53 protein-coding genes and 1 tRNA gene are annotated in these 54,543 nt (G+C 69.4%); 33 read left to right on the top strand and 21 right to left on the bottom strand.

Going from position 1 to position 54,543, the window contains the following annotated elements; genetic code table 11:
• Positions 1–110: 110 nt before the first annotated feature.
• Positions 111–1,505, bottom strand: a complete 1,395-nt coding sequence (ahcY, locus tag ACE3UA_RS13565) for an adenosylhomocysteinase (RefSeq protein WP_374645968.1) — start codon at positions 1,503–1,505, stop codon at positions 111–113.
• 125 nt (positions 1,506–1,630) lie between these two features.
• Between ahcY and ACE3UA_RS13560 the strand changes: the two genes are divergently transcribed.
• Positions 1,631–2,575: a glycosyltransferase family 8 protein gene (locus ACE3UA_RS13560; protein ID WP_374645966.1), complete on the top strand. Its 945-nt coding sequence runs from the start codon at positions 1,631–1,633 to the stop codon at positions 2,573–2,575.
• Position 2,576: 1 nt separating this feature from the next.
• Positions 2,577–3,167, top strand: a complete 591-nt coding sequence (locus tag ACE3UA_RS13555; RefSeq protein WP_374645964.1) for an HD domain-containing protein — start codon at positions 2,577–2,579, stop codon at positions 3,165–3,167.
• A gap of 5 nt (positions 3,168–3,172) precedes the next feature.
• Here the strand turns inward: ACE3UA_RS13555 and ACE3UA_RS13550 are convergent, their stop codons facing one another.
• The 3 genes from ACE3UA_RS13550 to ACE3UA_RS13540 all read right to left on the bottom strand — a co-directional run bounded on the left by ACE3UA_RS13550 (position 3,173) and on the right by ACE3UA_RS13540 (position 4,757).
• The gene (locus ACE3UA_RS13550) at positions 3,173–3,487 is read right to left on the bottom strand and encodes an H-NS histone family protein (RefSeq protein ID WP_287870927.1); all 315 of its coding nucleotides are present in this window, start codon (positions 3,485–3,487) and stop codon (positions 3,173–3,175) included.
• 69 nt (positions 3,488–3,556) lie between these two features.
• On the bottom strand, positions 3,557–4,111 hold the full coding sequence (locus ACE3UA_RS13545; protein WP_197643165.1) for an ActR/PrrA/RegA family redox response regulator transcription factor: 555 nt from the start codon (positions 4,109–4,111) through the stop codon (positions 3,557–3,559).
• A 19-nt stretch (positions 4,112–4,130) separates the two neighbouring features.
• Complete coding sequence (locus tag ACE3UA_RS13540) at positions 4,131–4,757, bottom strand: SCO family protein (protein WP_374645961.1); 627 nt, start codon at positions 4,755–4,757, stop codon at positions 4,131–4,133.
• A gap of 92 nt (positions 4,758–4,849) precedes the next feature.
• On the opposite strand from ACE3UA_RS13540, the gene regB reads away from it, so the two are divergent.
• The 11 genes from regB (at position 4,850) to ACE3UA_RS13485 (ending at position 21,024) form a co-directional block, all read left to right on the top strand.
• Positions 4,850–6,229: a sensor histidine kinase RegB gene (gene regB / locus ACE3UA_RS13535; RefSeq protein WP_374645959.1), complete on the top strand. Its 1,380-nt coding sequence runs from the start codon at positions 4,850–4,852 to the stop codon at positions 6,227–6,229.
• A 59-nt stretch (positions 6,230–6,288) separates the two neighbouring features.
• Complete coding sequence (locus ACE3UA_RS13530) at positions 6,289–7,860, top strand: PAS-domain containing protein (RefSeq protein WP_374645957.1); 1,572 nt, start codon at positions 6,289–6,291, stop codon at positions 7,858–7,860.
• A 339-nt stretch (positions 7,861–8,199) separates the two neighbouring features.
• Positions 8,200–8,661, top strand: a complete 462-nt coding sequence (gene tsaE, locus ACE3UA_RS13525; protein WP_374645955.1) for a tRNA (adenosine(37)-N6)-threonylcarbamoyltransferase complex ATPase subunit type 1 TsaE — start codon at positions 8,200–8,202, stop codon at positions 8,659–8,661.
• Complete coding sequence (locus tag ACE3UA_RS13520; protein ID WP_374645953.1) at positions 8,654–9,670, top strand: aminoglycoside phosphotransferase family protein; 1,017 nt, start codon at positions 8,654–8,656, stop codon at positions 9,668–9,670. The genes tsaE and ACE3UA_RS13520 overlap by 8 nt, the downstream gene beginning before the upstream one ends.
• Entirely contained in the window at positions 9,646–10,344 is a 699-nt protein-coding gene (locus ACE3UA_RS13515; RefSeq protein WP_374645951.1) for a nucleotidyltransferase family protein, read from the top strand. Before ACE3UA_RS13520 ends, ACE3UA_RS13515 begins: the two co-directional genes overlap by 25 nt.
• On the top strand, positions 10,337–13,228 hold the full coding sequence (gene addB / locus ACE3UA_RS13510; protein ID WP_374646003.1) for a double-strand break repair protein AddB: 2,892 nt from the start codon (positions 10,337–10,339) through the stop codon (positions 13,226–13,228). Before ACE3UA_RS13515 ends, addB begins: the two co-directional genes overlap by 8 nt.
• Positions 13,225–16,554: a double-strand break repair helicase AddA gene (gene addA / locus ACE3UA_RS13505; RefSeq protein ID WP_374645949.1), complete on the top strand. Its 3,330-nt coding sequence runs from the start codon at positions 13,225–13,227 to the stop codon at positions 16,552–16,554. The genes addB and addA overlap by 4 nt, the downstream gene beginning before the upstream one ends.
• Before the next feature lie 56 nt (positions 16,555–16,610).
• Positions 16,611–16,937 (top strand): thioredoxin, encoded by a 327-nt coding sequence (gene trxA / locus ACE3UA_RS13500; RefSeq protein WP_374645947.1) that lies wholly within the window; start codon positions 16,611–16,613, stop codon positions 16,935–16,937.
• Between the two features lie 132 nt (positions 16,938–17,069).
• Positions 17,070–17,969: a DMT family transporter gene (locus tag ACE3UA_RS13495; protein ID WP_374645945.1), complete on the top strand. Its 900-nt coding sequence runs from the start codon at positions 17,070–17,072 to the stop codon at positions 17,967–17,969.
• 171 nt (positions 17,970–18,140) lie between these two features.
• Positions 18,141–20,282, top strand: a complete 2,142-nt coding sequence (gene pnp, locus ACE3UA_RS13490; protein WP_374645943.1) for a polyribonucleotide nucleotidyltransferase — start codon at positions 18,141–18,143, stop codon at positions 20,280–20,282.
• Positions 20,283–20,424: 142 nt separating this feature from the next.
• Positions 20,425–21,024 (top strand): L,D-transpeptidase, encoded by a 600-nt coding sequence (locus ACE3UA_RS13485; protein ID WP_374645941.1) that lies wholly within the window; start codon positions 20,425–20,427, stop codon positions 21,022–21,024.
• A 26-nt stretch (positions 21,025–21,050) separates the two neighbouring features.
• Here ACE3UA_RS13485 and ACE3UA_RS13480 read toward each other — a convergent pair whose 3' ends face one another.
• The 3 genes from ACE3UA_RS13480 to greA all read right to left on the bottom strand — a co-directional run bounded on the left by ACE3UA_RS13480 (position 21,051) and on the right by greA (position 23,242).
• Positions 21,051–21,701: a peroxiredoxin gene (locus ACE3UA_RS13480; RefSeq protein WP_374645939.1), complete on the bottom strand. Its 651-nt coding sequence runs from the start codon at positions 21,699–21,701 to the stop codon at positions 21,051–21,053.
• Between the two features lie 146 nt (positions 21,702–21,847).
• Entirely contained in the window at positions 21,848–22,762 is a 915-nt protein-coding gene (locus tag ACE3UA_RS13475; RefSeq protein WP_374645937.1) for a hypothetical protein, read from the bottom strand.
• A 9-nt stretch (positions 22,763–22,771) separates the two neighbouring features.
• Positions 22,772–23,242 (bottom strand): transcription elongation factor GreA, encoded by a 471-nt coding sequence (gene greA / locus ACE3UA_RS13470; protein WP_374645935.1) that lies wholly within the window; start codon positions 23,240–23,242, stop codon positions 22,772–22,774.
• Between the two features lie 222 nt (positions 23,243–23,464).
• Between greA and ACE3UA_RS13465 the strand changes: the two genes are divergently transcribed.
• From ACE3UA_RS13465 to ACE3UA_RS13455, 3 genes are all read left to right on the top strand, one after another.
• The gene (locus ACE3UA_RS13465; RefSeq protein WP_374645933.1) at positions 23,465–25,111 is read left to right on the top strand and encodes a 4Fe-4S dicluster domain-containing protein; all 1,647 of its coding nucleotides are present in this window, start codon (positions 23,465–23,467) and stop codon (positions 25,109–25,111) included.
• Between the two features lie 114 nt (positions 25,112–25,225).
• A complete protein-coding gene (locus tag ACE3UA_RS13460) occupies positions 25,226–26,935 on the top strand; it encodes a tetratricopeptide repeat protein (RefSeq protein WP_374645931.1) in 1,710 nt (569 codons plus the stop codon).
• Positions 26,925–27,773 (top strand): 4-(cytidine 5'-diphospho)-2-C-methyl-D-erythritol kinase, encoded by an 849-nt coding sequence (locus tag ACE3UA_RS13455; protein WP_374645929.1) that lies wholly within the window; start codon positions 26,925–26,927, stop codon positions 27,771–27,773. Before ACE3UA_RS13460 ends, ACE3UA_RS13455 begins: the two co-directional genes overlap by 11 nt.
• Positions 27,774–28,078: 305 nt before the next feature.
• Here ACE3UA_RS13455 and fliP read toward each other — a convergent pair whose 3' ends face one another.
• The 4 genes from fliP to fliF are packed head-to-tail and all read right to left on the bottom strand — an operon-like array spanning position 28,079 to position 31,278.
• Positions 28,079–28,813, bottom strand: coding sequence for a flagellar type III secretion system pore protein FliP (gene fliP / locus ACE3UA_RS13450; protein ID WP_374645927.1), 735 nt, complete (start codon positions 28,811–28,813; stop codon positions 28,079–28,081).
• Positions 28,810–29,079 (bottom strand): FliM/FliN family flagellar motor switch protein, encoded by a 270-nt coding sequence (locus tag ACE3UA_RS13445; protein WP_103257611.1) that lies wholly within the window; start codon positions 29,077–29,079, stop codon positions 28,810–28,812. Before ACE3UA_RS13445 ends, fliP begins: the two co-directional genes overlap by 4 nt.
• Positions 29,072–29,671 (bottom strand): flagellar biosynthesis protein, encoded by a 600-nt coding sequence (locus ACE3UA_RS13440; RefSeq protein WP_374645924.1) that lies wholly within the window; start codon positions 29,669–29,671, stop codon positions 29,072–29,074. Before ACE3UA_RS13440 ends, ACE3UA_RS13445 begins: the two co-directional genes overlap by 8 nt.
• Complete coding sequence (fliF, locus tag ACE3UA_RS13435) at positions 29,671–31,278, bottom strand: flagellar basal-body MS-ring/collar protein FliF (protein ID WP_374645922.1); 1,608 nt, start codon at positions 31,276–31,278, stop codon at positions 29,671–29,673. Before fliF ends, ACE3UA_RS13440 begins: the two co-directional genes overlap by 1 nt.
• Before the next feature lie 99 nt (positions 31,279–31,377).
• Here fliF and fliL point away from each other — a divergent pair, with 99 nt between their 5' ends.
• From fliL to ACE3UA_RS13385, 10 genes are all read left to right on the top strand, one after another.
• The gene (gene fliL / locus ACE3UA_RS13430) at positions 31,378–31,860 is read left to right on the top strand and encodes a flagellar basal body-associated protein FliL (protein WP_374645920.1); all 483 of its coding nucleotides are present in this window, start codon (positions 31,378–31,380) and stop codon (positions 31,858–31,860) included.
• Between the two features lie 10 nt (positions 31,861–31,870).
• The gene (locus tag ACE3UA_RS13425; RefSeq protein ID WP_374645918.1) at positions 31,871–32,257 is read left to right on the top strand and encodes a hypothetical protein; all 387 of its coding nucleotides are present in this window, start codon (positions 31,871–31,873) and stop codon (positions 32,255–32,257) included.
• The gene (locus ACE3UA_RS13420; RefSeq protein WP_374645916.1) at positions 32,254–32,820 is read left to right on the top strand and encodes a MotE family protein; all 567 of its coding nucleotides are present in this window, start codon (positions 32,254–32,256) and stop codon (positions 32,818–32,820) included. The genes ACE3UA_RS13425 and ACE3UA_RS13420 overlap by 4 nt, the downstream gene beginning before the upstream one ends.
• Positions 32,821–32,888: 68 nt before the next feature.
• Positions 32,889–33,758 carry a flagellar motor stator protein MotA gene (motA, locus tag ACE3UA_RS13415; RefSeq protein ID WP_374645914.1) on the top strand — a complete coding sequence of 290 codons (870 nt, stop codon included), beginning with the start codon at positions 32,889–32,891 and terminating at the stop codon, positions 33,756–33,758.
• Positions 33,755–35,902 carry a hypothetical protein gene (locus tag ACE3UA_RS13410; RefSeq protein ID WP_374645912.1) on the top strand — a complete coding sequence of 716 codons (2,148 nt, stop codon included), beginning with the start codon at positions 33,755–33,757 and terminating at the stop codon, positions 35,900–35,902. The genes motA and ACE3UA_RS13410 overlap by 4 nt, the downstream gene beginning before the upstream one ends.
• A gap of 73 nt (positions 35,903–35,975) precedes the next feature.
• Positions 35,976–36,641, top strand: coding sequence for a lytic transglycosylase domain-containing protein (locus ACE3UA_RS13405; protein WP_374645910.1), 666 nt, complete (start codon positions 35,976–35,978; stop codon positions 36,639–36,641).
• A 1-nt stretch (position 36,642) separates the two neighbouring features.
• On the top strand, positions 36,643–38,706 hold the full coding sequence (gene flhA, locus ACE3UA_RS13400) for a flagellar biosynthesis protein FlhA (RefSeq protein ID WP_374645909.1): 2,064 nt from the start codon (positions 36,643–36,645) through the stop codon (positions 38,704–38,706).
• Positions 38,703–39,485 (top strand): flagellar biosynthetic protein FliR, encoded by a 783-nt coding sequence (locus tag ACE3UA_RS13395; RefSeq protein WP_374645908.1) that lies wholly within the window; start codon positions 38,703–38,705, stop codon positions 39,483–39,485. The genes flhA and ACE3UA_RS13395 overlap by 4 nt, the downstream gene beginning before the upstream one ends.
• A complete protein-coding gene (locus ACE3UA_RS13390) occupies positions 39,482–40,558 on the top strand; it encodes a flagellar biosynthesis protein FlhB (protein ID WP_374645907.1) in 1,077 nt (358 codons plus the stop codon). Before ACE3UA_RS13395 ends, ACE3UA_RS13390 begins: the two co-directional genes overlap by 4 nt.
• Positions 40,555–40,890, top strand: coding sequence for a hypothetical protein (locus ACE3UA_RS13385; RefSeq protein ID WP_374645905.1), 336 nt, complete (start codon positions 40,555–40,557; stop codon positions 40,888–40,890). Before ACE3UA_RS13390 ends, ACE3UA_RS13385 begins: the two co-directional genes overlap by 4 nt.
• A gap of 5 nt (positions 40,891–40,895) precedes the next feature.
• Here the strand turns inward: ACE3UA_RS13385 and ACE3UA_RS13380 are convergent, their stop codons facing one another.
• The gene (locus ACE3UA_RS13380) at positions 40,896–41,141 is read right to left on the bottom strand and encodes a hypothetical protein (RefSeq protein ID WP_374645903.1); all 246 of its coding nucleotides are present in this window, start codon (positions 41,139–41,141) and stop codon (positions 40,896–40,898) included.
• A 108-nt stretch (positions 41,142–41,249) separates the two neighbouring features.
• Between ACE3UA_RS13380 and ACE3UA_RS13375 the strand changes: the two genes are divergently transcribed.
• Together ACE3UA_RS13375 and ACE3UA_RS13370 are read left to right on the top strand one after the other, a co-directional pair.
• Complete coding sequence (locus ACE3UA_RS13375; protein WP_374645901.1) at positions 41,250–41,546, top strand: PRC-barrel domain-containing protein; 297 nt, start codon at positions 41,250–41,252, stop codon at positions 41,544–41,546.
• 66 nt (positions 41,547–41,612) lie between these two features.
• Positions 41,613–41,828, top strand: coding sequence for a hypothetical protein (locus ACE3UA_RS13370; RefSeq protein ID WP_374645899.1), 216 nt, complete (start codon positions 41,613–41,615; stop codon positions 41,826–41,828).
• 3 nt (positions 41,829–41,831) lie between these two features.
• Here ACE3UA_RS13370 and ACE3UA_RS13365 read toward each other — a convergent pair whose 3' ends face one another.
• Genes ACE3UA_RS13365 through tsaD form a run of 4 tightly spaced genes read right to left on the bottom strand, consistent with a single transcriptional unit; the run spans position 41,832 to position 44,562 of the window.
• Positions 41,832–42,251 (bottom strand): EVE domain-containing protein, encoded by a 420-nt coding sequence (locus ACE3UA_RS13365; RefSeq protein WP_374645897.1) that lies wholly within the window; start codon positions 42,249–42,251, stop codon positions 41,832–41,834.
• Entirely contained in the window at positions 42,248–42,520 is a 273-nt protein-coding gene (locus ACE3UA_RS13360; protein ID WP_374645895.1) for a YciI family protein, read from the bottom strand. Before ACE3UA_RS13360 ends, ACE3UA_RS13365 begins: the two co-directional genes overlap by 4 nt.
• A gap of 3 nt (positions 42,521–42,523) precedes the next feature.
• Positions 42,524–43,480: an NAD(P)H-dependent glycerol-3-phosphate dehydrogenase gene (locus ACE3UA_RS13355; RefSeq protein WP_374645893.1), complete on the bottom strand. Its 957-nt coding sequence runs from the start codon at positions 43,478–43,480 to the stop codon at positions 42,524–42,526.
• Complete coding sequence (tsaD, locus tag ACE3UA_RS13350; RefSeq protein ID WP_374645891.1) at positions 43,477–44,562, bottom strand: tRNA (adenosine(37)-N6)-threonylcarbamoyltransferase complex transferase subunit TsaD; 1,086 nt, start codon at positions 44,560–44,562, stop codon at positions 43,477–43,479. The genes ACE3UA_RS13355 and tsaD overlap by 4 nt, the downstream gene beginning before the upstream one ends.
• Positions 44,563–44,633: 71 nt before the next feature.
• On the opposite strand from tsaD, the gene ACE3UA_RS13345 reads away from it, so the two are divergent.
• The 5 genes from ACE3UA_RS13345 (at position 44,634) to ACE3UA_RS13325 (ending at position 49,597) form a co-directional block, all read left to right on the top strand.
• The gene (locus ACE3UA_RS13345; protein WP_374645889.1) at positions 44,634–45,335 is read left to right on the top strand and encodes a uroporphyrinogen-III synthase; all 702 of its coding nucleotides are present in this window, start codon (positions 44,634–44,636) and stop codon (positions 45,333–45,335) included.
• A 69-nt stretch (positions 45,336–45,404) separates the two neighbouring features.
• Positions 45,405–46,535, top strand: coding sequence for a COG4223 family protein (locus ACE3UA_RS13340; RefSeq protein ID WP_374645887.1), 1,131 nt, complete (start codon positions 45,405–45,407; stop codon positions 46,533–46,535).
• Complete coding sequence (locus tag ACE3UA_RS13335; protein ID WP_374645885.1) at positions 46,535–47,995, top strand: heme biosynthesis protein HemY; 1,461 nt, start codon at positions 46,535–46,537, stop codon at positions 47,993–47,995. The genes ACE3UA_RS13340 and ACE3UA_RS13335 overlap by 1 nt, the downstream gene beginning before the upstream one ends.
• Before the next feature lie 63 nt (positions 47,996–48,058).
• Positions 48,059–48,134: transfer RNA gene (locus tag ACE3UA_RS13330), tRNA-Thr, on the top strand.
• Positions 48,135–48,424: 290 nt separating this feature from the next.
• Positions 48,425–49,597: an anaerobic sulfatase maturase gene (locus ACE3UA_RS13325; RefSeq protein WP_374645883.1), complete on the top strand. Its 1,173-nt coding sequence runs from the start codon at positions 48,425–48,427 to the stop codon at positions 49,595–49,597.
• A gap of 19 nt (positions 49,598–49,616) precedes the next feature.
• Here the strand turns inward: ACE3UA_RS13325 and ACE3UA_RS13320 are convergent, their stop codons facing one another.
• The 5 genes from ACE3UA_RS13320 to ACE3UA_RS13300 all read right to left on the bottom strand — a co-directional run.
• Complete coding sequence (locus ACE3UA_RS13320) at positions 49,617–51,233, bottom strand: FGGY-family carbohydrate kinase (RefSeq protein WP_374645881.1); 1,617 nt, start codon at positions 51,231–51,233, stop codon at positions 49,617–49,619.
• Position 51,234: 1 nt separating this feature from the next.
• Positions 51,235–51,957, bottom strand: a complete 723-nt coding sequence (locus ACE3UA_RS13315) for an SDR family oxidoreductase (RefSeq protein ID WP_374645879.1) — start codon at positions 51,955–51,957, stop codon at positions 51,235–51,237.
• Positions 51,958–51,967: 10 nt separating this feature from the next.
• Positions 51,968–53,203: a sugar ABC transporter permease gene (locus ACE3UA_RS13310; protein WP_374645877.1), complete on the bottom strand. Its 1,236-nt coding sequence runs from the start codon at positions 53,201–53,203 to the stop codon at positions 51,968–51,970.
• Entirely contained in the window at positions 53,200–54,009 is an 810-nt protein-coding gene (locus tag ACE3UA_RS13305) for an ATP-binding cassette domain-containing protein (RefSeq protein WP_374645875.1), read from the bottom strand. The genes ACE3UA_RS13310 and ACE3UA_RS13305 overlap by 4 nt, the downstream gene beginning before the upstream one ends.
• A 55-nt stretch (positions 54,010–54,064) precedes the next feature.
• The coding region (locus tag ACE3UA_RS13300; RefSeq protein ID WP_374645873.1) for a substrate-binding domain-containing protein at positions 54,065–54,543 on the bottom strand (479 nt) is incomplete at its 5' end.

Below are 54,543 nucleotides of genomic sequence, written 5' to 3'. Positions count from 1 at the left end.
GCCCGTCGCTGCGGGACGCCGGCAAGCTTAGGACAACGATCCTGTGAGGCAATGGGAAAAAATGTCGCCCTGCGGGAGGGGGCCGGGACGGCTGCCCGGCCCACCCACCATCAATAGCGATAATGGTCCGACTTGAACGGACCTTCGACCTTGACGCCGATATAGGCCGCCTGTTCCGGCTTCAGCTCGGTCAGCTTGACACCGATCTTCTTCAGGTGCAGCCGCGCGACCTTTTCGTCCAGCGCCTTGGGCAGGATGTAGACGCCCGGCGCATAATCCTTGCCCTTGGTCCACAGCTCGATCTGCGCCAGCACCTGGTTGGTAAAGCTGGCCGACATCACGAAGGACGGATGCCCGGTGGCATTGCCGAGGTTCAGCAGACGGCCTTCGGACAACAGGATGATGCGGCTGCCCGAGGGCATCTCGATCATGTCCACCTGGTCCTTGATGTTGGTCCACTTGTGGTTGCGCAGGGCGGCGACCTGGATCTCGTTGTCGAAATGGCCGATGTTGCCGACGATGGCCATGTCCTTCATCTCGCGCATGTGCTCGATGCGGATCACGTCCTTGTTGCCGGTGGTGGTGATGAAGATGTCGGCCGTGGCGACCTCATCCTCCAGCAGCGTCACCTCGTAGCCGTCCATTGCGGCCTGCAGGGCGCAGATCGGGTCCACTTCCGTCACCTTCACGCGCGCGCCGGCGCCGCGCAGCGAGGCCGCAGACCCCTTGCCCACGTCGCCATAGCCGCAGACCACGGCGACCTTGCCGGCCATCATCGTGTCGGTGGCGCGGCGGATGCCGTCGACCAGCGATTCCTTGCAGCCATACTTGTTGTCGAACTTCGACTTCGTCACGCTGTCGTTGACGTTGATCGCCGGGAAGGGCAGCTCGCCCTTCTTGTGCAACTCATACAGGCGATGCACGCCGGTGGTGGTTTCTTCCGAAACACCCTGGATCACGGCGCGCTGTTTGGTGAACCAGCCGGGGCTGGCGGCGAGGCGCTTCCTGATCTGGTTGAACAGGCACACTTCCTCGTCGCTGGTGGGCACGGCGATCAGGTCGGTCTCGCCCGCCTCGACCCGGGCGCCCAGCAGGATGTACAGCGTCGCATCCCCGCCATCGTCGAGGATCATGTTGCACGTCCCACCCTCGCCACCGAACTGGAAGATGCGGTCGGTATAGTCCCAGTATTCCTCAAGGCTCTCGCCCTTGATGGCGAAGACCGGGGTGCCCGAGGCCGCGATGGCCGCCGCGGCGTGGTCCTGGGTCGAGAAGATGTTGCAGGACGCCCAGCGCACATCCGCGCCCAGCGCCTTCAGCGTCTCGATCAGCACGCCGGTCTGGATCGTCATGTGCAGCGACCCGGCGATGCGGGCGCCCTTCAGCGGCTGCGACGCACCGAACTCCTCGCGGCAGGCCATCAGGCCCGGCATTTCGGTTTCCGCGATGGTCAGTTCCTTGCGGCCGAACTCGGCGAGCGAGATGTCCTTGACGATATGGTCCATGGCGTCCTGAAATTCCTGTCTTTCGTTTCTCGCGCGGCCATAGCAAATGTGTCGGGTCAAGACAACGTGGGCCACCCGTCAAATGCACCTGGTCTTGATGCAGGCATAGTCAAGCGAGGCTTTCGATGACCGATCCCCAGCGCCACGACCAGGCCGTCGTCTTCTGTTGCGATCGGAGCTATTATCCCATGGCGCTGTTCATGCTGCGCCAGATCGCCTTTCACAACCCGTTCCGCCGCTTCGACTTCGTGGTCGCCTCGCAAGACGAACTGCCCCTGCCCGATTGGGCCCGCGACCTGGGCCTGATCCTGCACCGGACCGGAGAGCTTCCCGCCCATGCCGAGGTCGCCCGCCACGTCGGCAGGATGGCGCCGCTCTATCGCCTGACCCTCGCGCGCGAACTCGGCCACCGCTACCGCCGCATCCTCTATCTCGACGGCGACATGTTCGTCGAAGGCGGCGATCTGAACCGCCTGTTCCAGATCGACATCGGCCCGCATCCGATCGCCGCCGCACTGGACGCATATTATTTCTTCCGGCCCGGCTTCTACGCCGAAGAATATGTGAAGGCGGGCCTTCCCGCGCTCGCCTATGCCAATACCGGCTTCCAGCTGATCGAGACCCGCGCCTATGTCGAGCAGGAGGTCGAGCGGCGGTCGCTGGACATCTGCATCACCCATCCGCATGCCATCGTGCTGTCCGACCAGTCGCTCACCAACCTCGCGCTGCGCGGCAAGTTCGCCCAGCTGGCGCCCTGCTGGAACTGGCAGCTCAACGGCCGCTATCCGCTGGTCCCGATGCGCTATCCCGTGTTCTTCCGCCATTTCGTCTCGCGCAAGAAGCCGGACCGCGATTCCACGGGCTGGTTCGACACCCGCTTCAACCACGCCTACCGCGAGTTCTACGCCACCTTCTTCCCCGAGGCGCTGGAGAAGCTTGCCCCGCCCTGCGATCCCGCGCCGATGCCGCTGGTCGAGGCCTCGCGCATCATGCTGCGGCATTTCCGCGGCATGGGGCTGGTGAAGGCGATGATCGACCGTCACCCCGATCCCTACCAGGCGCGGATCTGACATGCCCCCCCGCGCCTGGCAACGCATGCTCTCGGGCCGCAGGCTGGACCTGCTGGACCCGACGCCGATGGACATCGAGGTCGAGGACATCGCCCATGGCCTTGCCTTCGTCGCGCGCTGGAACGGCCAGACGCGGGGCGATTTCGCCTATTCCGTGGCCGAGCATTCGCTGCTGGTCGAGGAGATCTTCGCCCGGATGAACCCCGGCATCGCCGCCCGCTGGCGGCTGGCCGCCGTGCTGCATGACGCGCCGGAATATGTCATCGGCGACATGATCAGCCCGGTGAAGGCGGCCGTGGGACCGGGTTATGGCGAGTTGGACCAGCGGCTGACGGCGGCGGTGCATCGCCGCTTCGGCCTGCCTGCCGTGCTGCCCGCGCCGATCAAGAAGCAGATCAAGGCGGCCGACAAGGTTTCCGCCTGGCTCGAGGCCGTGCGGATCGCGGGGTTCCGGGAGGCCGAGGCCGACCGGCTGTTCGGCCGCCCCGCACCCGAGGTGCTGTGGCGGCTGGAGATCCGGCTACGCCCGCCCGCAGAGGTGCGGGCGGATTATATCGCGACCGTGGCCCGGCTGCTGGCCGCCTGCGACTGACGGCCTCAGACCGCCATGTCTTCCGGGCGGCGGCCCTTGGCAAGCGCCTCGGAGAACCAGCGCGGCTTGCGCCCGCGGCCCGACCAGGTATCTGACGGATTGGCCGGATTTGCATATTTCGCCGTCGAGGCCGTGCGCTTGCGCGGCGACGCCGCGCCGGTCAGTTCGGCCAGCGAAAAGCCCATTGCCCGGGCCCTCTCGTCCAGTTCCGCCAGCGCCTCACGCTTGCGGCGGTCCTCAAAACCGGCAATCGCCTTTGCGACCTGGGATTGCAGGTCCTTCAACTCTTTCAGCGAAAGCGAATTCAGGTCGTTGTTCAAGACTGTCCCCTCTCGAATATCCGCATCCTTTGCATAGGCGCGTATATTCCGGTTGGCAACAATTCCGTTTCACTTCGGACTGCGTTTCGCCAATATGCGCTGGAGTGTCCGGCGATGCATCGAAAGCCGCCGCGCCGTTTCGCTGACATTGCGGTCGCACATCTCATAGACCCGCTGGATATGCTCCCAGCGGACGCGATCGGCCGACATCGGGTTTTCCGGCGGCTCGGGCATTGCCTCGCCGCGCGAAAGCAGGGCCTGCGTCACGTCATTGGCATCCGCGGGCTTCGAGAGGTAATCGACCGCGCCGATCTTGACCGCCGCCACCGCCGTCGCAATCGCGCCATAGCCGGTCAGGACGACAATCCGGCAATCCGGGCGTTTCTCGCGCAGGGTCTCGATCACCTCAAGCCCGTTGCCATCCTCCAGCCGCAGGTCGACCACCGCATAGGCGGGCGGCCGGGCCAGGGCCTTGGCCCGCCCCTCGGCCACCGATTGCGCGGTTTCCGGCTGGAAGCCGCGTTTTTCCATCGCCTTCGCCAGACGTTTCACAAAGGACTCGTCGTCATCGACCAGAAGAAGCGAACGGTCCGCTCCCAGATCGGCCTCGATATGCTCGGTCATGCGCCCTCCCTTCTGGTGCTTATTTCCCGGCCGAGGCCGCTTCGACGAAACAGGCGACGCTGTCGGCCATCTGCTCGGCTGTGACCTCGCGGCGGAAGAAGTCCACAAAGCCGGTGCCGGGGATCATCAGATAGGTGAATGTCGAATGATCCACCAGATAGAATTCGTCATCCCCCGGCTGCTTGCGATAATAGGTCTTGTAGGCCTGGCTGGCCGTCTTGACCTGCTCGGCGCTTCCGGTCAGGGCGATCAGCTTGGGATGCATGTTATGGGCGTAATCGCCCAGCGCCTGGGGCGTATCCCGATCCGGGTCGATCGAGATGAAGACGGGGTTCACGTCGATTCCCCGCTCGTCCAGGATATCCACCGCCTCGACATTGCGCTGCATGTCGAAGGGGCAGACATCGGGACAGAAGGTATAGCCGAAATAGACCAGGCTCGGCTTGGTGATCACTTCGGCATCCGTCACCGTCTCTCCCGCCGGATTGACCAGGGTGAAGGGCCCGCCGATTTCGCCGCCGGCAATCTGGCCCTGGCGGCATTGGGCAAAGGCATCGCCGGCGCGGTTTGCAATCACATACCAGGCCGAACCTCCCAGGAAGGCGGCGACCACCCCCACTGCAACTCCCGCATAAAGCCTGGTCATCCGACCCTCCGTCTTATTCAGCGCCGCATTGATCCCATGCGCGGCGCGGCATAACAATGGCAAACCGTCAGAAAGGGACAACGGATCGCACCATGGTGACTGCGGGCATTACCACCCCGGCGCATGAAGCGCGAGCCAACTGGGTGCGCCTGCGCACGCTCATCCTCTTGCGCTGGCTGGCGATCCTGGGCCAGATTGCCGCGATCCTGGTCGCGGACCGCTTCTACGGGCTGGAACTGCCGCTCGGCCTCTGCTTCGCCGCGGTCGCCCTTTCGGTCCTGGCGAACATCTTCGCAAGCACCCTTTTCCCCGAGAACCGCCGCCTGTCCGAGACCGAGGCCTGCTTCGTCCTCCTGTTCGATCTCGGCCAACTCTGGTTCCTGATCCTCCTGGCCGGCGGGCTGACCAACCCTTTCGCGCTGCTGGTCCTTGCGCCCGTCACCATTTCGGCCAGCGCGTTGCAATTGCGCTCCACCGTCACCATTGGCGGGGTGGCGATCCTTCTCGTCACCATCGCTGCCTTCTGGTACCAGCCCCTGCGCTTTTCCGACGGGCGCGAACTGGTCGTGCCCCCCACCTTCGCCTTCGGCTTCTGGCTGGCCATCGTGATCGGCATCCTCTTTCTCGGCCTCTACGCCCGCCGCGTCGCGACCGAGATCCGCTCGATGTCCGAGGCGCTGCTGGCCACCCAGATGGCCCTCGCGCGCGAGCAGAAGCTGACCGATCTCGGCGGCGTCGTCGCCGCCGCCGCGCATGAGCTGGGCACGCCGCTTGCCACCATCAAGCTGGTCAGCGCCGAGCTGATCGAGGAGCTGTCCGACCACCCCGACCTGCAAGAGGATGCCCGCCTGATCCGCGAGCAGGCCGACCGCTGCCGCGACATCCTGCGCGACATGGGCCGCGCCGGGAAGGACGACCTCCACCTGCGTCAGGCCCCGCTCTCCGCCGTCCTGCGCGAGGCGGCCGAACCCCACCTTTCGCGCGGCAAGCGGGTGGAGTTCATCCTGCTCTCCGAGGACAGCACCCAGCCCACCATCCTGCGCCGCCCCGAGATCATCCACGGGTTGCGCAACCTGATCCAGAACGCGGTGGACTTCGCCCGCTCGACCGTCTGGATCGAGGTCGACTGGTCCGACAGCACCGTGACCCTGCGCATCATCGACGATGGCGAGGGTTTCCCCCAGAACGTCATCGGCCGCATCGGCGACCCCTTCGTCCGCGCGCGAAGGGCCGAGCCGGAAGCCCCCCAGCGCCCCGGCTACGAGGGGATGGGCCTTGGCCTCTTCATCGCCAAGACGCTTCTGGAACGCTCGGGCGCCGAGCTGACCTTCGCCAATGCGACCGATCCCTTCCTTCCCTACGAAGACCGCCCCGCCCGCTGCGGCGCCGTGGTCGAGGCCGTCTGGCCGCTCGCCGATCTCCTTGCCCCGGCCGCGGGCGCCCTGGGGGAAAACCGGCGGATCGAGGACTGAAACTGCATTAACCGCCGATTAACGACTTTCCGCCTAGCCTGCCGCAAAGGGGAAGCGGCATGGCGACGGAACTGCTCTACATATTCGGCATGGTGGTCTCGGCCACGCTGGTTGTGCTCTCCAGCCTCCTCCTCCTGTCGGCCTGGCAGTCGCGGCAATCGCGGCGCGTCGCCAGCATCTTCCGCGACGGCAACCCGGAGGCGACGATCTTCCTCTTCGACGGCGACCGCCTGCTCGACGCCAGCCCCGCCGCGCGCCAGCTGGTCCCCGAAGCCGATGGCGCCTGGCAAAAGCTCCTCGTCCGCCTCGGGCCGATGTTTCCCGGCCTTGCCGACCGGATCGACAACCTGCCGCGGCTCGGTCAGGTCGATGTCGCCTCCGGCCCCGGCGTGGTCCCGGCGATGACGATCCGTGCCGAACATCTCGCGGGGATGACCCGGCTGACGATGCTGGCCCCGACCGATGACCCGCAGCCCGGCCGCGGTGCCGCCGCCACCGCCGCGCTCCAGCAGGAGGTCCTGTCGCAACGGGCGGTGCTGGCCCGCTCCCCCGTCCTGATGTGGAAGGAGGGCGAGCAGGGCGAGGTCATCTGGGCGAACCACGCCTATCTCATCCGCGCGGTCGAGCTTCTGGCCGAGGGCGAGGATCTGACCTGGCCCCTGCCCCGGCTTTTCGACCGCCCCGACAACCGCGGCGCCACCCCGCCCCGCGCCCGGCTGCAGATGCAGAGCGGGCCGGAATGGTTCGACCTCTTCCGCGTCCCGGTCGGGGAGGAGACCTTCTGCTATGCCCTGGCCGCCAATGCCGCCGTCCAGGCCGAAACCGCCCTGCGCGAATTCATGCAGACCCTGACCAAGACCTTCGCCGACCTGCCGATCGGCCTTGCGATCTTCGACCGCAACCGGGTGCTGCAGCTTTTCAACCCGGCACTCACCGATCTCACCGCGCTTGCCCCGGATTTCCTGATCGCCCGCCCGACGCTCAGCGCGGTGCTGGATGCGATGCGGACCCGCTCGATGATCCCCGAGCCCAAGGATTACCGCAGCTGGCGCCGCCAGCTCGTCCGGCTCGAGGAGGAGGCCGCCTCGGGCCTGTTCCAGGAAACCTGGAGCCTGCCGGGCGGCCAGACCTACCGCGTGATCGGCCGCCCGCATCCGAACGGCGCGCTCGCCTTCATGTTCGAGGACATCTCGACCGAGATGACCCGCACCCGCCGCTACCGCGCCGATCTGGAACTGGGCCAGTCCGTGATCGACACCGTGGACGAGGCCGTGGCCGTCTTCTCGCAGGGCGGCCAGCTGGTGATGTCGAACCTCGCCTATGCCCAGCTCTGGGGCCACGATCCGGCCGTGCTGCTCTCGGATGCGGGGATCGGCACGCTTTGCAGCTGGTGGCGCGACCATACCGCGCCCAGCCTGCTGTGGGAGGATGCGACCGATTTCGTCCTGACCCTCAGCGACCGCACCGGCTGGAACGGCGAGGCGCGGCTTCTGGACGGGCGTCTGATCGACTGCAAGTTCCGCCCCCTGACCGGCGGGGCGACGCTGATCACCTTCCGCCCGCGCCAGGCGGCCGAGACGATGCCGAACCCCTCCGTCAGCCACCTCGCCCGCATGCCCGTCCAGGCCTGAACGCGCCTTCCTCCGACGCACCTCCTCGAGCACTTCGTGCACTCGTCGGACCGGCGGCAAGGAATGCACGAAGTGCTCGATTGGGAACCCCGGAAAGCGGTTCCGGCCGCCCCTGCTCCTTGCCGATGCCCCGAAACGACCCCGGACCCGCCCCAAGGCGACCCGCCGCCCCTCGCAGCCCGTCCCTGAACCCCTGAACCACGGCAAGCCGCTTCCTCTTGCCAAGCAGGGGAGTGAAACCCCGCTCCGCCTCCAGCCAGAGGCGATGCGGGTTCCACCGCAAGCTCACCCCATGCCCACCCCCCTTGCAGCCTGCCCGGCACCGGGTAGACTCACCCCATGGCCCCCGAGACCGTCACCCTGATCCTGCCCGATGAAGCCGCCACCGCCGCCCTTGGCGCCCGGCTGGCCGCCCTGGCGCGACCGGGCGACGTGATCCTCCTCTCCGGCCCGATCGGCGCGGGGAAAAGCCATCTCGCCCGCGCCTTCATCCGCGCCCGTCTCGGACGCGAGGAGGAAGTGCCCTCGCCCACCTTCACCCTGATCCAGACCTATGGACCACCCGGGGACGAGATCTTCCACGCCGACCTCTACCGCCTCACCCATCCCGACGAGGTCTGGGAACTCGGCCTCGACGAGGCCTTCTCCCGCGCGATCTGCCTGGTCGAATGGCCCGACCGGCTGGGCGCGCATCTGCCGCCCGGCGCGCTGCGGCTGGAGCTTTCGCCCGCAGGCGAAGGTCGGCTTGCCACCCTGACCGGCGGGCGCGCGGCCCTGCGCGAGGCCGCGGCGCATGCCTGACCGCGAGCCCCTGATCGCAGCCTTCCTCACCCGCACCGGCTGGGACAAGGCCGACCGCCGCCATCTGGCCGGCGATGCCTCGGACCGGCGCTACTGGCGGCTGCGGCGGGGCACGGACACGGCCGTCCTGATGGACAATCCGCCCGGAGGGGCCGACGACCCCGCCGCCTTCTCCGCCATGGCCCGGCATCTGGCTGCCCTCGGCCTCTCGCCCCCCCGCTTGCTGGCCGAGGATACCGCCCTTGGCCTCCTCCTCCTGGAAGACCTCGGCGATGGCCTTTTCGCCCGGCTCCTGGTCACCGATCCCGATGCGGAACCCCGGCTTTACGCCGCCGCCGTCGATGTCCTCGTCCAGCTCCAGGCCGCCCCGCCTCCGCCCGGCCTGCCGAACCTCTCCGCCCGCGACTGGGCCGGGGCCGCCGCCATGGCCCTGTCCGTCTACGCAAAGGCCGCCACCGGAACCGCGCCCGATCCCGCCCCCTTCACCGATAGCCTCACCCACGCGCTGCAGACCCATGCCGACGGCCCCCGAGTCCTGATCCTGCGCGACTATCATGCCGAAAACCTGCTCTGGCTGCCCGGCCGCCAAGGGACCGCGCGGGTCGGGCTGCTGGACTTCCAGCTCGGCCAGCTGGGACAGCCGGGATATGACCTCGTCTCGCTCCTGCAGGACGCCCGCCGCGATGTCCGGCCCGCGACCGAGACGGCGATGATCGCCCGCTTCGCCGCCGCAACCGCCGCCGACCCCGAAAGCTTCGCCGCCCATTACGCCACCCTCGGCGCCCAGCGCGCCCTGCGCATCCTCGGCGTCTTCGCCCGGCTCTGCACCGTCGCAGGCAAGCCCGGCTACCTGCGGCTGATGCCCCGCGTCTGGGGCCAGCTGCGGCAGAACCTGGCCCATCCGGCGCTCGCCGACCTCCGCGCGATCTGCGACCGGGTCCTGCCCGACACCAGCCCCGCCATCCTTGCCCGCATCGAAGCCCAATGCCCGATTTCCCCTTCCCGCTGATGATCTTCGCCGCCGGTTTCGGCACCCGCATGGGCGCGCTGACCGCCGAACGGCCAAAGCCGCTGATCCCCGTCGCCGGCCGGCCGCTGATCGACCATGCGCTGCGGACCGCGACCGAGGCGGGGGTGCGGCGGGTGGTGGCGAACACGCATTACCGGGCCGAACAGCTTGCCGCCCATCTGCAACCCCATGGCGTCCACATCAACCATGAGGCCGACCGCATCCTGGAGACCGGCGGCGGGCTCAAGGCCGCCCTGCCGCTTCTCGGTCCCGGCCCGGTCGCGCTTCTGAACAGCGACGGGATCTGGACCGGCGCGAACCCGCTGGTCCAGCTTGCCAAGGCCTGGGATCCCGTCCGGATGGAGGCGCTCCTCCTCCTCCTGCCGCTGGCGCAGACCCTGGCGCACGGGCCGAAGGGCGACTTCCGGCTGGACGCCCAGGGCCGCATCTCGCGCGGGCGGGGCGGCGAGGATCACGTCTACATCGGCGCCTGCATCCTCGCCCCCGACCGCGTGGCCGCGAGCGGGGAGGAGGTCTTCTCCCTCAACCGCCCGTGGAACGAGATGATCGCCGCAGGCACCGCCTTCGGCCTTGTCCACCAGGGGCGCTGGTGCGACGTGGGCCATCCCGAAGGGATCGCCGCGGCCGAACGGCTGTTGCGTGACCATGGCTGACCCCGCGCTCTACGCCCTGCCGCCCGGGGTCGATTTCCCCGCCGAACTCGTCGCGGGACTTCTCGGCCGCATGCGGGGCCAGCCGCCCGAGGCCCTGGCCCGGGTCACGCTGATCCTGAACACCCAGCGGATGCGGCGGCGGGTGACCGACTGCCTGCTGGCGCAAGGCGCGCGGCTTCTGCCCCGCCTCCTTCTCCTGCCCGATGCCGCCAGCCTTGGCCCCGCGCCCCTGCCTCCCGCCGTGCCGCCCCTGCGGCGGCGGCTGGAACTGACCGTGCTGCTCGACAAGCTCCTGCAGACCGGCACCACCGATTTCCCCCGCAGCGCGCTTTACGACCTTGCCGACAGCCTTGCCGCGCTGATGGAGGAGATGGAGGGCGAGGGCGTCCCGCCCGAACGCATCGCCGCGCTGGATGTGGCCGACCATTCCGCCCATTGGGCCCGGACCCAGGCCTTCCTCGGCATCGTCGCCCAGACCATGGACCGCGACGAGGACGGCGAGGGACGGCTGCGGCAGGCGGTCCTGTCCCTCGCGGCGCATTGGCAGGCGAAGCCGCCCGCCGATCCGGTGATCCTCGCGGGGTCCACCGGCTCGCGCGGGACGACGGCGCTTCTGATGCAGGCGGTGGCGCGCCTGCCGCAGGGGGCGGTCGTCCTGCCCGGCTACGACTTCGACCAGCCCGCCGCCGTCTGGGACCGGCTGGACGATGCGCTGACGGCCGAGGATCATCCGCAATTCCGTTTCCGCGCCCTGATGGACCTTCTCGACTGCGGGCCGGACGCCATCCGGCCCTGGACCGCTGCCGCCGGCCCCTCGCCTGACCGCAACCGCCTGATTTCCCTCTCCCTTCGTCCCGCGCCGATCACCGACCAATGGCTTGCCGAAGGGCCGTCGCTGCCGCTGCTGCTCCCGGCGACGCAGGACCTCACCCTGATCGAGGCTCCCGGCGAGCGGGCCGAGGCCTTTGCCATCGCCCTGATCCTGCGCAAGGCGGCCGAGGACGGGACCCGCGCCGCCCTGATCTCGCCCGACCGCAACCTGACCCGCCGCGTCACCGCCGCGCTGGACCGCTGGGGGATCCGCCCCGACGATTCCGCCGGCCGTCCGCTGCCCCTCTCCGCCCCCGGCCGCTTCCTGCGCCAGGTCGCGGGACTCATCGGCGAAAGGCTGACCTCGGACCGGCTGCTTTCGCTGCTGAAACACCCGCTTGCCTTCTCGGGCCCCGGTCGCGGCGCGCATCTGATCCTGACGCGCGAACTCGAGCTTCACCTTCGCCGCCACGGCCCGGCCTTCCCCACGGCCGAAAGCCTGACCGACTGGGCCGGGACCAGCCGGATCCAGGGGGCGCAGGACTGGGCGCGGGTCCTGGGCGAGACGCTTCCGCCGCTGGCCACCATCGGCCCCCTGCCGCTTGCCGCTTTCGTCGAGACGCATCTCGCCACCGCCGAACGCCTCGCCCGGGGCTTCGCCGCCGAAGGCTCCGGCGCATTGTGGGAGAAGGAAGCCGGCCAGAAGGCGGCCGAGGCGGTGGCGGAACTGCAGGCCGAGGCCGGGGTCGCCGGCATCCTGACCCCCGGCGACTACGGCCGCCTGTTCCATGGCATCCTGCAACGGCACGAGGTGCGCGAGGCGGAAAGCGTCCATCCCGGAATCATGATCTGGGGCACCATCGAATCCCGGGTCCAGGGGGCCGAACTCGTCATCCTCGGCGGCCTCAACGAGGGCGCCTGGCCCGCCCAGCCGCCCCCCGACCCCTGGCTGAACCGCGCGATGCGCAAGGCGGCCGGTCTTCTTTTGCCGGAACGCCGGATCGGCCTTTCCGCGCATGACTACCAGCAGGCCGTCGCCGCGCCGCGCGTCGTCCTCTCCCGCGCCACGCGGGGGGCCGAGGCGGAGACCGTCCCCGCGCGCTGGCTGAACCGGCTGGTCAACCTGATGTCCGGCCTGCCCGACCGCGACGGGCCCGAGGCGCTGGAACAGATGCGGCAACGGGGCCGGCACTGGCTCGCCCTCGCCGCCCGCTTCGACCAGGTGGACGCCGTCGCCCCCGCGCCGCGCCCCTCGCCCCGCCCGCCGGTGGCGGCACGGCCGAAACGCCTGTCGCTCACCGAAATCGGCCGCCTCGTCCGCGATCCCTATGCGATCTACGCCCGCCACGTCCTGCGCCTCTCGCCGCTCGATCCCCTCCGCCCCGAGGCCGACCCCCGCCTGCGCGGCGTGGTCCTGCACGAGATTCTTGAAACCTTCATCCGTCGCGGCGGTGCCGACCGCGCCACGCTTCTGGCCGTGGCCGACGAGATCCTGGCGACCCGCGTCGCCTGGCCCCTTGCCCGCACCGTCTGGCGCGCCCGCATCGCCAAGGCCGCCGATGCCTTCCTGCGCTATTCCACCAACACCGGCGGCGCCCCCGTCCTGCTCGAGGAGAAGGGCGCCACCCCCGTCGCGGGCCTTGACTTCACCCTGACCGGCAAGCCCGACCGCATCGACCGGCTTGCCGATGGCCGCCTCCTCCTCATCGACTACAAGACCGGCGATCCGCCCAGCGAAAAGCAGCAGCGCACCTTCGACAAGCAGCTCCTCCTCGCCGCCGCCATGGCCGAACGCGGCGGGTTCGCCTCGCTTGGCCCGTCCGAGGTGGCGCGGCTGGCCTTCATCGGCTTGAAGGCCGAGCTGAAGAAGGTGGAAACCGACCTGAAGCCCGGCCAGGTCGGCGCGGTCTGGGAGGAGTTCGTCGCCCTGATCCAGGCCTATGCGCAGGCAAGCCAGGGCTATACTGCCCGCCGCGCGCTGATGTCGGAAAGCGACGTGTCGGACTATGACCACCTGTCGCGCTACGGCGAATGGGACATGACCCAGGACCCCAGGGCCGAGGACCTGACATGACGATCAACCCCGCCTTCGAGGCCCAGATCGCCGCCGCCCATCCCGACCGCAACACCTGGCTGTCTGCCAATGCCGGATCGGGCAAGACCCGCGTGCTGACCGACCGGGTGGCGCGGCTTCTCCTGTCGGGGGTGGAACCGCAGCATATCCTCTGCCTGACCTACACCAAGGCCGCCGCATCCGAGATGCAGAACCGCCTGTTCAAGCGGCTGGGCGAATGGGCCATGGCCCCCGAACCCGACCTGCGCAAGGCCTTGCTCGACCTGGGCGAGGCCGATTTCTCCGCCCCCCGCCTTGCCCGCGCGCGCCAGCTTTTCGCCCGCGCCATCGAGACCCCCGGCGGGCTGCGGATCCAGACCATCCACAGCTTCTGCGGCAGCCTCCTGCGCCGCTTCCCGCTCGAGGCCGGGGTGCCGCCCGGCTTTGCCGAGCTTGACGACCGCTCCGCCCGCCAGATGCGCGCCGAGATCGTCGAGGAACTGGCCGATGGCCCCCAGGCCCCCCTGGTCCGCCGCCTGGCCGAGGTGCAGGGGGCCGAGGATTTCGCGCCCCTGGTCGAGGAGCTTTCCCGCCACCGCGCCGCCTTCGCCACGCCGCTGGATGCCGCCGCGATCTGGTCGCTGTTCGACCTGCCGCAGGGATTCGCCGCTCCGGACCTTCTGTCGCTGGCCTTCCTCGGCGACGAGCCGCTCTGGTTCCCCGACCTGATCGCCGGGTTGGCGCGGGGCTCCTCCACCGACGGCAAGGCCGCCGACCGGCTTCGCCCGCTGGACCTTGCCGCCCCTGACCTTGCGACCCTCGCCACGCTGGAGGGCATTTTCCTTTTCGGCGACTCGGCCAAGACCCCCTTTGCCGCCAAGATCGGCACTTTTCCCACCAAGGATACCCGCATCCGCCTCGATCCCCTCATGGACCGCTGCGAGGCGCTGATGGCCCGGGTCGAGACCGCCCGCGCCCGGCGCATCTGCCTGGAAGCGGCCGAGAAATCGCTTGCCCTGCACCGCTTCGCCGCCGCCTTCCTCCCGCGCTACGAGAGGCGCAAGGCCGCCCACGGCCTGCTCGATTTCGATGACCTGATCGGCAAGGCGCTGAAACTCCTTAAGGATTCATCCCTGGCCGCCTGGGTCCTCTACCGTCTCGACGGTGGCATCGACCATATCCTCGTCGACGAGGCGCAGGATACCAGCCCCGAACAATGGGACTTGATCGAACATCTCGCGGCCGAATTGATCGCGGGCGAAGGATCGGCCCTCCGCCCGCGGACGCTTTTCGTCGTGGGCGACAAGAAACAGTCGATCTACTCCTTCCAGGGCGCCGACGTCGCCGCCTTCGACCTCAAGCGCAACCATTTCCACAGCCGTCTCGAAGGCGGGCCGGGCCTCGTGGACCGCTCGCTGGAACATTCCTTCCGCTCCTCGCGCGCGGTCCTCGACGTGGTGGACCAGACCTTCACCGCCGCCGAATTCCAGGCCCTCGGCGGCGAATCCCGCCACCGCGCCTTCAACGAACACCTGCCCGGCCGTGTCGATGTCTGGCCGGTCGAGCCGAAGGCCGACGCCCCCGAACCCGGCGACTGGTTCGATCCCGTCGACGCCCGCAGCGCCGAGGATCCGCGCGTCATCCTCGCCCGCCGCATCGCCGGATGGATCCGCGATACCGTCGCCGCCGGGGTCCAGATCCCACAGGTCGCGCGCGATGGAAAACCGCCGCAGCGCCCCGTCCACTTCGGCGATTTCCTGATCCTGGTGCAGCGCCGCTCGCCCCTGTTCCACGAGATCATCCGCGCCTGCAAGGCGCTGGACCTGCCCATCGCCGGCGCCGACCGCCTGAAGCTGGGTGGCGAGCTCGCCGTCCGCGACCTCTCCGCCCTCCTCGCCTTCCTCGACACACCCGAGGACGACCTTTCCCTCGCCTGCCTCCTCCGCTCCCCGCTCTGCGGCTGGTCCGAGGCCGATCTGTTCCGGCTTGCGAACCCCCGCAAGGGCTATCTCTGGGAGGCGCTGCGCGACGATGCCGGCCACCCGGAGACGCTGGCCTTCCTGAACGACATGCGCGCCCAGGCCGATTTCCTGCGGCCCTACGACCTGATCGAACGCGCGCTCCAGCGCCACGACGGCCGGCGCAAGCTCCTCGCCCGCCTCGGTCCCGAGGCGCAGGACGGCATCGACGAACTGCTGTCGCAGGCGCTGGTCTACGAGGGCCACGAGGTTCCCAGCCTGACCGGCTTCCTGGTCTGGATGCAGACCGACGATGTCGAGGTGAAGCGCCAGCTTGACGGCGAGGGGCGGCTGATCCGGGTGATGACCGTCCACGGCGCCAAGGGGCTGGAGGGCGAGATCGTCCTTCTTCCCGATACCGGCGACCGCAAGCCGCAGGAGCGTGACCAGCTTTTCCGCCTGCCCGAAGGCCCCGCCGTCTGGAAGATGCCCGCCGCCGAAAGCCCCGCGCCCATCGCCGCCGAACGCACCGCCCGCAAGGCGCGCGAGGCCGCCGAACGCCTGCGCCTTCTCTATGTCGCCATGACCCGGGCGCGCTGCTGGCTGATCACGGCGGCGGCGGGCGAGGTGACGCAGCCCGATTGCTGGTACAACCTGATCCGCGCCGGGGTGGACCGCGCCATGGCCTTCGACGCGGGCGGGGGCATCCGCCGCCATGCCTTCGGCGACTGGCCCGAGCCGCTGACCCAGCTTCCCGCCGTGCAAATGCCCCCAGGCGCGCTGCCCGACTGGCTGACCCGTCCCGCCCCCGCACCGCTTGAGCCGCTGAAACCGCTCTCCCCCTCCGATCTCGGCGGGGCCAAGGCGCTGCCGGGCGAACCTGCCTGGCCCGAAGCCGTCGCCAGGGCGCGCGGCACCGCGCTGCACCTGCTGCTGGAACGCCTGCCCGGCCTTGACCCCGCGAGCTGGCCCGCCCAGGCCGCCAGCCTGATCCCCGACCCGACCCTCGCCGCCGGGATCCTGGCCGAGGCGCGGCTGGTGCTGGACCACCCCGCCCTCGCCCCGCTCTTTTCCCCCGACACCCTGCCCGAGGTCGCCGTGACCGCCCCCTGGCAGGGCCGCACCCTGGCGGGCAGCATCGACCGGCTGGTCGTGACCCCCGACCGGGTGCTGGTCATCGACTACAAGTCGAACGCCATCGTCCCGCCCAGCCCCGCCCAGGTTCCCGAGGGCATCCTGCGCCAGCTTGGCGCCTATGCCCACATGCTCGCCCAGATCTACCCCGACCGCCGGATCGAGACCGCGATCCTCTGGACCCGCGCGCCCGTGCTGATGCCCATCGATCCCGAGATGGTGAGGCAGGCCCTGGCCCGCACCACGATCCCTTGACGTTCCCGCCCCGCGTCCATACCTTCTTACCCGACAAATCCCGTAGGAGAACGACCATGGGCGCTGCCACCGTCGCAGTCACCGATGCCACTTTCGATGCCGAAGTCCGCAAGTCGCCGATTCCGGTTGTCGTGGATTTCTGGGCCGAATGGTGCGGCCCCTGCCGCCAGATCGGTCCGGCGCTGGAAGAACTTGCCTCGCAATATGCGGGCAAGGTGAAGATCGTGAAGGTCAACGTCGACGAGAACCCCGACAGCCCCGCTGTCCTGGGCGTGCGTGGCATCCCCGCGCTGTTCATGTTCAAGGACGGCCAGGTCGTCTCGAACAAGGTCGGCGCCGCCCCCAAGGCCGCGCTCGAGACCTGGATCAAGTCGGCGATCTGACCCGACCCCGCCAAACGCCCGACCGCAAGGCCGGGCGTTTTCCTTTGCCCCTTTTTCACCTCCCGTCGCAACCAGCCCGCCAGGCGTCGGGGCCAGAGCTTCCGGCCCCTCGCGCATCGGCAGAGTGCGGGCATGACGCTGCGCCCCTCCCCCTTCCTGTTCCTCACCCTCGCCACCGCCCTCGTGGTCTGCTGGAGTTCGGGCTTCGTCGGCATCCGCTTCGCCACCGACAGCGCCACCGTGCCGCAGATCCTGTTCGGCCGCAGCCTGCTTTCCGGCCTCTGCCTTCTTCCTCTCGCGCTCATGCGCGGTCCTGGGATCACTCCCCGCGCCGTGCTTGAGCAGGGCGCCTATGCCTTCCTCGGCATGTTCCTTTACCTCGGCGGCTTCGCCCTTGCGATCGGCGAGGGCGTGCCGACCGGCCTTGTCGCACTGATGGCCGATCTCGTGCCACTGGGCATCGCCGTCCTCTCCGCCCCCCTTCTCGCGCAGCCGCTCTCGCCGCAGCAATGGCTCGGCACCGCCGTCGCCCTGGGCGGAGTCCTCCTCGTTTCGGCCGATGCCCTTGCCCTGGGCAACGCGCCAGCCCATGCCTATGCCCTGCCGATCCTCGGGATGCTGGCCTTCGCCCTTTCCACCGTGATGCAGGAACGCCGCGCCGCGCTGCCGCTGACCATCCTGCAACGGCTTTGCCTGCAATGCCTCTGGGCCGCCGCGATGTTCGCCCCCGTGGCGGCAACCACCGGCGGCCTCTTTCCGCCGCTGACCCCCGACTACGCGATGGGAATGGCCTGGCTGGTGATCCTCGCCACCTATGGCGGCTGGCTCATCTACTACCTCCTCCTGCGCCTCTACCCGCCGGCCATGGTCTCGGCCACCGTCTACCTCAGCCCGCCGGTCACCATGCTCTGGGCCTGGGCCCTGTTCCGAGAGCCCTTGACCCTCGCCATGGCCCTCGGGCTCGCCGTCACGCTCGGCGGCGTGGCGCTGGTCGCCACCGGGCGGATGCGCGCCACCACGGCGGCCGAGTGACCACCGGACAGGACATCGCTTTCCATCGCAGGCATTTTCCTGTATGGCCCCGCCCATCTGAGACGTGAGGCCCGCCCCCGGGGCCCGTGCGAAGGATCGGGGGGACGGCGGCAATGGGGCCGCCATATGCGGGGGCACCGGCAGGGGCCGGGTCCTCAGAGGAAACGATACATGTTCAATGTGACCAGGAAATCCATCCAGTGGGGCAATGAAACGCTCACGCTGGAAACCGGGAAAGTTGCGCGCCAGGCCGATGGGTCGGTGATCGCGACGCTGGGCGAGACCCAGGTGATGGCCAACGTGACCTTCGCGCGCGCCGCGAAGCCGGGCCAGGACTTCTTCCCGCTGACCGTTCACTATCAGGAAAAATACTACGCGGCCGGCAAGATCCCCGGCGGCTTCTTCAAGCGCGAGGCGCGTCCGTCCGAGAAAGAGACGCTGGTCTCGCGTCTGATCGACCGTCCGATCCGCCCGCTGTTCGTCGACGGTTTCCGCAACGAAGTGCTGGTCATGGCGACCGTGCTGTCCTGCGACCTCGTGAACGACCCCGACATCGTGGCGATGATCGCGGCCTCCGCCGCGCTGACCGTCTCGGGCGTGCCCTTCATGGGCCCGATCGGCGCGGCGCGCGTCGGCTTTGTCGACGGCCAGTATGTGCTGAACCCGGCGATGGACGACATGACGCAACTGCGTCTGAAGCCCGAGCAGCGCCTTGACCTTGTCGTCGCGGGCACCAAGGACGCCGTGATGATGGTCGAATCCGAGGCTTACGAGCTGACGGAAGAGGAAATGCTCGGCGCGGTGGTCTTCGGCCACGAGCAGATGCAGCCGGTGATCGACCTGATCATCGACTTCGCCGAAGCCTCGGCGAAAGAGCCGTTCGACTTCACCCCGCCCGATTTCTCGGGCCTCTACGCCAAGGTGAAAGCCGCCGGCGAAGAGCAGATGCGCGCCGCCTTCGCCATCCGGTCGAAGCAGGATCGCACCAACGCCATCGAGGCCACCGTCCAGGCGATCAAGGCCGCGATGTCCGAGGAAGACCTGGCCGACCCGAACTTCTACCCGGCGGTCAAGCAGCTGGAATCGGCGGTGCTGCGCGGCGACGTGGTCAAGCACGGCCGCCGGATCGACGGCCGCGACACCAAGACCGTCCGCCAGATCACGGCGGAAACCGGCATCCTGCCGCGCGCCCACGGCTCGGCGCTGTTCACCCGGGGTGAAACCCAGGGTCTTGTCGTCACTACGCTGGGGACGGGCGAGGATGAGCAGATCATCGACGCGCTGAACGGCAACTACCGTTCGAACTTCCTGCTGCACTACAACTTCCCGCCCTATTCGGTCGGCGAGGTTGGCCGCGTGGGTTCGCCCGGCCGTCGCGAGATCGGCCACGGCAAGCTCGCCTGGCGCGCGCTGCAGGCGGTGCTCCCGGCGCCGACCGACTTCCCCTACACGATCCGCGTCGTGTCCGAGATCACCGAATCGAACGGCTCCTCCTCGATGGCCTCGGTCTGCGGCGGGTCGCTGTCGATGATGGACGCGGGCGTGCCGCTGAAGGCCCCGGTCGCGGGCGTGGCCATGGGCCTGGTGCTGGAGGACGACGGTTCCTGGGCCGTGCTGACCGACATCCTGGGCGACGAGGATCACCTCGGCGACATGGACTTCAAGGTTGCCGGCACCGCGAGCGGCATCACCTCGCTGCAGATGGACATCAAGGTTGCCGGGATCACCCCGGAAATCATGAAGCAGGCGCTTGCCCAGGCGAAAGACGGCCGCCTGCACATCCTGGACGAGATGGCCAAGGCGCTGTCGGCCCCGCAGGGCTTCAGCGAATACGCGCCCAAGATCGAGACCATGACCATCCCGACCGACAAGATCCGCGAAGTGATCGGCTCGGGCGGCAAGGTCATCCGCGAGATCGTCGAGGTTTCCGGCGCCAAGGTCGACATCAACGACGACGGCGTGATCAAGATCGCCTCGAACGACCAGAAGGCCATCAAGAAGGCCTATGACATGATCTGGTCGATCGTGGCCGAGCCGGAAGACGGCAAGATCTACACCGGCAAGGTGGTGAAGCTGGTCGATTTCGGCGCCTTCGTGAACTTCTTCGGCAAGCGCGACGGTCTGGTCCACGTCTCCCAGATCGCCAACAAGCGCCTGAACCACCCGAACGAGGTGCTGAAGGAAGGCCAGGAGGTCAAGGTCAAGCTTCTGGGCTTCGACGACCGCGGCAAGGTCCGCCTGGGGATGAAGATGGTCGACCAGGAGACCGGCGAGGAAATCACGGAAAAGAAAGAGGAATCGGCCGAGGGCTGAGCCACTTTCCATGCCGGACGAAAGGCCCCGGGGGGAACCCCGGGGCCTTTTTCGCATTCTCTCCCTGCGCTTTCACGACTTTGTCGGATGCGCCCCCGGCTTGCCTATCGCAAGCTTGGCCCGAGAGAAGGAGACGGCAAGAATGATCCGACCCCCCCTGACACGACGACAGATCCTTGGCGCGGGCCTTGCCGCCGCATTTCCGCTCCGTGCCTTCGGCCATGCCGAGCAATCGGCCGAATCCTGGGTCGTGCCCGAGGAATTCCTGCCCCGCCCGGTCCGCTTCCAGGACCCGCAGGAGCCCGGCTCGATCATCGTGGACCCGGACTATTTCGCGCTTTACCATGTCCTGACCCCGCGCAAGGGGATGCAGTATTCCGTCGGCGTCGGTCGCGGCAACCTGTATGAATCCGGCTGGTTCACCCTTGGCGCCAAGAAGGAATGGCCCAGCTGGACGCCGACCAAGGACATGATCGCCCGCGACCCCGACAGCTATGCGAAATGGGCCGAGGGAATGCCCGGCGGCCCCAGCAATCCCCTCGGGGCGCGGGCGCTGTATCTCTTCGACGACAGCGGCGCCGACACTTTCCTGCGCATCCACGGCACGCCCGAGCCCTGGACCATCGGCTCTGCCGTCTCGAACGGCTGCGTGCGACTGGTCAACGACGACATCGCAACGCTTTACGACGCGGTCGAACTGGGCGCGCCGGTGCTTCTGCTTCCCAAGCTTGAAAGCGTGTAGGGGCATCCGAAGACGCCCCGCCGGTCTCAGCCCTTGGCGAAGCGCAGGTAGGGCAGCTTGATGTCCAGCTCGCCGAACCGCTCCTTGGCCTGCTCGTTGTTCAGCGCCAGCGCCACGATCACGTCCTGCCCCGGCACCCAGTTGGCCGGGGTGGCCAGCGGCACGCCGTCGGTCTTCTGCACCGCGTCCAGCGCGCGCAGGATCTCGGCGAAGTTGCGGCCGATCGACATCGGATAGGTCATCGACAGGCGGATCTTCTTGTCCGGCCCGATGATATAGACCGTCCGCACCGTCGCCGAATTGGCGGGGGTCCGGCCTTCGGTCGGCAGGTAGAAATCGGCCGGCAGCATGTCATAGGCCTTGGCCACGGTCAGCGAGGTGTCGTCGATGATCGGAAAATCTGCCGGAGCGCCGCCGAACGCCTCGATGTCGCGCTTCCACTTGCCATGGTCATCGACCGAATCGACCGAGACGCCGATCACCTTGGTATTGCGCTTCTTCCACTCGGCAGCCAGCTGGGCCACGGCGGCGAATTCCGTGGTGCAGACCGGGGTGAAGTCGCGCGGATGGCTGAAGATGATGCCATAGCTGTCGCCCAGCCAGTCATGGAACCGGATCGTGCCGGCGGTGGAGTCGGCGGTGAAATCGGGGGCGGTATCGTTGATGCGGACGGCCATGGAAACCTCGTCTGGTTGGAATCGCGATCGGGGCGAAGATATGCCAGTCGGAACAGGGTTTCATCAACCGCTGTTCTTCCTGCTCGAATTAGGAGTACCGTTCCCCCTTGACAGTATGCCTTCGCAACATTGTTCCGCAAAGCGCCTCAGTCGAAGGTGCCGGTCACCCGCCCGAACAGCATGAAGGCCCGCGCGGTACGCGTGTCCGACAGTTCGGCCACCTCGGCATCGGTGGCGCTCGGCTCGGCTGCGGCGAAGGTCCGGTCGAAGGTCCGCAGGAAATGGTGCGCCGCATCGCGGAAGACCGGGTCCGTCTTCATCCGCGCCGCGGTCAGCGCCAGCACGGCCTCGTCGCGGATGCCGCCGACCGCCGCGATCGCCTTGCCGCGCTCTCCGGCCGCGAAGCGCCGCCACAGCTCGGGCGGGCAGGACTCGGGCGGCAGGTCGTCCATATAGGTCCCGTCCTGGCTGAGCAGCGTCAGCACATCCTGCGCCGCGCGGATCAGCTTGGCCACCGTCCGGTCCGCCAAAGCCAGACGCAGGGCGCGGAAACCCTCCTTGTCCTCGGGCGATTCCGGGAATTGCAGCGCCCGGATGAAATCGGCGATCGACAGCGGCGGCCGCACCTCCTCGGGCTCCAGCGCCAGCGCGGGCTGTTCCGCCGGAGGCTCGGGCTGCGGCCGCGCCGTCGCCGTCCGGTTCTGCCGCACCGCCGGCGGATCCTCGGTCCGGGCCGCCGGCCGCACCTGCGCCGGGACCGGGACCGGGGCCGGGACCGGGGCCGCGCGCATCGTCTCCAGCGTCGCCTGCAACCGCGCCGCCTCGTCCCGCAACCCGTGCACCGAGCGCAGCGTGACAATCATCCCCCAGATCAGCGCGACCGGCAGCATCGCCATCAGCAGCACCAGAATCCAGCCGAAGAATCCCCGCGTCTCGCCGCCAAGGAACACATCCGACAGGACCAGCAAGAGCCACAGCAGGCTCAGCCCCGCGCCAGCCGCCTCCAGCCCGCGGCCGGCGGGCAGGGACGACAGGGACGGCAGGTCTCGCGTCGGTCGCACCGGAACGCCCTAAAGGTAGCGGACGCTGAGGATTTCGTAGGACCGGGTTCCGCCGGGGGTCTTGACCTCAACGCTGTCGCCCTCGTCCTTGCCGATCAGGGCGCGGGCCAGGGGAGAGCGGATGTTCAGAAGCCCGTTCTCGATGTCGGCCTCGGTCTCGCCGACGATCTGATAGGTCTTTTCCTCGTCGGTATCCTCGTCCACCACGGTCACCGTGGCGCCGAACTTGACCGAGCCGGAAAGTTTCGACGGGTCGATGACCTCCGCCAGGGAAAGCAGGCCCTCAAGCTCCTTGATCCGGCCCTCGATGAAACCCTGCTTCTCGCGCGCGGCGTGGTATTCGGCGTTTTCCGACAGGTCGCCATGCTCGCGCGCCTCGGCGATGTCGCGGATGATCGCCGGGCGGTCGACGGTTTTCAGCTGCTTCAGTTCGCCATCCAGCGCGTCGAATCCGCGCCGCGTCATCGGGATCTTTTCCATCGGCCTTCCACTGTAAAACAAGAAGCCACGGGCCGGGTCGCGACCTGTGACTTCATACGATCTTTCGCTCACCTCACCCGATGGGCCCCGGAATTGCAAGGGGGGATGCCGGAAACCGGCGGCGAAGCACCCCCGCGCCACCGCGTCACGGTTGACCTCGGGGCGATGCTGGGGCAACAGGAACCCCGCAAGAATTTGGCGTCCCCGGGGGGAGGAACAGGCATGACCGCGATCCAGCGCGAGAAGATGGACTATGACGTCGTGATCGTCGGCGCCGGGCCCGCCGGCCTCTCGGCGGCGATCCGGCTCAAGCAGCTCGACCCCGACCGCTCGGTCGTGGTGCTGGAGAAGGGCTCCGAGGTCGGCGCGCATATCCTGTCCGGCGCGGTCCTCGATCCTTGCGGCCTCGACGCCCTGCTGCCCGACTGGCGCAGCATGGACGCGCCGATCAAGACCGAGGTGAAGGAGGACAACTTCTATCTCCTCGGCCCGGCGGGCAAGATCCGCATCCCGAACTGGCCGATGCCGCCCCTGATGACCAACCATGGCAACTACATCGTCTCGATGGCCAATGTCTGCCGCTGGATGGCCGGCGTCGCCGAGGGGCTGGGCGTCGAGATCTTCCCCGGCATGGCCTGCTCGGAACTGGTCTATGAAGACGGCAAGGTGGTCGGCGTCGTCGCCGGTGAATTCGGCCGCGACCCCGAAACGCGCGAGCCGGGGCCGTCCTACGAGCCCGGCATGGAGTTGCGCGGCAAATATGTCTTCCTGTCCGAAGGCGTGCGCGGCAGCCTCGCCAAGGAAGTCATCGCCAGGTACGAGCTGTCCAAGGGCCACTGCCCGCAGAAATTCGGCCTCGGCATGAAGGAGATCTGGGAGATCGACCCGGCCAAGCACCGCGAGGGCACCGTCACCCACACGATGGGCTGGCCGCTGGGCAAGAACGCCGGCGGCGGGTCGTTCATCTATCACCTTGAGAACAATCAGGTCTATATCGGCTTCGTCGTCCACCTGAACTACGAGAACCCCTATCTCTATCCCTATATGGAATTCCAGCGGTTCAAGCACCATCCGATGGTGGCGGAACTGCTGAAGGGCGGCAAGCGCGTGGCCTATGGCGCCCGCGCGATCTCCGAGGGCGGCTGGCAGTCGATCCCGAAGATGGTCGCCGCCGGCGTGGCGCTTCTGGGTTGCTCGGCGGGCCTGGTGAACGTGCCCCGCATCAAGGGCAACCACAACGCCATGCTCTCGGGCAAGGCCGCCGCCGAGGCCGCCCATGCCGCCATCACCGCCGGCCGCGCCGGGGATGAGTTGAACGCCTACGAGGCCGAGGTCCGCTCCGGCCCCATCGCCAGGGACCTGAAGAAGGTCCGCAACGTCAAGCCCCTGTGGTCGAAGTTCGGCCTGACGGCCAGCCTGATGGGCGGCGGTCTCGACATGTGGCTCAACACCATCGGCCTGACCGCCTTCGGCACGCTGCGCCATGGCAAGTCCGACGCGGCGGCCACCGGCCTTGCCAAGGACTTCCAGCCGATCGACTATCCGAAACCCGACGGCAAGCTGTCGTTCGACCGGCTGACCAACGTCGCCTTCTCCTTCACCAACCATGACGAGAACCAGCCCGCCCATCTGGTGCTGAAGGACCCCTCGGTCCCGATCGCCGTCAACCTGCCGAAATACGCCGAACCGGCGCAGCGCTACTGCCCGGCCGGCGTCTACGAGGTGCTGGGCGAAGGCCAGGACGCCACCTTCCGGATCAACTTCCAGAACTGCGTCCACTGCAAGACCTGCGACATCAAGGACCCGTCGCAGAACATCAACTGGACGACGCCCCAGGGCGGCGGCGGGCCGAACTACCCCAACATGTGACGGTTCACGCAAGCGTGTTGCGCAAAAGGTTGCGGGCGGGCGGGACAGGGCCCGCCCGCATTGCCTTGTCCGGCCCGGCCCGCTAGCTTTCCGGCACCGCCCGAGGAGTGCCCGATGCCCAAGTCCCGCCTGTTCACCGCGCTTGCGCTTGCCGCAGCCCTGGGCGCCCCGCTGCGGGCCGAGGATGCCGGGGCCTATCTCGCCGCGCGCGTGGCCGAAGCGCAGAACGATTTCCGCGCCGCCGCGGGCTGGTATGGCCGCGCGATCCTCTCGGACGGCAGCACCCCGGCGCTCCTGGAAGGCGCCATCCTTGCCGAACTGGGCAGCGGCGACTTTGCCCTGGCCGTCGAGGCCGCGCGCAAGCTCAAGACCCTGCAGGGCGAGCCCAGCCAGCTTGCCGAATTTGCCCTTCTCGCCGACGAGGCCCAGCGCGAGGACTACGCCGCCCTGCTGGCCGCCGCCGACAAGGGCCGCAATGTCGGCGAACTGGTCGACGGCCTGGTCCGCGCCTGGGCCAGTGTCGGTGCCGGCAAGATGTCCGACGCCCTTGCCGCCTTCGACGAGATCACCCGGACCGAGGGGCTGGCCGCCTTCGGCCATTACCACAAGGCTCTGGCGCTCGCCTCGGTCGGCGATCTCGAAGGCGCCGACGAGATCCTCTCCGGCCGCGCCGCCGGGCCGATCTACATGATGCGACGCGGCGTCTTCGCCCATGTCCAGATCCTCAGCCAGCTGGAACGCAACGCCGATGCGCTGGCACTGCTGGACAAATCCTTCGGCACCGGCCCGGACCCGATCGTCGACGCCCTGCGCCATCGGCTCCAGGCCGGCGAGCCCCTGCCGTTCGACACGGTCCGCTCCGCCCGCGACGGCATCGCCGAGGTGTTCTTCTCGGTCGCCACCGCGCTGAACGGCGACGCCGACCCGGTCTACACCCTCCTGCACCTGCGCGTGGCGGGTTACCTGCGCCCGGATCATACCGACGCCAAGCTCCTGACCGCCGACGTGCTGGAAACGCTCGGCCAGCACCAGCTTGCCGCCGAGACCTATGCCAGCTTCCCGGCCGAGGATCCCGCCCATGTCTCGGCCGAGATCGGCCGCGCCGGGGCGCTCTGGTCGGACGGCAAGGTCGACGCCGCGATCGAGGCGCTGCAGGCCCTGGCCCGCGCCAATCCCGACCTGGTCTCGGTCCAGTTCGCCCTGGCCGACATGCTGCGCGCCGAAGACCGTTTCGACGAGGCGCGCACCGCCTATACCGCCGCCATCGAGCTGAAGCCCCGGATCGACAAGGAGGACTGGGTGCTGTTCTTCTATCGCGGCATCTGCCACGAGCAGTTGCGGGACTGGGCCCCGGCCGAGGCCGATTTCCGCAAGGCGCTGGAATTGAACCCGAACCAGCCGCAGGTGCTGAACTATCTCGGCTACGGCCTGGTGGACCGGGGCGAGAAGCTGGACGAGGCGCTGGCCATGATCGAGAAGGCCGTCGCCGCAGACCCGGACAAGGGCTATATCATCGACAGCCTCGCCTGGGCCTATTTCCGCCTTGGCCGCTATGCCGATGCGCTGGAGCCGATGGAGAAGGCCTCGCTTCTGGAGCCGGTCGATCCGGTCGTGACCGACCATCTGGGCGACGTCTACTGGATGGTGGGCCGCAAGCTCGAGGCGCGCTTCCAGTGGCGCCGGGCGCTGTCCTTCCAGCCGACCGAAACCGATGCCGAGCGCATCCGCAGCAAGCTCGAACTCGGGCTCGATGCGGTGATGCAGGCAGAAGGCGGAAAGGCCCCGGCCAAGCCTCCGGTCAAGGCCGCCGAGAATGGCAATTGAGCCGGTCCAGGTTTTCGCCCCGGCCAAGCTGAACCTCTGCCTGCACGTCACCGGGCGGCGGCCGGACGGCTATCACCTGCTCGACAGCCTGGTGGTCTTCGCCTCGGTCGGCGACCGGGTAGGCGCGGACATCGGACCGGAGCTTGCGCTGCGGATCACCGGGCCCGAGGGCGCGGGTCTCGCGGCCGGGCCCGACAATCTGGTGCTGCGGGCGGCCCGCGCCATGGGCGTGGACGCGACGCTGGTTCTGGAGAAGGTCCTGCCCCTCGCCTCCGGCATCGGCGGCGGCTCGGCCGATGCGGCGGCCGCGCTGCGCGCTCTGGCCCGGTTGACCGGCAGGCCCCTGCCGCCGATGGCAGAGGTGCTGCGGCTGGGCGCCGATGTGCCGGTCTGCCTCGCGGGCCGCCCCGCCCGCATGTCCGGCATCGGCGAGGTCCTGCATCCCCTGCCGCCGCTTCCGCCCATGGCCTGCGTCCTGGTCAATCCCCGCCTGCCCGTCCCCACGCCCCCGGTTTTCGCCGCCCTCGCCCGGCGCGACAATCCCCCGCTGCCCGACCTGCCCGCCGGCGCCCTGGTCTCCGCCGCCGCGCTTGCCGCCTGGCTTTCCGCCCATACGCGCAACGACCTCACCGCCCCCGCCCGCCAGGTCGCCCCGGTTCTGGCGGAAGTGCAAGCGGCGCTGGAGGCCATGTCGGACTGCCTCCTGGCCCGGATGTCCGGCTCCGGCGGCACCCATTTCGGCCTGTTCGCCGACCCCGCCGCCGCCGAGAAAGCCGCCAGGACGCTCCGGACCACGCATCCCGCCTGGTGGGTGACGCCCGGCCGGATCCTGGACTGACCCCCGCCGCCGCTCGTCGAGCACTTCGTGCACTCCTCGCCCGTCCCCCGCAATAAGCGCACGACCTGCCCGAGACGCCGCGCCGCCAGGCTGTATTCCGACGCACCGCGACGAATGCACGAAGTGCTCGAGGAGCCACCCCCGGCAGTGCGGCCAGACCTCAGGCCGTGAAGCCCCGAACATTTCCCGCCGCTCTTCCCCGCAGCAATCAGCCACAGCCGACAGGGTTAACCAATCCCGAATGTCGACAGGCAACCCGTTGATATTCCGGTATCCTCGGTGCCTGTCCACTGTGGACAGCCTTCTCAGAAATAGCTCCGCACCAGCGCCCCCGAGACCAGCGCCCAGCCGTCCGCCACCACGAAGAAGACCAGTTTGAACGGCAGCGAGACCACCGCCGGCGGGACCATCATCATCCCCATCGACATCAGGATCGCCGCCACCACCAGGTCGATGATCAGGAAGGGCAGGAAGATCATGAACCCGATCTCGAAGGCCCGCTGGATCTCGGACAGCAGGAAGGACGGCACCAGGAGCGAGAGCGGCGCCTCGCCCGGCGGGACCGGTGCCACCGCCGCCCCCGGCGTCACCCGCAGGTCCTGGAGGGTCTGGAAGGTCTCGGGATCGACCCGCAGCGACATGAACTCGCGGAAGGGCAGGATCGCCGCCTGCAGCGCCGGGCCCATCTCCATCCGGCCGCTAGTCAGCGGCTCGATCCCGTTGACCCAGGCCTCGGTGAAGACCGGATCCATCACATACCAGGTGAGGAACATCGCAAGGCTGACGATCAGCATGTTCGGCGGTGCCTGCTGCAGCCCGATCGCCTGCCGCAGGATCGACAGCACGGTGACGATGAAGGGAAAGCAGGTCACCATCACCGCCAGCCCGGGCGCGATGCTCAGCACCGTGACCAGCAGCAAAAGCTGCACCGACCGCATCGAGAGCGAACCCTCGCCGCCCAGGTCGACCGACAGCGCCTGCGCCGCCGCCGGGCCGGCGAGGCCGATCAGCACCGCCGCGAGGAGCAGGCTGCGGCTCACAATCCACCGCGCAGGTTGGCGACCTCGGTCAGGCGGACGGCAAGCTGGCCGGCATTCTCGCCCTCCAGCTCGGTCAGCTCGCCCCGGGCGATCAGCCGGTCGCCCACATAAAGCTCCACCGGGTCGTCCACCCGGCGGTCCAGTTGCAGGACCGCATCCTTCGAGAGCCGAAGGAGGTCGCGCACCAGGGGGCGGGCGCGGCCGACCGAGATGGTGACCTCGATCGGGACCTGGCTGAAGGGGTTGCTGTCGGCCAGTTCATCCATGGGAAGGCTCCTCGTCTGAAAGGTTGAAGAAGGCGCGGACGGCAGCCGAGATGTCCCGGGTCACGCGGTCCAGATCGACGCTCGTCTCCCGGGGACCGAGCCGGATGTAGACCTGCCCCTCGCCCAGCGAATCCTCTTCCTCGACCACCACCGGCAGGCCGCTCGCCTGGGCCACCAGCCCCTCGACCCGCTCGCGCGCCGCGGGGTTCAGAACCAGAGTCACCGGCGCGTCCCCCATTGCCTCGGCGATCGGCGCCAGGGCCTCCAGCACGGTCGGCGCCAGGGCCTCGCGCGCGATGCCGGGCAGGAGGCGGCCCGCCATCTCCAGGATCAGGGGCCGGATCGCCTGCAGGACATGGCTCCGGGCGTCCTGGAAGGTGAAGGACAGGCTTTGAAGGTTGCGCGCGAGGTCGGCGCGGATCCGGCTCTGGTCGCCCTGCTGCGCGGCCGAGGCATCCTCCCAGCCGGCCGAATAGCCCTGTTCATAGGCGGCGATCTTCGCCTCCTCCAGCGCGCTCACCTCGACCAGGGGCTGCAGGCCGCCATCGGGCGCGGGGGCGGTGTCGAAGATCTCGAGCCGCAGACCGGCCATCACGCGGGCTCCTCGTCGGTTTCCATCCAGTTGCGCAGGATCTCGATCGATTCGGCCTGGCGCTCCTCGATCAGGCGGCGCAGGCGCGAGGCGGGATCTTCCGCGACGGCGGAAAGATCCGGCATATCGGCCATGGCGCTGCCGAAGGGCGGCATCGGGAAGGCGGGCTCGACCTCGCCATCCAGCCCGCCCGACATCTCGAAGGCGGGAGGCAGCGCCAGCGGCATCCCGGTCTCGGGCAAGGCGCGGGCCGAGGAGGTCAGGATCGGCCGGATCACGAACAACCCCAGCACCAGCACCACCACCGCCAGGACCGCGGTCTGGACCATGCCCATCAGGTCCAGCGGGCCGAACGCCGGCAGAAGCGGGCTGGCGGCCTCGGTGCCTTCCAGTGGCAATTCCTGGAACTCCAGCGTCTTCAGCGTCAGCACATCGCCGCGCGCCTCGTCCAGGCCCACGGCCGAGGCGACGAGTTCGCGCAGGGTGGCAAGCTCCTCGTCGCTGCGCGGCTCCCAGCTCCGCGTGCCGTCCGCCGCGACGCTGGCCACGCCGTCGACCATGACGGCGACCGTCAGGCGGCGGATGTCGCCCGGCGTGCGCAGCACCTCGCGCTGGGTTTCCGAGACCTCGTAGTTCACCCGCTCGCGCGTCTCGGAGGACTGGCTCCTGCCCTGGCCCCCGGCCTCGGCATCGCCCTCGGGCAGGTTCGAGGCCACGGTCACATCGCCGCCCGGCTCGGTCGAAGTCCCGGTCCGCTCCTCGCTCTCCGACGAGATCGCGACGCGGCCCTGGGGATCGAACTTGCGCTCGGTAAAGGATTCGCGTTCCGAGACCAGGCTGACCGCGACCTCCACCACCGCCTTGCCCGCCCCGACCCGCGCGGCAAGCAGGCGTTCGACATTTCCCTTGATCGCGGCCGCGCGGTCTGCCGCCTGGCCCGAGGAGAACTCGGCATCCTCCTCGCCGCCGATCAGGCCCCCGACCGTGTCGATGATCTGCACGCTGTCGGCCCGCATCCCGGCCACCGCGCTGGCGACCAGATGCCGGATCGCCCGCGCCTGCGCCTCGGTCAGCGAGCCGGTGGTCGTGGTCAGCGTGACCGAGGCCGAGGCATTCGTCTCGCTCTGGAAGGCCCGCGTCGGCCCGCTGGCGATATGGACGCGCGCGGCCCGGATCTCGGGCATGGCGAGCAGGGTCCGCGCCAGCTCGCCCTCCTTCGCGCGCCAGTAGGCGGCGTCGAACATCTGCGAGGTGGTGCCGAAACCGGAAAGCTGGTCCAGAAGCTCATACCCGCCGCCCCCGGCCGCCGGCAGCCCCTCGGCGGCCAGCGCCATCCGCAGCCCGTCGCGCTGGGCGGAATCGACAAGGATCGAATCGCCAGCGACTTCATAGGGCACGCCGCGCTGGTCCAGCGCCGCGATCACCTCACCCGCCGCGCCGGGCTCCAGATCGGCATAGAGCAGCACCATGTCGGGCGCCGCGGCCATGCGGCTGAGGCCGAGGACGGCGGCGAACATCGCAAGGGTGGCGCCCACCACGACGATCCGACGGCGCAGGTCAAGCGAGGACCAAAGAGTGAACACATTCTGCAAGGCGATTCTCCGCATCCTGGCTTCTGCCGATGCCCAAGCAATGACTTGCGCGGCTTAACAATCGGTTAGTGACCTTCCGCCTATGGTCTCCTTGTCGAATGGATGGAGCTGGACGTGGCAACCACCGATACGAATCCCGAGGAGACCGCCCCGCAGCGGTCGAGGAAACCCCTGCTGATCGGGCTGATCCTGGCGATTCTGCTTGGCGGCGGCGGCTTCTACGCAACCTGGTCGGGCCTCGTGCCGGGCGGTGGGGACGAGAGCGCCGCGGCCGAGAAAGCGCCCGGACCGCTGACCGGCGTCGCCTTCGTGCCGCTGGAGACGCTGGTGATCTCGCTCGGCCCCGATTCGCGGTCCGGGCATCTGCGCTTCTCGGCCCAGGTCGAGGTGGTGGACTCGGCGCAGGACGACGTCGCCCTGCTCGCGCCGCGCATCCTGGACGTGCTGAACAGCTATCTCCGCGCGATCGACACGGCGGACATCGAGAATCCGGCCGCCATGGCGCGGCTGCGGGCGCAGATGCTGCGCCGGATCCAGATCGTGACCGGCGAAGGGCGGGTCCGCGACCTGCTGATCACCGAATTCGTGCTGAACTGAAGGGCGGGCCATGGACCTGATCGCTGATATCCTCCTTGTCGCAGGCTCGTTCGGGGCCGCGCTCTACTGCTATGTCCTGGCGGCGCGGCTGAAGCGGTTCACCACGCTGGAAAGCGGGATGGGCGGCGCGATCGCGGTGCTTTCGGCCCAGGTGGACGAGATGACGGCCGCGCTGGACAAGGCGCGGGGGGCGGCCAATGGCTCGGCCGAAAGCCTGGCCGCGCTGACCGCGAGGGGCGAGGAGGTGGCGCGTCGGCTGGAGCTTCTGGTCGCCTCGCTGCACGACCTGCCCGAGCCGAAGCCCGCCGCCCGGCCCGCCGAGGAGGACCCGCCGGAGGACGAACGCCGCCCCCGCTTCGTCCGCCGCCGGCACAAGACGATGGAGGCGGCGGAATGACCGCGCGCCGCAAGGCTGGCCGGGGCGCGCTCTTCGTCGTCGCCATGCTTTTCGCGACCTCCGGCGCGCTGCGGTTGGGCTCGGGCGCCGGCCTGGCGCTGGCCCGGTCGGAGGACGCGCCGGAGCCCGCCCCCGAGGCCGCCCCCGCCGCCTGCGAGACGCCCGCCGCCGTGGCCGAGGCGCTGAAACTGCGCCAGGATCGCCTCGCCGTCCAGGAGGCCGCGCTGCAGGACCGTCTCGCAGCCCTGGCCCTGGCGGATCAGGCGATGGCCGACCGGATGGCCGGGATGATGGCGATGGAGGCGGAGTTGAAGGCCACCCTCGCGCTGGCCGATGGCGCCGCCGAGGCGGACATCCAGCGCCTCACCGCCGTCTACCAGGCGATGAAGCCCAAGGACGCGGCCGCGCTTTTCAACACCATGTCGCCGGAATTCGCGGCCGGATTCCTGGCCCGGATGCCCCCGGAACCGGCCGCCGCGATCCTCTCCGGCATGTCCGCCGAGGCCGCCTATGGCGTCAGCGTGATCGTCGCCGGCCGCAATGCCGACGTGCCGAAGGAATGATGCGGCGGGTGACGAAGTCTTAACCCGCCGCCCGGATAGTGGCGGCAGGCATAGGATCAGGGTGCAAGATGCTTGGTTTCGTCGGAATTGCCGTCATCCTCGTCATGGTCTTCGGCGGCTATGTCCTCGCCGGCGGCAAGATGGGCATCATCCTGAAGGCCCTGCCGTTCGAGCTGATCATGATCGGCGGGGCGGCGGTCGGGGCCTTCCTGATCTCGAACGACATGTCGGCGGTGAAGCACACGCTCAAGGACGTGGGCAAGGTCTTCAAGGGCCCGAAATGGAAGCCGGACGACTACCGCGACCTCCTCTGCCTTCTGTTCGAGCTGATCCGCCTGGCCCGCGCCAATCCCGTCGCGCTGGAAGAACACATCGAATCGCCCGAGGCCTCGTCGATCTTCAACAAGTACCAGCGTGTCCTGCACGACCATGAGGCGATGGAGCTGATCTGCGACACGCTTCGCGCGGCCTCGATGAATTACGACGATCCCCACCAGGTCGAGGAAGTGCTGGACAAGCGCATGGAATCGACGCTGCACCATGCGATGCACTCCAGCCATGCGCTGCAGACCATGGCCGACGGGCTTCCCGCGCTGGGGATCGTCGCCGCCGTGCTGGGGGTGATCAAGACCATGGGCTCGATCGACCAGCCGCCGGAAGTGCTGGGCAAGATGATCGGCGGCGCGCTGGTCGGGACCTTTCTCGGCGTGTTCCTCGCCTACGGGCTGATGGGCCCCTTCGCCGCGCGGGTGAAGACCGTGGTCGAGGAGGACATCCATTTCTACCAGCTCATCCGCGAGGTGCTGATCGCCAACCTGCACCGCCATCCGGCCAACATCTGCATCGAGGTCGGCCGCCAGAACACGCCGCACCATGTCCGCCCCGGCTTTGGCGAGCTGGAGGAAGCGATGCGCAACCTGAAGCAGGACGCCGCATGATCCGCCTGGCCTGCCTTTTCCTGCTGCCGCTGGCGCTCCCCGCCCTGGCCGAGACCGCCAGCATCAGATCGGGCGAGCATGACGGGTTCACCCGCCTGGTGGTGGAGCTTCCCTCGGCTTCGGGCTGGACCCTCGGCCGGACGCCGATGGGCTATGGCTTCGCCTTTGCGGGCCCCTCGCAGCCGGATTACGAGCTTGGCCGGGTCTGGGACCTCATCCCCCGCACCCGGCTTCAGGCGCTGCGGGTCGAACCCGGCTTGGGCGCGCTGCAATTGTCATTGGCCTGCGACTGCCATGTCCTGCCCTTCGAATATCGTCCGGGGGTGATCGTTCTGGACATCAAGGACGGGCCGGCGCCGGCAGGATCCGGCTTCGAACAGCCCTTCGACCCCGGCGCGGCCGAGGTCGTGGATGCGCCGCAGGCCGAGGCAACGGGCTACGACTGGCTGTCGGATCTTCCCGGCACCACGGGCGGCCGGAGCATCCCGCCGGGCCTGCCGGACCTCGCGACCGGCGCAGTCTCGCTGGAGCCGCTGCGCGACCAGCTCCTTGCCGAGATCAGCCGGGGCGCTGCCGAGGGTGTCGTCGACATGGAGCTTCCGGGCAAGCCGCCCAAGGTGGCCGACGCGGCGCTCGCGGACCTGCCGGGAAGCCATGTCCACATCGGCGACCTGCCCGGCGTCGCGGCCAGTCTGGGTGGTGGCTCGACCGAACCCGCGATCCTGGCCGAATGTGCGCCCGGGGAGATGCTGGATCTCCCCGCCTGGGGCGAGGGCCAGTCGCCGCTGGATCTTCTGGCGGGCGGGCGCTCAGGCTTTTACGGCGAGTTCGACGCGGTGAAGATCGACGCCGTGCTCGTTTCGGTGCGGCGGCATCTCTTTCTCGGCTTCGGGGCCGAGGCGCGGCAGTATGCGGCCCTGATCCCCGCCGCAGAGGCGCCGCCGGAACTTGCCTGGTATCAGTCGATGTCGCATCTGGTCGAAGGCGAAAGCGATCCGACGACACCTTTCGCGCAGATGCTGCCCTGCGACGGGCCCGCCGCGCTCTGGGCGGCCTTCGCGCTGGATCGCCTGCCGCAGGGCAAGGACGTCAACGTGGAGGCGATCCAGCGCAGTTTCCTTGCGCTGCCGCCCCATCTGCGCATGGCGCTTGGCGCGGGACTCGCGGAGAAGATGCTGGCGCGCGGGGACGGCGATGCCGCCAGGCTCATCCGCGATTCGATGGAACGGGCGCCCTTCGCCGATGCCGGGACCATCGCCCTTCTGGACGCCAAGGTTGACCTGCAGGCCGATCGCCCCGAGGCGGCACGGGACCATGCGACATTCGCCGTCGCCGCGGCCGGGACGGATATCGCGCCGATGATCACCCTGGTCGACACCCATCTGCCACGGGCCGAGCCGCTGTCGCCGGAGGTGGCGGAATCGCTTGCCGCCGTGCTGGAGGAGAGCGATGGCCGCGCGGACGAACCGGCGATCCACCGTGCCCTGGTGCTTGCCCTTGCGCTCTCGGGCCAGACGGCCGCGGCCTTCGACGCCAGCGAAGGGGCCGCGCCGCCAGAACTTTGGCAGGTCGCGGGTCGGCTGGCGCCGGATGACGACTTTCTGGCCCATGCCGTGCTGGCGCCCGATCAGGACCCGCCCGGGATCGCGCCAGAGGTCCGGGGCCAGATCGCGCGACGCTTGCTCGATCTCGGATTCGCCGATTCGGCGCTGCAATGGCTTGGGCCACTGGGACCGGAGGCTGCGGCCGGGGACCGGCTGCTCGCCGCCGAGGGAGAGCTTGCGCGCGGCGATGCCCGGGCGACGCTGGCCTTTCTGGGCGGGCTGGACCTGCCCGAGGCAAATGCCCTGCGCGGCCGTGCGCATGCCCAGCTGGGCGATTTTGCCCCTGCCCGCGCCCTGTTCATGGCGGCAGGCAATGCCGAGGAGGCCGCGCGCCTTCGGACCTGGACGCGGGACTGGCCCGGCCTGAGCGCCGAGGGCAGCGAGCCGTGGAAGGCCGCGGCGACGCTCGTGGTCGCACCGGACCCTGAAGCGGAGGCCGGGCTTCTCGCCCGCGGCACCCGCCTTGCCGAGGACGGGGCCCGCGCGCGCGATGCCGTTGCGGCCCTTCTGGCCGCCGTCCCGTCGCCGGTCGCTCCGTAAGCCCGCTAACCGCTTGGCAAGATTCGCCCGCTAGCCTGAGACGACCGGCAGAAGCCGGACCGCGGAGTTGGGAATGACTGTCCGTCCTTCGATTGCACCGATGCTGGCAAGCATCCTGATCCTTCCGGGCTTTGCGCCGGGTCTCGCCGCACGGGGCGATCCCTCGGCGCTCTGCATCGACGCCGCCCGCACGGCCGCACGGGAGACCGGCGTCCCGGAGCGGGTGCTTCTGGCGGTGACGCTGGTGGAAACCGGCCGCGATGCCCGGCCCTGGCCCTGGACGGTGAACGTCGGCGGCGAGGGTCGCTGGTTCGACACCGCCAGCGAAGCCGAGGCTCATGCCCGGTCGATGCTGGACCAGGGGCTGACCAATGTCGACCTGGGTTGCTTCCAGCTGAACCTGCGCTGGCACTCCAAGGGGTTTGCCTCACTGGCCGACATGCTGGATCCGGCCACGAATGCGACCTATGCCGCAGGCTTCCTGGCCGAGAATTTCGCCCGGACCGGCGACTGGTCCGCCGCCGCGGCCGCCTATCACTCGCAGACGCCGGAACATGCCGAACGCTACCGCGCGAAGTTCGAGACCGCCTATGCCGCCCTGGACTCGGGCGACATCGCGCCGGAGGACCCCGAACCGCGCGAGAACCGCTTTCCCCTGCTCCTTGCCGGGGCGCGCGGGACGAACGGCTCGCTGGTCCCCGCGACCGGCGCCGGACTTCGCCTGATCGGAGGAAATTGAGATGGCGGGATTTTCCATCGGCGCGATCTTCCGGCCGACGGTCCTGCTGGCCATCGCCCTGATGGCGGTGATCGTGATGATGATCCTGCCGGTCCCGGCCTTCCTCTTGGACCTGGGCCTCGCCGTCTCCTTCGCGCTGGCGATCCTGATGCTGACCGTCACGCTCTTCATCGACCGGCCGCTGGATTTCTCCGCCTTCCCGACGATCCTGCTGGCCTCGCTCCTGCTGCGGTTGTCGCTGAACGTGTCGTCCACCAAGCTCATCATCGGCCAGGGCCATACCGGGACCGCCGCCGCCGGCCATGTGATCCAGGGCTTTGCCGAATTCATCATGGGCGGCAACCTGATCCTGGGGGTGGTGATCTTCATCGTCCTTCTGATCGTCAACTTCATCGTCATCACCAAGGGCGCGGGCCGCATGGCCGAGGTCGGCGCGCGCTTTGCGCTGGACGGGATGCCGGGCCGCCAGCTGGCGATCGACGCCGACATGTCCGCCGGGGCCATCGACCATGCCGAGGCGCGGCGGCGGCGCGAGCAGGAGCTGGCCGAGACGAACTTCTTCGGCTCTCTCGACGGCGCGTCGAAATTCGTGAAGGGCGACGCGATCGCCGGCCTGCTGATCACCGGGCTGAATATCGTGGTCGGGCTGATCGTCGGCATCTTCCTGCATGGGATCGACGCGGCCACCGCGTTCGAGACCTATACGATCCTTACCGTCGGCGATGCGCTGGTCAGCCAGATCCCGGCCGTCATCATCTCGATCGCCGCCGCGCTGCTGCTTGCCAAGGGGAGCCAGAAGGGCGCGGTCGATGTCTCGTTCTTCCAGCAGCTCGGGCGCTATCCGGCGGCGCTGGGCACGGTCGCGGGGCTGATGGCGCTGTTCGCCATCGTGCCGGGGATGCCCTTCCTGCCCTTCATGCTCGCGGCCCTCGCGCTTGGCGGGCTGGCCTTCTGGCAGGCGCGGCAGGCCGCGAGGCCCGCCGAACACGCCGCGCCCGCGGCCGAGCCGATCCGCGCCAGATCCATCGGCGACGTGCTGGATTTCGACGACATCCATATCGAATTCGCGCCGAACCTGGTCGCGATGGCGCTGGATCCGGCCACGGGGCTGGACGGCAGGATCGCCAACATGCGCAACCATGTGGCGGTCTCCTTCGGCTTCATCCTGCCCGAGATCCGGCTGACCGACGAAGGCACGCTGGCCCCCGGCCAGTATCGCATTCGCCTGCACGGGGTCGAGCGCGCGGCCGACCGGCTTTTCCCCGACCGGGTGCTGGTGCTGTTGGCCGAGGGAGGCCAGGCCCCGGACGGGCTTGACGTGAAAGAGCCGGTCTATGGCGCCCCGGCCCGCTGGATCAGCCCCGACCAGCAGGAAGACGCCGCGCTTTCGGGCCTGACCGTGGTCTCTCCGACCGAGGTCCTGGCCACCCATCTCCTCGAGGTGCTGAAGGCCAACCTCTCGCGCCTCCTGACGCTGCGGGGGCTGCGGCGGCTGCTGGACGAATTCGTCAAGCTTTCCGATCCGGTCCGGGCCGAGGCCAACCGCCGCCTCCTGGACGAGCTTCTGCCCGACAAGGTGCCGCTCGACCTTCTGCATGCCGTGCTGCGGCTGTTGCTGGAGGAGCGCGTCTCGATCCGCAACCTGCCGCTGATCCTGGAATCGGTGGCCGAGGCGCGGAACCTGGGCGCGCCCGAGGCGATCTGCGAACATGTCCGCCAGCGCCTCGGCTTCCAGATCGTCGCCGAGCTGAAGCGGGCGGACGGCTCGGTCCCGCTGATCCAGCTTGCACCGGAATGGGAAAAGGCCTTCACCACCTACCAGATCGACGGGCAGCGCGACATCGCCTTGCCGCCGGACCTTTTCTCCCGCCTTGCCAATGGCTTGACCGAAAGGGTCAACCGCGCCTCCGAGGGCGGGGTCTATCCGGCGCTGGTCACCTCGGTGGCGCGGCGACGCTTCCTTCGGACCGTGGTCCTGGCCAAGGGATTGCAGATGCCGGTCCTGTCCTATGAGGAGATCGGCACCGACGCCCGGCCCGCGCTGCTGGGGCAGGTTCCGGCATGAACCAGTTGGTCGGCGACCTGGCCCGGCTTCTGGACCTGGCCGATGGCCTGGTCTGGGCCGCTGCGCTGGCCTTCCTGCGCGTCGGCGCGGCGGTCGCGCTGATGCCGGGCCTGGGCGAGTCCGCGGTGCCGCAGCGGGTCAAGCTGGCGGCGGCCCTGGTCCTGACCCTGGTGATCACGCCCTTCGTGGCCGAACATGTCGCCGCGACCGGCCTGCGGCCCGGCCTTGCCGCCCTGGGGGCCGAGGCGCTGGCGGGGCTGATCCTCGGGATCGGGCTGCGGCTTTTCGTCATGGCGTTGCAGACCGCCGCCTCGATCATCGCCCAGGCAACCACGCTGTCGCAGCTTTTCGCCGGCGCCGCGCCCGAGCCGCAGCCGGCCATCGGCAACCTCCTTTTGATCGCCGGGGTCGCACTGGCGCTTGCGGCCGGGCTGCATGTCCGCGCCGCCGGGATGCTGGTCCTGTCCTATGACCTTTTCCCCGCCGGGGCCTATCCCGATCCGGCCCGGGTCCTCGACTGGGGGCTCGGGCGGGTGGGCACGACCTTTGCGCTGGCCTTCTCGCTGGCCGCCCCCTTCGTCATCGCCTCGACGGTCTACAACCTTGCCATCGGCGCGATCAACCGGGCGATGCCGCAACTCATGGTCGCGATGGTCGGCGCGCCCGCCCTGACCCTGGGCGCGCTCGCGCTTCTCTCCGTGGTCGCGCCGCTTCTGCTGGCGGTCTGGCTTGACGCTTTCGCCGCCCAGGTGGCCCAGCCCTTCGGGCCATCGCCATGAGCGAGGCGGACGACGGCGACAAGGAACACGCGCCCTCGCAGCAGAAGCTGGACGAGGCGCGGCGGCGCGGCGACCTGCCGCGCTCGACCGATCTCCTCGGGGCGGCGGCGCAGGGGGGGCTTCTGCTGGCGCTGGCCGGGCTGGGGACCTGGCTGGTGCAGCGGACCGGCAGCGCCGGGATGGTGATGCTCGACCAGGCCGACCGGCTGGCCGGCCTCCTGTCCTCGGGGGCAAGCGCGACGCTGGCGGGGCTCCTCGTCGCCTTCGTCGGCCCGCCGCTCCTGCTGATGCTGGTGCCGGGGATCCTGGTGCTGGCGGTGATCCTTGCCACGCGCGGCCTGGTCTTCGCGCCCGAGAAGCTGATGCCGAAACTGTCGCGGATCTCGCCGATCGCGACGGCAAGGCAGAAGTTCGGGCCGGATGGCCTGATGGAATTCGCGAAAAGCGCGCTGAAGCTGGGGCTGATCGCGGCGATCCTCTACCATTTCATCGCCGCCCGCCTACCCGAGGTTCTGGGCGCGCTCTATCTCGACCCCGGCATGTCGGCGGCGCTTCTGGGCCGCCTGACCATCGACTTCCTGCTCATCGTCTTCCTGATCGCGCTGGTGCTGGGCGGGGTCGACTACCTGTGGCAGATCCACCGCCACCGTGAGCGCAACCGCATGTCGCGCAAGGAGATGCTGGACGAGTTCAAGGAGAGCGAGGGCGACCCGCATCTGAAATCCGCCCGCCGCCAGCGCGCGCAGGAGGTGGCGACGAACCGGATGCTGGCGGATGTGGCCCGGGCCGATGTCGTGGTGGTGAACCCGACCCATTACGCCGTCGCCCTGCGCTGGGACCGCGCCCGCAAGGGGGCGCCGGTCTGCGTCGCCAAGGGGGTGGACGAGATCGCCAGGCGCATCCGCGAACGCGCGGCCGAGAACGGGATCCCGGTGCATCGCGACCCGCCGACCGCCCGCGCGCTGCATGCCTCGGTCGAGGTCGGCCAGGAGATCCGGGCCGAGCATTACCGCGCCGTCGCCGCCGCGATCCGCTTTGCCGATGCGATGCGCCGGCGGGCCCGCCGCCGATGACCCGCCTGAAGGATCTCCGGACACTCGCGACGCTGTCGCAGCTGGTGCTGGACCAGCGATTGGCCGGCCTGCGCCAGGCGGCCGGGCAGCTGGAGCGCAGCCGGGCGCAGTTGCAGGCGATCACCGCCGCCGCCGCGCCGGCCGACCTGCCTCCGGTCGCGGCCGGGCTGGTGGACATCGCCTACCGCCGCTGGGCCGACATCCGCCGGACCGAACTGACCGCCGCCATCGCGCGGCAGACCGTCGACTGGATGGAGGCGAAGGCCGGGGCCGCCACCGCCTTCGGACGGCTGCAGGCGCTGAAGGGTGCCGCGGACCGGCTGGAGGAGTGACCCGCCTATTCCGGCCCGAGGTTCATCACCGCGACGCTCATCGCCAGGGTCCCGAACAGCATGGCCGCATAGGCCAGGAAGGCCAGCGTCAGGGTCGCCCCGGCTTCGGTCAGGACGACCAGCTGGCGCAGCCCCAGGACATCGCCCCACAGCAGGAGTTCGGCCAGGATCAGGCCCAGAACCGCGCCATTCGCGAAATGCCGCAGCATGAAGCGCACAAGCCTTGGCAGGGATGACAGAAGGCGTTCCACCGGGTCCTCGCTTTCCCCGACAACCGCCGGGAGCGCCGGACTGTTCCAGCAAAAGCGGGAACATCGGCCGGGCAAGCGGGTTCTGGTCCCGAAACAAGGAGAACGCTCATGGACCATTCCCGCCACACCCCGCTTGCCGCCTCGGAAATGACCGAGGCCATCCTGCGCGACTGCCCGGTCTACGACCGCGAGGACAACCGGATCGGCACCATCGGCCACCTGCACCAGGGCGCCGCCTCGACAAAGGTGGTGATCGACGTGGGCGGCTTTCTCGGCATCGGCGCAAAGCCGGTGGCGGTGGGGCTGGACCAGCTTGACCTGATGCGCGACGAAAACGGCAAGGTGCATGGCGTCAGCAACTGGACCAAGGACGAGTTGCGCGACCTGCCCGAGCATAAGGACTGAGCTTTCGGGAACATAAGGCCCCGGCCGGGGGTTTCTTCCGCCGCATCACAACCAGCGGAGACGAAGATGGGCCTGCCCGACCCCCGCCGCCAGCCGGCCACTCCCGACAGCCTGCCGGGAAATCCCGGCCCCGACCTGCCGGAAATGCCGCCCGACCTGCCGGTGCCGGAGGACGATCCCCCGCCCGGCTATCCCGACCCGATGCCCGATCCGCAGCCGGTCCCGCCGCAGGACCCGATCCCCCCGCCGCCGGGCGAGATCACCCCGCCGATCCGGGGCTGAGGTTCAGGGCTCCACCCCGCCCAGGCGGCAGATGATCTCCCATTCGGCGGCGGCCACCGGCTGGACCGACAGGCGGCTGTTGTTGACCAGCACCATCTTTTCCAGCCCCGGCGTGACCTTGCATTCCTCAAGGCTGATCGGCCGCTTCAGGGGTTTGACCGCCTTGATCCAGACGCAATCCCAGCGCGGATCGTCGGTGGTGGAATCCGGCGTGCTTTCGCGGCAGACCTCGACGATGCCGACGATCTCCTTGCCGATGTTCGAATGGTAGAAGAACCCCCGGTCGCCCAGCTTCATCGCCCGCATGTTGTTGCGCGCCTGATAGTTGCGCACCCCATGCCATTCCTCGCCCTCGTCGCCCTTGGCGACCTGATCGTCCCAGCCCCAGACGTCGGGCTCGGACTTGAACAGCCAGTAGGTCATCCGATCACCTTCTTCCATTCCTGGATCATCACCGACTGGAACAGCCCGGCCTTGGCATAGGGATCCGCCGCCGCCCAGGCATCGGCTTCGGCCTTCGATGCGACCTTCAGGATCACGAGGCTGCCGCACATCTGACCGGCGGCGTCGATGAAGGGCCCCGCCTGCTCGACCACGCCCGAGGCCTGGATATGCGCCAGATGGGCGGCGCGGTTCTCGACGCGGGTCTGCAGCGCATTGGGTTTGTCAAGGCAGATCAGGGCGTAACGCATCTCTCATTCCTGTTTCAGCGGACGGTTCATCAGATGGGCCTCGGCACTCTCCAGAGTGATCCGGCCCGAGGCGAGAGCATCGACCATGGCGGTCACGGGCATGTCGACGCCGCGTTCGGCGGCCAGCCGCACCACGGCGCGGGCGGTGGCCACGCCCTCGACCGTGACGGCGGGGTCAAAGGCCTCCTGCCGGCCAAGTGCGACGCCGAAGCGAAAGTTGCGCGACTGGCTGGAGGTGCAGGTCAGCACCAGATCGCCAAAGCCCGACAGGCCCGCCAGCGTCTCGGCCCTGGCGCCCAGGGCTTCGGCCAGCCGCACCATCTCGGCATAGCCGCGCGTCATCAGGGCCGCCCGCGCGCTGTCGCCCAGCCCCGCGCCGATCACCACGCCCGCCGCGATGGCGATGACATTCTTCAGCGCCCCGCCCAGTTCCGCGCCGCGCACGTCATCCGTGCGGTACAGCCGCAGCGTCGGCGTCGACAGCAGCTCCTGCAGCGCCGAGGCATCGGCGGTCGCGGCCAGGGTCAGCGCCGTCGGCAAGCCCCGCGCGATGTCCAGGGCAAAGCTCGGCCCGGTCAGGATCGCCGCCTCGGCGCCGGGACGCCGGGCAAGGATCATCTCGACCGGGCCCAGAAGGCTGGCAAGGTCCACGCCCTTGCAGCAGGCGACCAGCGGCTGGCGCGCCTCGATCTGCGGCCACAGGTCCAGAAGCCCGCCCAAGGCCTGCATCGGCACCGCAAGCAGCAGGGCATCGCCGCCCAGCACCGCCTCGATCTCCGCCGCGACCGCAAGGGTCTCCGGCAGCATCACCCCCGGCAAGGCCCGGGCGTTCTGTCGCGCCGTCTGCATCGCGCGCACCTGCGCCGGATCGCGCGCCCAAAGCCGCACCTCGCGCCCGCCCTTCGCCAGCGCCACCGCCAGTGCCGTCCCGAAGGCCCCCGCCCCGACAATTCCGATCACGCCTTGGCCCCCTTCCTGCCCGAGCCCAGCAGCGCCGGCGCCGTCTCGTCCAGCGGCCAGCGCGGACGGGCCGCGAAATCGGGCGGCGTCTCCAGCCCGGCCCGCCGCCGCTCGATCCCCGCCCAGGCGATCATCGCCGCATTGTCGGTGCACAGCCGCAGGGGCGGGGCCAGGAACGGCACCCCGGCGCGCTCCGCCACCGCCTCCAGCCGCGCCCGGATCGCCTTGTTCGCGGCCACCCCGCCGGCCACGCACAGCGCCGTGGGCCGGGCCTCGCACAGCTCCAGCGCCCGCGCGGTCTTGACCGCCAGCACCTCGGCCACCGCCGCCTGGAACCCGGCGCACAGATCGCGGCGGTCCTGCAGCGTGATCCCGCCCTTTTCCGCCACCAGCGCATCCCGCGCCCGCAGCAGCGCGGTCTTCAGGCCCGAGAAGGACATGTCGCAGCCCTCGCGGTCCAGAAGCGGCCGGGGAAAGCGGAACCGGCCCGGATCGCCCAGCGCCGCCTCGGCCTCGACCGAGGGGCCACCGGGCTGCGGCAGGGCCAGAAGCTTCGCCGTCTTGTCGAAGGCCTCGCCCGGGGCATCGTCGATCGTGCCGCCCAGGCGGCGGAAACGGTCCACGCCCTCAACCGCAAGGAACTGGCAATGACCGCCCGAGACCAGCAGCATCAGATAGGGAAAGCCGACGCCATCGGTCAGCCGGGGTGTCAGCGCATGGCCCGCAAGGTGGTTCACCGCGACCAGGGGCAGGCCCGTCGCCGCCGCCAACCCGCGCGCCAGCATCACACCAGAGAGGACGCCGCCGATCAGCCCCGGCCCCGCCGTCACCGCGATCCCGTCCAGCCCGGCCAGCGGCACCCCGGCCGCCGCCAGCGCCTCGGCCACCACGCCATCCAGCCGCTCGGCATGGGCGCGGGCGGCGATCTCGGGAACCACGCCGCCGAATGCCTCGTGCAGCGCGGTCTGGCCCAGCACGACCGAGGACAGGATCTCCGGCCCGGCCCCGCCCAGCCGCACCACCGCTGCGGCGGTATCGTCGCAGCTTGATTCGATACCGAGGAGGGTCAGGGTCCGGGCCATGGCCGCCGTTGCGAAAGGGGTCAGGGGCAGGTAACACCATGGGCATGGCGATACAATCCAGAGTCGTGCCGGTGCTCCTGACCCGGCCCGAGGAACAGTCCAGAAGCTTTGCCGCCGCCCTGCGCGGCCGCTACGGTGACAGGGTGCGGCCGGTCCTCTCGCCGTTGATGCGGCCGGTGAACCTTTCGCCCGACCTTCCCCCCGGTCCCTTCGCGGCGGTGATCTTCACCTCGTTGCAAGGGGTGGCGGCGGCCCTGCCCTATCGCGCCGCGCTGCCGCGCCTCGCCTGGTGCGTCGGGGGCCGGACGGCGCAAGAGGCGCAGGCGGCGGGCTTCCAGACCCGCGCGGCCGAGGGCGATGCCGAGTCGCTGATCGCCGCGATCCTGGCCGACCCGCCCCCCGGCCGGCTCCTCCACCTGCGCGGCGCGGACTCGCGCGGCAACGTGGCCCCGCGGCTTGCGGCCGCGGGTGTCCCGGCCGAGGCCACCGTCATCTACCGGCAGGAGGCGCAGCCCCTCGCCCCGGCGGCGGCGGAACTGCTGCGGAGGCCTGGCGTTGTGGTCGTGCCGCTGTTCTCGCCCCGCAGCGCGGCGCTGTTCCGGGCCGCCCTGCCGCCGGACCATGCCGCCGACCTCGGCCTGGTGGCGATGAGCCGGAACGTGGCCGATGAGCTGCAGGGCCTGACGGGGCGGATGGTGGTGGCCCGGCGGCCGGATGCCGAGGCGATGCTTCAGGGTCTGGACGAGCTGATTGCCGCAGCCCCGCCGCCTTGAGCGCCGCCGCCTTGAACGCCCCTGCGGCGAGTGCTTAGGTGGGAAGGAATTGGTGAAAGGGCCGCTGCCATGGCAAGACGCAAGGATCCCCTGACCGAGGCAGAGGCCGAAGCCGCAGCCGACACCCCGGCCGAGGCGGCGGCGGAAAGCCCCTCCCTGCCCCCCGATGCCCTGCCTGCGGACGCCCTGGCCGCCGAGGTCCTGCCGCATCCGGATTCCGCACCCGCCGACCCCGCGGCCGTTCCGCCGCCATCCCCGCCGCCCCGGCGCGGTCCCGGCATCCTCGGCCCCCTGCTTGGCGGCGCCCTGGCGGCGCTGGGGGGCTTTGCGCTCTCGCATTACAACGTCTTCGGCCTTGTCCCGCCGCCCACGCCGCCCGCCGATCTCGCCCCCCTGGCCCAGGCCGACCAGGACCAGGCCGCCGCCCTCGCCGCGCTCCGCTCCGAGGTCGGGACGGTCGCCACCCGCCTTGCCGCGCTGGAAGGCGCACCCGCGTCCCAGCCCGATACCGCGCGGCTGGACGATCTGGACCAGCGCCTTGCCGCGATCGAGAGCCTGCCCCAGGACGGTGATGCCGGCACCGCCGCCCTGGCCGCGCGCCTCGCCAAGCTGGAGCAGCAGCTCTCCGCCCAGCCCGCCGCCGCCGATCAGGCCGAGGTCGACGCCGCCCTCGCCCGCCTGGCCGAGGCCGAAGCCGAGGCTTCCCGCCGCGCCGAGGAGGCGACAGCCGCAGCCGAAGCGGCGGCGCACAAGGCCCGGCTCGACCAGCTGCGCGAGGCGGTGGCCTCCGGCGTCCCCTTCGAGGCCGAGCTTGCCGCGCTGAACGATCCCGACCTCGCCGCCAGCCTTTCGCCCCATGCCGCCGGGATCGCGACCCTCGCCGCGCTGCAGGCAGACTTCCCCGAGGCCGCGCGGCAGGCGCTGCAACTCGCCCGCGCCAACGCCCCGGATACCGGCTGGGGGGCGCGGCTGACCGATTTCCTCGCCGCCCAGACCGGCGCGCGCTCCCTCACCCCGCGCGAAGGCGACGACCCCGACGCCGTGCTCTCCCGCGCCGAATTCGCCTTGTCCGAGGGCCGCCTTGCCGACGCCCTGGCCGAGGTGAAGACCCTGCCCGAACCGATCCGCGCGCCCCTCGCCGACTGGAGCGCCCGGGCCGAGGCGCGGCTGACCGTTCTTGCCGCGCTGGAGGGCAAGTGATGCTGGTATCGCTGACCAAGGTCATCCTGTTCATCGCCCTCGTCGCCGCCCTGGCCATCGGGGCCGGGATCCTTGCCGAAACCGGCGGCGCCATGCGCATCACCGTCGCCGGGTGGGAGTTCACCATCGGCCCGGTCCAGGCCGTCATCCTTGCCGTCCTCCTGTTGCTGGCCGTCTGGCTGGCGCTGCGGATCCTTGGCCTTCTGGGCGCGGTGATCCGCTTCCTGAACGGCGACGAGACCGCGATTTCCCGCTATTTCGACCGCAACCGCGAGCGCAAGGGCTATCGCGCCCTGTCCGAGGCGATGCTGGCCCTCGCCTCGGGCGAGCCGCGCCAGGCCCTGTTCCGCGCCCGCAGCGCCGAGCGCCTGCTGCGCAAGCCCGAACTCACCACGCTCCTGATCGCCCAGGCGGCCGAGGCGGCGGGCGAGCGGAAAGAGGCGACCGAGGCCTACAAGGCGCTGCTGGCCCAGGACGCGACCCGCTTCGTCGGCGTGCGCGGCCTGATGCAGCAGAAACTGGCCGAGGGCGACCGCGAACTGGCCCTGAAACTGGCCGAAAAGGCGTTCCAGCTCCGCCCGCGCCATGCCGAGACGCAGGACATCCTGCTCAAGCTGCAATCCGACGCCGGCGACTGGTCCGGGGCACGGGCGACGCTGGGCGCGAAGCTCAAGGCCGGCACCCTGCCCAAGGACGTCTACCGCCGCCGCGACGCAGTGCTGGCGCTGCAACAGGCGCGCAGCGTGATCGACGAAAGCGCCAGCATCGAGGCCCGTGAAGCCGCCATCGAGGCGAACCGGCTTTCGCCGGATCTGGTCCCCGCCGCCGCCATGGCCGCCCGGGGCTATGTCGGCAAGGGCGAACACCGCAACGCCACCCGCGTCCTGAAGAAGGCCTGGGAGGTCATGCCCCACCCCGACCTCGCCGCCGCCTTCGCCGCGATCGAGCCGCAGGAAACGCCGCAAGAGCGCCTGAAACGCTTCCGCACCCTGACCGCGCTGCACCCCGACCACGACGAGACGCGGATGCTCCTGGCCGAGCTTCTGGTCGCGGCCGAGGATTTCCCCGAGGCCCGCCGCGCGCTTGGCGACGTGCCGACGCGCCATCCGACCCAGCGGTCGCTGGCGATCCTCGCCTCGATCGCGCGCGGCGAAGGGGCCGAGGATGCCGCCGTGCGCGAACTGGTGGCCAAGGCCATCGCCGCCCCGCGCGGGCCGCAATGGGTCTGCGACCATTGCCACGCGATCCATGACGGCTGGCAGCCGGTCTGCGACAATTGCGGCAGCTTCGACACCCTCTCCTGGCGCGAGCCCCCGGCGACCGCCGCCGCCTCTCCTGCCCTGGCCGAGCTTCTGCCCCTGATCGAGCCCCGCCCCGAGCCGGAGCCCGAAGCCCTGCCCCCGCCGGAGGAACCCGAGGAACAGCCGCCCCTGGACGAGATCGCCCGCCGCGCGACCTGACGGGCGCAAATTGGGGCTACACAGTCGCGGCAGCCGGTGCTAATAGCCGGGCCATGGAAGCGTGCCGGTGTAGCTCAGCTGGTAGAGCACGTCATTCGTAATGATGGGGTCGGGGGTTCGAGTCCCTTCACCGGCACCACGCTTCCCAGATTCACCCAGGTTATCCAAGGATTTGCAAGCCAGCGCCCGCAGGCCCCGATGCGGCGGGCCGCCCGTCTGGCCCCGAGAAGGCGTATGCGGCGTGAAGCCGCAGGTTCTGAACAAGATCCATCTTCACATGGCGCTTCATCCGGCCTGATATGATGCTGCAATACACTCTCCCCCGGGACTACCAGCCCCTGCAACGGGCGAGCGAGCGTTGCGCAACCACATGGACCTGAACCTGCCGGAGGAGAGCAGGCGATTTCCCCGCGGGGACCAGCCGACACCATGACCGCCACCCCGTATCACCTGATGACCAAGCCGGTCGGGCCGCGCTGCAACATAGACTGCAGCTATTGCTACTATATCGAGAAGGAAGCGCAGTACCCGGCCGAGCGGAAATTCCGCATGTCGGAGACGACGCTGGACCGCTATGTCCGCGCGCATATCGCGACCACGCTCGAGGCGGGGCAGGCCGAGGTCCACTTCGCCTGGCAGGGAGGAGAGCCCACGCTGCTTGGCCTGGATTACTTCCGCCGGATCGTCGAACTGCAAGCCAGGCATCGCCCGGACGGTGTCAGGATCACCAACAGCATCCAGACCAACGGCACCCTCCTGGACGCGGATTGGGCGGCCTTTCTGGCCGCGCAGGATTTCCTGGTGGGCCTCAGCGTCGATGGCCCGCGGCAGAAGCACGACCACTACCGCAGGGACCGCGCCGGCCGGCCCACCTTCGACATGGTGATGCGGGGGCTGGACCACCTGCGCGCCGCCGGGGTCGAGTTCAACATCCTGACGACGGTGCACCACGCCAATGTCCATCGCGGCAAGGAGCTTTACCGTTTCCTGCGCGATCTCGGCTCGCCCTATCTGCAATTCATCCCGATCGTCGAACGCGCCAGCGGCAACCGGATGGCCGCCCCGCCGCAGATCGAAACCGGCCCCGACCTCCCCCTCGCCCCGTGGAGCGTCGCCCCCAGGGCCTATGGCAAGTTCCTCTGTGACATCTTCGACATCTGGTATCGCCAGGACGTCGGCCGCGTCTTCGTGCAGTTCATCGAGACGCAACTGGCGCTTTGGGCGGGCTTGCCTTCGACGCTGTGCCTCTTCGCCGAAACCTGCGGCAACGCGCTGGCGCTGGAGCATAACGGCGACGTCTATGCCTGCGACCACTTCGTCTATCCGCCCTACCGGATCGGAAACATCGCGGAAACGCCCCTGCGCGATCTGGTCTGGTCCGAGAAGGCGCGGGCCTTCGGCCAGGACAAGGCGGACAGCCTGACGGCCGAATGCCGGAAATGCCCATTTCTCTTTGCCTGCAACGGCGGCTGTCCGAAACATCGGTTCCTCGGGTCAGGCGACGGCCCGAAGAACTATCTTTGCGAGGCCTATAGGATGTTCTTCCAGCACGCTGGCCCCCGCATGCGGATGCTGGTGGCCATGCACCGCAGCCGGTCATGATTTGCCTTCGCGGGTGGGCCTAACGCGATCGAAGGTTCCCCCGCAGCACCCGCGCGGTGTGCTGGAACGCCGAGAAGGCTTCGTAGCGGACGGCATGAAGCCGTGCCGGATCGCCGCTTGCCGGCAGGAAGACCCTGGCGCTTCCCGACATCGCCGCCATGGCCTCGGCGGCGGTCCGGTATAGGCCCGAAGCGGTGGCGGCAAGCATGGCCGAGCCAAGAAGCACCGGCTCGGGCGCGGCGGGAAGGGCAACCGGGCGGGCGGCGCTGTCGGCGAGGATCTGGCAGGACAGCGGGCTTTGCGCCGCGCCGCCGCTGGCGATGATCGTGTCGATCCCGATCCCCTTGTCGGCGAAACGGTCGAGAAGCTGCCGCAGCCCATAGCCGATGCCCGAGAGTCCGGCGAGATAAAGCTGCGCCAGGCTGTCGATCCCGCGATCGAGGCCAAGCCCCGAGATGACCGCCCGCGCGTCCGGCTCGGCGAAGGGCGAGCGGTTGCCGATGAACTCGGGCACGACGATGATCTCGGCGGCGGCGCGGATCGTGTCCGACAGGGTCGGGGCCAGGGTTGCGGCATGGGCGGCGACATGGGCGATGAGGGAGAGGCCGCGCGTCCCGGCCTCGGCGGCTAGGGCGGGGGCATCGCGGTGCAGGTGGACGAGGTGGTCCAGCGCCGCCCCGGCGGCGGACTGGCCGCCCTCGTTCAGCCAGAGGCCCGGCAGCATGGCGTCGAAATACGGCCCCCAGACGCCGGGGACCGGGGTGGCCGCCTGCGTCGAGGCCATGGAGCAGGCCGAGGTGCCGAAGATATAGGCAAGGCGGCGGGTGGGGTCCCCGGCCGTCTCCATCCGGACGCCAAGCGTGCCAAGCCCCCCGGCATGGGCGTCGATCAGCGCGGCGGCGACCGTTACCCCGGCGGGCAGGCCGAGATCGGCGGCGGCGGTTGCCCTGAGGCCCCCCAGCGGGGTGCCCGGCGGAACGACCTCGGTCCCGATGCGCCGGAAGTCCTCGTCGGCCAGGGCGCCCAGACCGATGGCGCGGAAATAGCCCGGATCCCAGCGGCCCTCATGCGCAAGATAGGTCCATTTGCAGGTGACCGTGCAGGAGGACCGCGCCAGGCGGCCCGTCGCGCGCCAGGTCAGGTAGTCCGACAGGTCGAAGAAATGCGCGGCTTTGGCAAAGCTGTCGGGCAGGTGGCGGGAAAGCCAGAGAAGTTTCGGCGTCTCCATCTCCGGCGAGATGCGGCCGCCGACGTAATCCAGCACGGCATGGTCGCCCGCGTTGATCTCCTCGGCCTCGGCCTGCGCGCGGTGGTCCATCCAGACGATGACGTTGCGCGCCGGGTCGCCGGAGGGGCCGACGGGGATGCCCTCGCCCTCGGGTCCCACGGCGACCAGCGAACAGGTGGCGTCGAAGCCGATGCCCTTGATCGACTGCGGGTCGATGCCGGAGGCGCTCACAGCCTCGCGCACCGCCGAACAGACCGCCTGCCAGATCTGGTCGGAGGATTGCTCGACGATCTCACCCGGCTCCTGCCACATGGTGACGGGGCGCTTGCCCACGCCCAGCAAGCGGCCCTCGGCGTCGAACACCCCCGCCCGCGCCGATCCGGTTCCGACATCGACCCCGATCAGCATCTCAGAGGTCCACCGTATTGGGCAGGATCACCAGGTCCCGCACCACCACGCCCTTGCGGCGGGTCAGCATGAACAGCACCGCCTCGGCCACCTCCGTGGGCTGCATCAGGCTGCCGTTGGCCAGGGCTTCCTCCATCTTCGCCTTGGGCCAGTCGTCCAGCAGCGCCGTGACCACCGGGCCGGGCAGGACCGAACCGACGCGGATGCCGTGGGGGGCAAGCTGGCGGCGGATCGTATGGGCAAAGGCCTGCACGGCGAATTTCGAGGCGGTGTAGATCGGTTCCCACACCACGGGCACGACACCGGCGATGGAAGAGGTCAGCACGATGTCACCCGTCTTCCGCTCGATCATGTGGGGGAGCACCGCATGGATCGAGCGGAAGGCCGCGTTGATGTTGAGGTTGAGCATCCGGTCCCAGGCATCGGGATCGCCGTCCTGCACCGGCCCGCCGACATAGGCCCCCGCATTGGCGTGGAAGATGTCGAGCTGGCCGACGAGCGCCAGGATGCGGGGCAGCATCCCGCTGACCTGCGCGCCATCGAGGAGATCGACCACCAGAGGCATCGCCTGCGGTCCCAGTTCCTCGCACAGGGCTTGCAGCCGGTCCCCCGCGCGGTCGATCAGCACGACCCTTGCCCCTTCCGCCAGCATGGCGCGGGCACATTCGAGGCCGATCCCCGAGGCCGCGCCGGTGATCGCGGCCGTTTTACCGTTCAGTCTCATCTCGGTCTCCTTACCCCCGGCCATGGCTGACGCGCGACTGGCGGGCCAGGCTGTCGACGATCACGGCGACGGCAAGCACGCCCCCGGTGATCATGTAGCGCAGGGATGACGACAGGTTCAGCAGCGTCAGCCCGTTGGAAATCGCCTGGATCACGATGATCCCCAGCACCGCCGACCAGGCGGAGCCACGCCCGCCGAACAGGCTGGTGCCGCCGATCACCGCCGCCGCGATGGCGTTCAGGTTCACGTCGCCGGTGCCCGCCTGCTGGCTGGAGGAGGCGAGGCGCGAGGCCGAGAGGATGCCGCCCAGGGCCGCGAGCGTGGAGCAGAGCATGAAGGCCGAGAGATAGATGCGGCGGACATTGATCCCCGATCGCCGCGCGGCCTCCTTGTTGCCGCCGACGGCGAACATCGACCGGCCCCATTGGGTGCGGGTCAGGCCGTAGTTCAGGATCACGGCCAGAAGGACGAAAAGGCCGAACATCACCGGCACGCCGCGCCCGAGGTGCAGATAGTAGATCGCGCCCTCCAGCGCCACGGTCAGCGCGACGGCCTTGAGGACAAGCCGGGTGAGCGGCTGAGAGGACAGGCCCGCCGCCTGGCGCTGCTTCATCACCGACAGGCCGACCCAGACCATCACCGCGCCCGGCAGCAGGCCCAGCAGATAGGAAAGCCAGGCAGGCAGGATCCACAGCTGCCCGAAGCCCACCAGCGGCGAGGCGAAGGGCAGGTTGATCGAGCCGGTCGGGCCGAGGATGTAGAGCTGGAGCCCGAGGATGGCGAGAAGGCCCGAGAGGGTGGAGACGAAGCTGGGCATCCCGAGCCGGTTGTAAAGCACCGCATAGACCGCGCCGATCAGCGCGCCGGTGGCCAGTGCCGCAAGAATGGCGAGGGGCAGCGAGACACCCGCGTTGACCCAGAGGACGCCGATCATGGCCGAGGCAAGCCCGCTCATCGAGCCGACGGAGAGGTCGATCTCGCCCAGCATCAGCACACAGACGATACCCAGGGAGATGACGCCCACGGTGGCGCAGTCGAAAAGAAGGTTGACGAGGTTGTTCGGCGCCAGGAACACCGGGTTCAGCATTGAAAACACGGTGGAAATCAGCACCAGCCCGATGATGACCGGCAGCATCCCCAGGTCGCCCGACCGCAGCCGGTCGGTGAAATCCTTCAGCGCGCCGGTCAGGCTGTCGTCGTGCCGGACGCGGGCGTCGGCGCGGTCGAGGGTGGGTTTGTCGCTCATGCCGGGGTCCCCCCTGCTTCGGCGGCCAGCCGTTCCTGCCGCCGCGAGACGGCATTCTCGCTGGCCCCGGTGATCGCGGCGACCAGGTCCTGATGCGAGGTCTCGGCGGTGAAGACGCCGTTGTTCCGGCCGAGCCGCAGCACGACGATCCGGTCGGCCACGGCGCGGACGTCTTCCATGTTGTGACTGATGATGATGACGCCCAGGCCCCGGTCGCGGACGCGCTCGATCAGGTTCAGCACCTCCGCCGTCTGCGCGACGCCCAGCGCGGCGGTCGGCTCGTCCAGCATGATGATGCGGGGATCAAGCAGCAGGGAGCGGGCGATGGCGACGGTCTGCCGCTGGCCGCCCGACAGTGAGGCGACGGGTTCACGGACCGAAGGGATGCGCGCGGCCAGTTCCTTGAGGAGCGTCCAGGCCCGGACCTCCATCTGCACCTCGTCCAGTCGCCAGGGCGAAAGCTCATGGCCCAGGAACAGGTTCGCCACCACGTCGAGGTTCTCGCACAGCGCGAGGTCCTGGAAGACGGTGGCGATCCCCATCTCCAGCGCCGTCGCAGGCGTGTCCAGGGTCACCGGGCGGCCCATGTATTCGATGGCGCCCTCGGTCGGCTGGTGGACGCCCGCCAGCACCTTGACCAGCGTGGACTTGCCCGCGCCATTGTCGCCGACCAGCGCCACCACCTCGCCCGCGTGGACGTCAAGCTCGATGTCGGTCAGCGCCGAGACCGCGCCGAAGCGTTTCGAGACGCCCCGGAGCGAGAGGATGCGCTCGCCCTTGGCGGGCAGCCGTTCGCGTGCCTGCATGTTCATTTCCCCCATGTGGTGCCCGGCCCCCGAAGGGACCGGGCGGTATCATGGCTTACTGGGTGATCCCCAGCGCCTTGCAACCTTCGGCATATTCGCCGGTGCAGATTTCCTCGGGCGTGTTGATGCCCTTGTCGAAGATCTCCGCCTTGATGTTCTCGGCCGTCACCACCGCCGGGACGAAAAGCTCGGACGGCGTGTCGTAGAGGGTGGTCTTCGCCTCGGGCGTCTCGCCCTTGAGGAAGGCCACCGCGACATTGGCTGCCGCCGCCGCCACGATCTCCGAAGGCTTGGAGATGGTGTTGTACTGGTCGCCCGAGATGATCAGTTGCAGCGCCGCGATGGTCGCGTCATTGCCCGTGACCGGCGGAACCGGATCGACGCCCGCCGCCTTGAAGGCCGCGATCGCGCCGCCGCCGGTGCCGTCATTCGCGGCGACCACGCCGACGATCTCGGCCCCGAAGCGGGTGATCTGGCCCGCCGCCCATTGCTGGGCTTCCGGCGGGGCCCAGTCCGGCGTGTCGAACTCGGCCA

It is taken from the genome of Tabrizicola sp., from assembly GCF_041919135.1.
Lineage (GTDB): Bacteria > Pseudomonadota > Alphaproteobacteria > Rhodobacterales > Rhodobacteraceae > Tabrizicola.
The sequence above is the reverse complement of the archived record's forward strand: the minus strand, read 5'-3'. Positions and strand labels throughout refer to the sequence as shown.

Bases quoted from the DNA above. Each gene is read 5' to 3' on its own strand.
- ahcY (WP_374645968.1), bottom strand. From the start codon at position 1,505: ATGGACCATATCGTCAAGGACATCTCGCTCGCCGAGTTCGGCCGCAAG.
- ACE3UA_RS13560 (WP_374645966.1), top strand. From the start codon at position 1,631: ATGACCGATCCCCAGCGCCACGACCAGGCCGTCGTCTTCTGTTGCGAT.
- ACE3UA_RS13555 (WP_374645964.1), top strand. From the start codon at position 2,577: ATGCCCCCCCGCGCCTGGCAACGCATGCTCTCGGGCCGCAGGCTGGAC.
- ACE3UA_RS13545 (WP_197643165.1), bottom strand. From the start codon at position 4,111: ATGACCGAGCATATCGAGGCCGATCTGGGAGCGGACCGTTCGCTTCTT.
- ACE3UA_RS13540 (WP_374645961.1), bottom strand. From the start codon at position 4,757: ATGACCAGGCTTTATGCGGGAGTTGCAGTGGGGGTGGTCGCCGCCTTC.
- regB (WP_374645959.1), top strand. From the start codon at position 4,850: ATGGTGACTGCGGGCATTACCACCCCGGCGCATGAAGCGCGAGCCAAC.
- ACE3UA_RS13530 (WP_374645957.1), top strand. From the start codon at position 6,289: ATGGCGACGGAACTGCTCTACATATTCGGCATGGTGGTCTCGGCCACG.
- tsaE (WP_374645955.1), top strand. From the start codon at position 8,200: ATGGCCCCCGAGACCGTCACCCTGATCCTGCCCGATGAAGCCGCCACC.
- ACE3UA_RS13520 (WP_374645953.1), top strand. From the start codon at position 8,654: ATGCCTGACCGCGAGCCCCTGATCGCAGCCTTCCTCACCCGCACCGGC.
- ACE3UA_RS13515 (WP_374645951.1), top strand. From the start codon at position 9,646: ATGCCCGATTTCCCCTTCCCGCTGATGATCTTCGCCGCCGGTTTCGGC.
- addB (WP_374646003.1), top strand. From the start codon at position 10,337: ATGGCTGACCCCGCGCTCTACGCCCTGCCGCCCGGGGTCGATTTCCCC.
- addA (WP_374645949.1), top strand. From the start codon at position 13,225: ATGACGATCAACCCCGCCTTCGAGGCCCAGATCGCCGCCGCCCATCCC.
- trxA (WP_374645947.1), top strand. From the start codon at position 16,611: ATGGGCGCTGCCACCGTCGCAGTCACCGATGCCACTTTCGATGCCGAA.
- ACE3UA_RS13495 (WP_374645945.1), top strand. From the start codon at position 17,070: ATGACGCTGCGCCCCTCCCCCTTCCTGTTCCTCACCCTCGCCACCGCC.
- pnp (WP_374645943.1), top strand. From the start codon at position 18,141: ATGTTCAATGTGACCAGGAAATCCATCCAGTGGGGCAATGAAACGCTC.
- ACE3UA_RS13485 (WP_374645941.1), top strand. From the start codon at position 20,425: ATGATCCGACCCCCCCTGACACGACGACAGATCCTTGGCGCGGGCCTT.
- ACE3UA_RS13480 (WP_374645939.1), bottom strand. From the start codon at position 21,701: ATGGCCGTCCGCATCAACGATACCGCCCCCGATTTCACCGCCGACTCC.
- greA (WP_374645935.1), bottom strand. From the start codon at position 23,242: ATGGAAAAGATCCCGATGACGCGGCGCGGATTCGACGCGCTGGATGGC.
- ACE3UA_RS13465 (WP_374645933.1), top strand. From the start codon at position 23,465: ATGACCGCGATCCAGCGCGAGAAGATGGACTATGACGTCGTGATCGTC.
- ACE3UA_RS13460 (WP_374645931.1), top strand. From the start codon at position 25,226: ATGCCCAAGTCCCGCCTGTTCACCGCGCTTGCGCTTGCCGCAGCCCTG.
- ACE3UA_RS13455 (WP_374645929.1), top strand. From the start codon at position 26,925: ATGGCAATTGAGCCGGTCCAGGTTTTCGCCCCGGCCAAGCTGAACCTC.
- ACE3UA_RS13445 (WP_103257611.1), bottom strand. From the start codon at position 29,079: ATGGATGAACTGGCCGACAGCAACCCCTTCAGCCAGGTCCCGATCGAG.
- ACE3UA_RS13440 (WP_374645924.1), bottom strand. From the start codon at position 29,671: ATGGCCGGTCTGCGGCTCGAGATCTTCGACACCGCCCCCGCGCCCGAT.
- fliF (WP_374645922.1), bottom strand. From the start codon at position 31,278: ATGCGGAGAATCGCCTTGCAGAATGTGTTCACTCTTTGGTCCTCGCTT.
- ACE3UA_RS13425 (WP_374645918.1), top strand. From the start codon at position 31,871: ATGGACCTGATCGCTGATATCCTCCTTGTCGCAGGCTCGTTCGGGGCC.
- ACE3UA_RS13420 (WP_374645916.1), top strand. From the start codon at position 32,254: ATGACCGCGCGCCGCAAGGCTGGCCGGGGCGCGCTCTTCGTCGTCGCC.
- motA (WP_374645914.1), top strand. From the start codon at position 32,889: ATGCTTGGTTTCGTCGGAATTGCCGTCATCCTCGTCATGGTCTTCGGC.
- ACE3UA_RS13410 (WP_374645912.1), top strand. From the start codon at position 33,755: ATGATCCGCCTGGCCTGCCTTTTCCTGCTGCCGCTGGCGCTCCCCGCC.
- ACE3UA_RS13405 (WP_374645910.1), top strand. From the start codon at position 35,976: ATGACTGTCCGTCCTTCGATTGCACCGATGCTGGCAAGCATCCTGATC.
- flhA (WP_374645909.1), top strand. From the start codon at position 36,643: ATGGCGGGATTTTCCATCGGCGCGATCTTCCGGCCGACGGTCCTGCTG.
- ACE3UA_RS13395 (WP_374645908.1), top strand. From the start codon at position 38,703: ATGAACCAGTTGGTCGGCGACCTGGCCCGGCTTCTGGACCTGGCCGAT.
- ACE3UA_RS13390 (WP_374645907.1), top strand. From the start codon at position 39,482: ATGAGCGAGGCGGACGACGGCGACAAGGAACACGCGCCCTCGCAGCAG.
- ACE3UA_RS13385 (WP_374645905.1), top strand. From the start codon at position 40,555: ATGACCCGCCTGAAGGATCTCCGGACACTCGCGACGCTGTCGCAGCTG.
- ACE3UA_RS13375 (WP_374645901.1), top strand. From the start codon at position 41,250: ATGGACCATTCCCGCCACACCCCGCTTGCCGCCTCGGAAATGACCGAG.
- ACE3UA_RS13370 (WP_374645899.1), top strand. From the start codon at position 41,613: ATGGGCCTGCCCGACCCCCGCCGCCAGCCGGCCACTCCCGACAGCCTG.
- ACE3UA_RS13365 (WP_374645897.1), bottom strand. From the start codon at position 42,251: ATGACCTACTGGCTGTTCAAGTCCGAGCCCGACGTCTGGGGCTGGGAC.
- ACE3UA_RS13360 (WP_374645895.1), bottom strand. From the start codon at position 42,520: ATGCGTTACGCCCTGATCTGCCTTGACAAACCCAATGCGCTGCAGACC.
- tsaD (WP_374645891.1), bottom strand. From the start codon at position 44,562: ATGGCCCGGACCCTGACCCTCCTCGGTATCGAATCAAGCTGCGACGAT.
- ACE3UA_RS13340 (WP_374645887.1), top strand. From the start codon at position 45,405: ATGGCAAGACGCAAGGATCCCCTGACCGAGGCAGAGGCCGAAGCCGCA.
- ACE3UA_RS13335 (WP_374645885.1), top strand. From the start codon at position 46,535: ATGCTGGTATCGCTGACCAAGGTCATCCTGTTCATCGCCCTCGTCGCC.
- ACE3UA_RS13325 (WP_374645883.1), top strand. From the start codon at position 48,425: ATGACCGCCACCCCGTATCACCTGATGACCAAGCCGGTCGGGCCGCGC.
- ACE3UA_RS13320 (WP_374645881.1), bottom strand. From the start codon at position 51,233: ATGCTGATCGGGGTCGATGTCGGAACCGGATCGGCGCGGGCGGGGGTG.
- ACE3UA_RS13315 (WP_374645879.1), bottom strand. From the start codon at position 51,957: ATGAGACTGAACGGTAAAACGGCCGCGATCACCGGCGCGGCCTCGGGG.
- ACE3UA_RS13310 (WP_374645877.1), bottom strand. From the start codon at position 53,203: ATGAGCGACAAACCCACCCTCGACCGCGCCGACGCCCGCGTCCGGCAC.
- ACE3UA_RS13305 (WP_374645875.1), bottom strand. From the start codon at position 54,009: ATGCAGGCACGCGAACGGCTGCCCGCCAAGGGCGAGCGCATCCTCTCG.